A 57,671-nucleotide genomic window follows, 5' to 3' on the forward strand; every position below is an offset into this window, starting at 1 on the left:
AGGTAACAGTAATAACACCTTGTGCACCAACGCCAACGCTATTTACTGCATTACCTTTAATCGAACCTGAAGATGCCAATCCTGCCGAAACGTTCGAGCCAGGGAAACGACCATTTGAGCTGTAGAACTCAGTTACCGAAGCTTTTGCGCCAGAAGCCAGACCCAAACCTTCAGCTACATGCGAACGCTTGGTGTAATCTTGATAAGCAGGGATCGCAACAGCAGCCAGAATACCGATGATCGCAACGACGATCATCAATTCAATCAGGGTAAAACCTTGTTGTACGCGCTTCATAAACTTCTCCTTAGAACAGTGTGTTGACCACACGATAAACACATTGTGTGTTTCCGTGTCATTCAATAAGCATATTACATGCCAGCTTTACCACAAAATATTATTCCCATAAATATCAACATGTTATGAAATACATAAGAAAATTAGCATTCTCTACGTTGGTATAGTCTGTTTTTCGAATATAGATTGATACCACCACCACGTCAGGAAGTGACATTTTTTGTCACTTTTCATGCGGCCAATTCCTTGAACTGCATTTTTGCCTCACCAATCTCAATGACATCACCATCACGTAAGCCGATCGATTCACCAAGTTTGACAAGTTGGCCGTTCAGCATTGGAGGTTTGCTTCCCTCTACAAACAATAGTGCATATCCGGTCACATTTCGAACTACAGAAACGATACACAAGCCTGCTTTACCAAAAGTGGTGCTTTCTTTGCTGAGGTCGATGGTACGGCCTGCGTTGGCGCCAGTGTTGACCTGCAGGGTGGCTTTTAGCAGTGTGGGGGCTTGTAGAGTGGTGTGGCCAGTGCTGCTGATGATGCCGGCTTTGTATACTAGGTTATATCGGCCAATTTCGAGGCGGTCGTTAATTTCGAGATAACGCTTTTTGACGGCCTTGCCATTGGCAATGGTGCCGTTGGTGCTATCGAGGTCTTCCAGGAACGAATCGGCGCCGATGGTCTGGATTTTGGCGTGGTAGCCACTGACGGTTGGGTCATCCAGGCGCAGGTCGTTGTCCGGACGGCGGCCGATGGTGAGCTGGCCCGGGCGGAGTTCGATTTCTTGTAAGGTTTCGCCATTACGCATGACGATAAGGCGGCCCATAGTGTGTCCTTCCTGTTACGACAATGGGAGCCAGTGTCGTGTTTCACGTAGATTGCGACTGATAAAAGTGATGGATTTCGCGACGAATCGAGGCGCAAACCACAACCATAGCGAGCTATGGCGATGATTTGTAACGAAGAATCGGCGTGATGGACGCACCTTTATGTCTCAAGAAAAGTGAAACATTACACTAGTGGCCGCGATGATTGCCCAACCAGGAGAACAACTTGGGCATCCAGCGCGGGTGGGTAGGGAACGCTGCTTTGATATGGATGAGGATAACGGAGACATTGTCTCTACCACCGACATCGTTTGCAGCATCAATCAAATGATCGGCGGCATCGTGTAGTTGCAATTGATTGGATTGCAAAACATGCAAGATGTCACTATCCGCCAACATATCATTCAGACCATCAGAGCAAAGCATGTAAAGATCACCAACTTCAACCTGAAATTCGTTGAATTCTGGCTCTGCGTACGCCTCAATTCCCAAGGCTTTGGTGACAAGGTTTTTGTATTCGACGAATCGGGCATCTTCCTGCCGCACCAAACCTGCGTCAATTTGTTCTTGCAACAATGAATGATCGCGTGTGAGCTGTTCCAGATGTGTTGCTCGCAGGCGATAAAGCCGGGAGTCGCCTATGTGTGCCACCATCATCTTGTTATCGTAAAACAGTGCTGTAACCAGGGTGGTACCCATACCTGAGCATTGTGACTGGGTTTGGGCAGCCTCGAACACCGCAGCATTGGCTAGTTGTATCTGGCTCTCCAACATGGTCAACGCATTGGGCCGGCCATTAACAGGGTCAATCCGATGCGGTTCATAATGCAATAGCGCTTGCCTCAATCCTTGCGAAATCAGATTGACAGTCATGCCAGAGGCAACGTCACCTGCATTGTAGCCACCCATGCCATCAGCCAGAATGGCGAAGCCGCAGTCTGGATCCATTGCTACTGCGTCTTCATTGCGCTCTCGGACCAAGCCGGGATCGGAACGACAGACCATCTCCAGCGCGTGAGACAGCTTGGGCGTCATGCCTTCCTCATCATCTTGTTCCTGCAGTTTCTTAACGCTTCGGCCATGTCAGCAGCAGTTTCATAACGTAGATCGGGAGTTTTAGCCAAACAACGCTCCACCAACCGGACCAGGGGCACTGGCATGTCCTGGCGATATTCGGTAATCAATGGAGGAATCTCGTTGGCAATCGCCCCCATCAATTGGGCCAACGACTTACCCTTGAATGGTAGCTCTCCAGTCAGTAATTGAAATAGGGTCACCCCCAGCGAATAGATATCAGCCCGTCCATCAAGCTTTTTGCCTGCCAGTTGTTCCGGTGACATGAAAGATGGCGAACCCAATACTAAGCCTGTCCTGGTTCGACTGGAATCGGTTATTCGAGCAATACCGAAATCAGTTACCTTGAGTTTGCCATCTTCGTTCAACATCAGATTCGCAGGTTTGATATCGCGGTGAATGATGTTCTGCTTATGCGCATAGTGAAGTGCATCTGCGGCATCGGCAATGTATTCCAGCACGCGTTCGACAGGCAGCAACGTATTTGCCGAAGCGTAGCGATTCAGATCATGCCCGTTTAGAAATTCCATCGCAATGTAGGCCAAGCCATGATCTTCACCTGTATCGTAAACAGCGACAATGTGAGGGTGCTTGAGGCGCCCTGCAGTTTCCGCCTCACGGAAGAAACGGGCACGTGCATCAGTCAAATCTGACGCTTCAAATTCGTCAGATAACGCCATGGTTTTCAATGCAACGACTTGGCCATTCTCTGCATCTCGACCTTGAAAAACGATCCCCATAGAGCCTTTGCCAAGCTCACGTTCAACCTGATAGCGCCCAAGCTGGCTCACTCTGGGAATCGCCGTTACAACTGGGCTGGCGTATGGTGTGGATATTGGCGCAGAAACCGGGGTCGCGCTTACAGTAGGCATTGATTTCGGGATTGTAATGGCTGGCTTCTGGCGAGCCAAACGACGCGGCAAGTCTCGATATTCCGGATCGTGGCTGGCAATGTGCTCAAATACTTTACGCGCCATAATCAGTTGTTGACGGACTTCAAATGCCTGTGCCAACCGGTAAAGCCGATCCATTAATGGGGGATCAAGCGGGCATTGCCGCAACAATTCAAATGCTGGTTCAAGTTGCCCTTCCTCCTGAAGCGCAATCCCTTGTTTCAACAATTGGCGGTTCTGACGATCTTCAGGTGAAGCGAATTGTGAGATGACTTGTGACACTAAGCCCAGAAACAACATCATTATGGCAGCCATCAACGGCAACCAAAGTTGACCAGTCATCCACCCAACTACCTGCAGTACCAACAAGCTCACAATAGAGATGGTCGCAATCAATACCGTGCGACCAAGCTCCAACACTGGCCACCACAACACGACCGGTAGCGCCCCCAGCAGGAGCACCCAAATGCTGGGTTTAACCACGTCACCCGGTATCCCTGCGTCAAGTGGCTTCCAAGACTGGACAGTGGTGTAAAGCAACTGTTCAAGCAGTGCAAACACATCTGTAACAAAGAAAAGTAGTAGCGCTACCAACAAGCTGGCAGCCGCTGCAAGCGTATTGACACGTAATCCTGGTTGATTGAAACGATCCATAACAGTCATCAGGTCGAGGAATTATCTATTATGTTATAGCGGTAACCGCTGCCGAATAGCTCAAAAACCATATGCGGAAGAATTTTGCGGATTTTTGTTGTATGTACAGTCTTACCTTGCGACAGCTTGCAAACAAAAGAAAGCCCGGGGCAAGCCCGGGCTTTCTTTATCATCAAACGGGCGATCAATTCTTGACCAACAACTTGTTGACCGATTCCAGGTCGCTCTCGGACAGTTTGCCCGCCTGGAAGGCCAGATTCAGCTTTGCCAGCAGATAGTTATAGCGGGCCTGCAACAGGTTCGACAAGGTCTGGTAGTACTGTTGTTGCGCATTCAGCACATCTACGTTGGTCCGCACCCCTACCTGCTGCCCGGTCTTGGTGGCATCCAGCTGGCTTTGGGCCGATACCAGCGCCTGTTCCAATGCCTGCACCTGGGCTGCGCCACTGGTCACACCCAAGAAGGCAGACTTGGTGTCCTGTTCCACACTGCGCCGGGTTGTCAGCACATCCTGCTTGGATTTCTCATAGTTGGCTGCCGCTTCTCGCGTTTTGGAGTCCAACCCACCACCGGCATAAATTGGCACGTTCAACTGTAACCCTACAGAGTAGGTACGGGTTTGATCTGTCCCCCCATTGCGCGCACCCACCTCATCCCAGTTCTTGCCGACCCGGCCCACCAAGTCCAACGTAGGGAGATTGGCCTGACGATTACGTTGCACTTCGTACTTGGCGACCTGTTCACCCATTTGCTGAGCTTGTAATACCAAATTACCATTAGTAGCCATATCCTGCCAGCTGTTAAGATCTCTTGGCTCCGGCAGTGTGGGTTTCATTTTGGTATTAAGCGACGCGATCCAATCCTGACTGGTACCAGTAATTTGGCGCAGCGCATTGGTCTTGACTTCCAGATCATTGCGGGCAGCAATTTCCTGAGCATTGGTCGCATCATAACGGCTTTGTGCTTCATAGGTATCGGTAATAGTGGCCACCCCTACCTGAAACCGCTTCTTGGCCTGAGCCAATTGTTCAGAGAATGCTTCTTTTTGAGACGCTGCCACCGTTACCGCATCGCGTGCCTGCAACACATCAAAATAGGCCTTGGCTACACGCAACATCAATTGTTGTTCAGTCAACCGATATTGTAGCTCTGCTGATTGGGCAGCCAACTTGCCCTGCTCATAGGTCGTCAGGTTCTGGGCGCGGTAAATTGGCTGTTGCGCACTGATGGCTGCATCGTACTTGTTGCCTTTACGGTCGACTGTATCTGGCATACCGGGCACGGAATTCGCAAATTCGGTACGGACCCAGGCTCGGCCAGCCTCGGCTGAAGCCCCCACTTGTGGCAGCAACTGGGAGCGACCCTGAACAGCTTTTTCCTTGCCAGCCTCCATGCTGTAACGGGCTGCGGCCAATTGTGAATCGTATTTCAGTGCATAGCGGTAAGCTGACAGCAGGTCGCCGGACCAAGCGGACGATGCTGTGAACAGGTAGGCCAACCCGCACAGCAGCGCGGTCTTGTTGAATGGCAATTGGGTCATGCAGTATATCCTCAAATAATCCCCGGTATGCTTACACCGGCTTTTGAATCTTGAACCATGCCGCATACAAAGCCGGCAGGAACAGCAAGGTCAGCAAGGTGGCTACCAACAGGCCACCGGTAATGGCAATGGCCATCGGCCCCCAGAAGGTATTGCCCCACAACGGAATCATGCCAAGAATGGCTGCCAGAGCCGTCAACATGATCGGTCGGAAACGCCGCACGGCTGATTCGACGATAGCAGTCCACGGGTGTTGGCCAGCAGCGATGTCCTGCTGGATCTGGTCCACCAAGATCACTGAATTACGCATGATCATTCCCGCCAAGGCGATCACACCCAGCATGGCCACAAAACCGAATGGCTTGTCTGCCACCAGTAGGGAAATGGTCACCCCAATGATGCCCAACGGTGCTGTCAACAGGACAAGCATTGTGCGTGAGAAGCTTTGCAGCTGCAACATCAGCAAGGTCAGAATAGACAAGACTGTCAATGGCATCACTGCATTGATTGACGCCTGGGATTTCGAACTGGATTCCTGTGCTCCTCCCACCGCAATGGCGTAGCCTGGCGGCAATTTTGCGCGCAACGCCTCAAGTTTGGGATCAATCATCGCCGTCACAGTCGGTGCTTGCACATGATCCGGGATATCAGCCCGCACATTGATCACAGGTACGCGATCACGTCGCCAGATTCCGCCCTCCTCGGCTTCATATTTCAATATCGCAATCTGCGACAACGGCACATACTGGTTGTTCCCGGTAAAGACATTGATGTCTTTCAGCGCACTGACACTTTCCGGTGTTTCAAACTTGGCACGCAACACAATATCCACCTGCTTGTCGCCTTCACGCAGCTGTGTCACCGGAATACCATTGAGCATGGCGTACAGAGTCTGGGCCAACTGTTGCGAGTTCACCCCAAGTGCCCTTGCCTTGTCCTGATCGATTTCCAGACGCAAAGCCTTGGTCATGTCATTCCAGTTGAGATTGACATTGCGGGTATGGGGATTCTCCCGCACCACCTTGGCCACATCGTCAGCAATCTTGCGAATCTGGATCAGATCCGGCCCGGAGACACGGAACTGCACCGGATAACCCACGGGCGGACCATTCGGCAAACGCGTTGCATGGCCCAGTATCAGCGGGAAGTGCGTATTAAACAGGTTCTCGATCTTGCCCATCAAACGCTCGCGTGCCGCACCGTCCTTGGCTGTCACAATGATCTGCGCATAGTTCGTACCAGGTGGAGGCTCATCCAGCACCAGTACAAAACGCGGCGTCGGGGCACCTATGTAGGTAGCGAAATTGTCGATATCGGCATCGCCAGACAGCATCTTCTCCAACCGCGCTACTTCGCTTTCTGTCGCCTTGTGTGATGCCCCTTGCTTCAACCACATGTCCACTACGATCTCAGGTCGGGTCGAATCCGGGAAGAACTGCTGTTGAACGAAGCCAAACCCCGCTACTGCAGCCACGAACGAACCCGCTGTTGCCAGCATCACAGTCTTGCGATGATCGACACACCACGTGACCAATGCACGGAACCGCACATAAAACGGCTTTTGATAGACAGCATGTTCGTCATGCTCGCTTTGAGGCTTGATCTTGAGCAGATGAAAGCCGATGTAAGGTGTAAACAACACCGCCACAATCCATGATGCCACCAGCGCAATCGCAACCACAGCAAACATCGAGAACGTATACTCACCAGCAGCCGACTTGGCCAACCCCACCGGCAAAAAGCCCGCTACCGTGATCAACGTCCCCGTCAGCATCGGCATGGCCGTGGAAGTGTAGGCATAGGTTGCTGCCTTGAAGCGGTCCCAGCCCTGCTCCATCTTCAATGCCATCATCTCGACGGCAATGATCGCATCGTCCACCAGCAAGCCCAGTGAGATGATCAACGCACCCAGCGAAATCTTCTGTAAATCGATGCCCAGTATTGCCATGGTCAGGAACACCATGGCCAGTACCAGTGGAATTGCAATTGCCACCACCGTACCGGACCGCAACCCCAGGCTCCAGAAACTGACCGCCAGTACAATCACGATGGCTTCGATCAGTGTAGTGACAAATTCGTTGACTGACTCCTTGACTACCTTAGGTTGGTCTGCAACGCGATGTACCTCCACACCAATTGGCAGATTACGTTTGATCCCGGCCAGCCCATCGTCAATATGCTTGCCCAATGCAATGATGTTGCCACCACGCTGCATGGAAATCGCCAGCCCCAAGGCAGCTTGCCCGTTATATCGCATCCGTTGCTCTGGCGGATCGGCATAACCTCGCTTGACCTCGGCAATATCACCAAGGCGGAAGGTTCGCCCCAATGCCGATACACCAATATCACGAATACTCTCCTCATCCAGAAAATCGCCTGTCACCCGCAGGAAGACTTGATCCGAATGGGTTTGCACATCCCCTGCTGGCGCCATGGCATTTTGCGTTTGCAGGGTCTGGATAATCAACCGAGGGTCGATTCCCAATTGAGAGAGCTTGCTGGGTGAAATCTGCACATAGATCTTTTCGGATTGCTCGCCAATGATCTTCACTTTGGCGACATCGGGTACTTTCAGTAGGACATCCCGTGCATCTTCCACATATCTTTTCAGTTCTGCATAACTGAAACCCTTGCCAGTAAAGGCATATACGTTGCCATAGGTATCACCGAATTCATCATTGAAAAATGGTCCCAGCACCCCTTCCGGCAGGGTATGCCGAATATCGTTGGTTTTCTTGCGAACCTGATACCACGCATCTGCCACCCGGGTCGGGTCCACATCATCACGCAGGTTGATGAAGATTTGCGATTGACCAGCTTGGGAAAAGCTCTGAATGAAGTCCAGCCCTGGCGTTTCCTGCAGCTTACGCTCAATCTTGTCGGTCACCTGCTCTTCAATCTGACGGGCAGAAGCCCCAGGCCAGACAACCGATATCACCATCCCGCGAAAAGTAAAAGCCGGGTCTTCCGCTTGCCCCAGCTTGAAATAGGACAACAAGCCGGAGATGGCGACAGCGATGATGAAAAATTTGACCAGGTCCTGATGCTTAAGCGCCCATTCTGAGAGGTTGAGCTGTTTCACGAGCGCTCCTCTTGCAGCAACTTGACGGGTTGATTCTCAAACAACAGCGTGACACCTGCGGTAACCACCCGCACACCATTTTGCAATCCGGCAGTCACAGTAATGTCGTTATCGATGTACTTACCGATGGTAATCGGCTGGGCTTTGACCTTCATCGTTTTTTCGTCGATGACCCACACCATTGGCTGTTTGCTTCGTTGGAACACTGCTGACAACGGCAGGCGAACCGCCTGCACGGAACCGGCCCGTGCCACCATCACATTGGCAGTCATGCCCAGCCTGACAGATTCATCCGGGTTGAGCAGTGAAACCCGGGCCGCATAGGTTCGTGTGGTCGGGTCGGCGTCTGGCGCCAGCTCACGCAATTTGCCTTCATATTGCTTGGTTGGGTCCGCCCAAAGGGTAATCGTCAGTTTGTCAGCCTGCTTCAACTCATCAACACGAGATTCCGGTACGCTGACCCGGACTTCCTTTTCATCCAACCTCGCCACACGGATCACACTTTGCCCTGGTGCCACCACCTGGCCAGCCTGAGCATCAACCCCTGTGACAACACCATCCTTATCAGCGGTCAGTTCGCTATATCCAGCTTGATTGGTATTGATGTTGAATTGAGCATGGGCCTGATCGTATCGGGACCGGGCTGCTTCAAACAGCAAACGACGCTGATCGAATTCAGCCGGGCTGATGAATTTACGTTCCAATAAATGCGCATATCGATCCAGATCCGATCTGGCCTTGTCGAAATCCGCCTTGGCCGCAGCCAGTTGCGCCCGCATTGCCTGTACGCCCAACTGCAGGTCTTGTGGGTCCAGCCGGGCCAACACCTGCCCTGCGGTCACCATGTCACCCACTTGTACCAAGCGCGAACTGATTTTGCCACCCACACGAAAGCCTAGCGGTGTTTCATAGCGTGCACGAACCTCTCCAGAATAGCTGGCGCCCTCGTTCACCGCACCAACTCGCACAACCATGCTTTTGACCGGCCGCACCTGTTCCTGTTTTTCCTGTGCCTGCTCACAACCTGATAGGGCAACCGCCGCCACGATCAGTACACCTGGCCACAAACTGCCTGTATGCATGCCCATCTCCCTTGCCTATTCAATTCTGTGGCAAAGCCCGCGTCTGAGCAGGCCAAGGTAGCTATCGAGAAAGCGCTGCTCATCAAAGGGCTCGTTCACACACGCCCCCAATGAATGCTGCCAGATCATGGCCATCATGACCGGCGCGATAACTACCCGCATGGTGTAGTCTATGTCCATTGCGCGAAATTCGCCGCGCTCCACACCGTATTGCAACGCGTTCATGACCAAGTTCTGCCCACGGCAGACAACTTCGTCATAGTAATAGGTTGCGACTTCCGGAAAATTGCCTGCTTCTGCCACCACCAGTTTGACAATCCCTGCCAGCTTGGTCTTGGCAATGGCCCCCCACATGAAGTGGATCACGGCCTCCAACAGTTGCTCGCCGGTGCCATCAAAATCACGGACCAACGCTTCGCCGGTTGCAATACTCGGTAGCAGGCCTTCCCGAATAACAGCCTTGAACAGCTCTTCCTTGTTCGCAAAATAAAGATAGGGTGTACCTCGTGTCACGCCGGCACGTTTGGCAATGTCTTCGATCTTAGTCGCAGCAAAACCGCGCTCAACAAACAGGTCGAGCGCAGCATCAATGATTTCACTTGGTCTAGCTTGCTTACGGCGAGACCAGCGACTGCCAGCTGGCTCTTTGACCATATCCGCCTACGCGCATAAAAATAAATGAACAACCATTTAGCAATTCAATTTGCAATGTATTCATAAAGTAAAGTGATGTCAATGTCGCATCATGCTGCAAGCAGCCAGCATGGCTGAAATCTCCATTTCAAACAATTGGATGATCCTCTGCGTTATCATTTAAAACATGGGATTTTCACTCACACCTCAACGCTCGTTTTGTCTCTGCCACTTCGTACAGCAAAACAATCAGATATCCCCACTCCATCAAACTGATCGTGATCTACGACGCATCGCCCTGCGCTTGCCGCCGCAAAAAAGATAGAATTGCGCCTTTGCCACCGCACCTTGCATCGATGCTGTTCAATTCCTATGTGTTTATCTTCGCCTACCTGCCCATCGTCTTGATGGGGTTCTATTTGGCTGGGCGATATAGCCATCAGTGGGCATCATGGTGGCTGGCCACAGCCTCACTTTTTTTCTATGGCTGGTGGGATGCACGCTTTGTTGGCCTGCTGTTGGCATCAATTGCTTTCAACTATGGTGCCGGCTATCTGATTGCGTTATGGGCGGCCCGAGATAAACGGCAACAGAAATGGCTGCTGGGGCTGGCCATCACGGTGGATCTCGCTTTATTGGCCTATTTCAAATACGCCAACTTCTTTGTGGAAAATCTTGCGACCGTGATGGGTGAACGGTTGTCCATCGGTGAAGTGCTGTTGCCGCTAGGAATCTCTTTTTACACCTTCACGCAGATTGCCTTTCTGGTCGATACCTACCAAGGTAAGGTCAAGGAATTCCGCTTGGTGCATTACACGCTGTTCATCACCTATTTCCCCCATCTGATTGCCGGACCGGTGTTGCATCACAAAGAAATGATGCCCCAGTTCGCCCAACCCGCCACCTGCAAGTTGAACTGGGACAATATGGCGGCAGGTTTGGTTATTTTTCTGCTTGGACTGGGTAAGAAGGTGCTGATCGCCGATGCCTTGGCACAATATGCAATCCCAGTATTCCAGGCCGTGTCGCAAGGCCATCAGCCGATGTTTTTTGAGGCCTGGATCGGGGCGCTGGCTTACACCTTGCAGTTGTATTTCGACTTCTCGGCCTATTCCGACATGGCCATCGGAATTTCGCTACTTTTCAACGTGCAGTTACCACTCAATTTCAACTCCCCTTACAAGTCCACCAGCATCATCGATTTCTGGCGATGTTGGCACATGACCCTGTCACGCTTCCTGCGTGATTATCTGTATATCCCACTTGGTGGTAACCAGAGTGGCAACGCACGTCGTTACCTGAACCTGATGATTACCATGCTGCTTGGTGGACTATGGCACGGCGCAGGCTGGACCTTTGTCATCTGGGGTGGGCTACATGGTGCCTACCTGTTGATCAACCACGCCTGGCGTACCCTGCAAGCCAAGCTGCAACGCCCGCCCAGTGGGCGTTTCTGGACATTGGCTGCCGGGTTGCTGACCTTTACATCGGTAGTGGTGGGCTGGGTATTCTTCCGTGCGGATTCGGTTCAAAGTGCAATCATCATGCTGGAAGGAATGAGCGGTCTGCACGGCGTAGCCTTCGCACCTCAGTGGGGCGAGGGGTGGCTCAGCTCTACACTGATGGCACTAGGGGGAAAGTTCACGGGGGTCACGCCCCTGACGGGCCTCAACGCCAGTCAGGCTTTCAATACAATTTTACTTGGATTGTTGATTGTGTTCTGCCTGCCGAACACCCGACAAATCGTGCAAAGCCCCCCCACAGAACGGCAAGGGCTACTACGCTTGTTGCACCTGCGGCTTAGCGGGCTGCATGCTGCTCTGCTGATTGGTCTGGCTTATGCGGTGCTCACCCACCTGCATCGTCCGTCTGAATTCTTGTATTTCCAGTTCTGATGAGAGCTCAGACAATGCGATTGTTGATTTCTCCTCTCAAGCCAAAGCAGTTCAGCTTGGTCATTGTGGCAGCCATGCTGACCATGGCATTGGTAGGGATGACAGCAAGTTACTGGTTCAAACCGTTGCAGGGAGACCTGACGCGCATCGGATATCTACCGGAATCCGATTTCATGCCTATCCAGGCGCAAGTTCACAATGTGCCTGACACGAGTCCCCCCACCCCTATCGACCGAGCTGATATGTTGATCATCGGTGATTCATTTTCAATCACCAACGATTGGCAGCGCCATTTACATGCCAAAGGCATCACGACGACCATGCTGCATTGGGACGATCTACAATATTGCGGCCCAAATGACACCAGCTATGCAGACTATTTGGTGCGGCGAATTCGGACAACGGGCTTCAGAGGCCGGTATCTTGTTCTGCAAAGCGTGGAACGGGCATTTGAAAATCGCATGCAGAATCACTGCCACAAGCAAGCTACCATCAACCCGGCTGCTTCTGTTGCTCTCCATATCCCACTACAACCACCTACACTGGGCTGGGGCTGGGTCTACCAAACGCTGTGGCACACGTTGCAACTACGATTCGCTCCCACTCGTGACCGGCAGTTTGGCGATACGCGGGTGATCGCCATGAATGGCTGCAAATTGTTCAGCCATCAACAGTGTGGTTACAGCCTGTTTTACAAAGAAGATTTCGAGAAACCCAGTTTCAGCAGTACCTTGCAGGTAACCGCCATCGATCAACAGCTTCGACAATTGAACCTGCAACCGTTATGGCTGGTCGTGCCTGACAAATCTACGGTCTATCTAGGGTATGGGACGCAAAATGAACGGCCTTACGTCAATATCTGGCAGGCCTTAGCGACTCACAGTCATGTCATCGCACCGGATCTGGGCGCGTTGTTCCAGCACCAAAGCCGACAACAACGGGATTTCTACTTACCGAATGACACCCACTTGGGTCAGGCTGGGTATCAGTCTCTTGCGGAACAGGTCCTCAAGGCTTTACCTGCCGTCCCTTCGCCAGGATTACCAACCACGGCAGAACCATCGCCTTAATCGCGGATAAAACGATAGCCAATGCCTACTTCCGTAAGAATGTAATGTGGTTGCGCCGGGTCATCCTCCAGTTTCTGGCGCAAATGACCCATGTAGATACGCAGGTAATGGCCATGCTCGGTATGGTTTGGCCCCCATACCTCGCCCAATAGCTGGCGGTGGGTAACTACCTTGCCAGCATGACGCACCAAGGCGGTGAGCAGACGGAACTCGATCGGAGTCAGCCGGACTTCCTGCCCAGCCTTGAGAATGCGGCGCGCTTCCAGATTGACTTCCACATCACCGAACCGGATCATCCCATCAGGCCGATCTGGTGCAATCAGGTAACGTCGCAGGTGGGCACGCACCCGGGCCAGCAGTTCCGCAACACTGAATGGTTTGGTCAGGTAATCGTCTGCACCGGCATCCAGCGCCGCCACCTTACTGGCTTCCATCGACCTGGCCGACAATACGATAATGGGGATCGCACTCCAGCCACGCAACTTGCCGATCACTTCCACCCCATCGATATCTGGTAATCCTAAGTCCAAAATCACCAGATCCGGCTTGCGGGTGCCACATTCGATCAGCCCCACTTTGCCGGACTGTGCGGTATAAACGTCAAAGCCTTCCACTGCCAGTGAATCTGCAATGAACTGGGCGATCTGCTTTTCATCTTCGATCACCACAATATGATTACGCATTGACTGAGTCTTCTTCTGGCATGTCAGGCGGGGTCCCCAATGGTAGCGCAATATGGAACACTGCCCCGCCTTCTGCACGATTTTCAGCCCAGATCCGCCCTTGATGGATCTCCACAATAGCCTTGCAAATGGCCAATCCCAATCCGACCCCAAGGGTTGAGGTTTCATGCTCACCTCGTCGGAATTTCTCAAACAACTTCATTTCCGCCCCATTTGGCAAACCTGGCCCGTTATCCAGAACCGATAGCACCAACTCATGGTCGTCCTGCCGGCCCTCCAACCGTATAGTGGAGCCAGCTGGGGTATATTTCGCGGCATTTTCCAGTAGATTGCATAGCACCCGCTCCAGCAGGACCGCATCTACTTCCACCAGGGGTAGATCCCGCGGCAAACTGGTTTGCACCACGTGATTCAGTAATTGCCGATGGCAAACGCGCAACGCACTGCCAATCACTTCCTCAATCATCTGCCACTGCTTGTGCAATTGCACATTCCCTGACTGAAACCTTGCCATTTCCAACAGGTTGGATACCAAGCCAGTCATCTTCAACGCTTCATCTTCAATATCCCGTGCTACCCGTTGGGCTACCTCAAGGTTGGCGTTTTGCCCCTGCAAAGAACTGGCTAGGCCAACAATTACAGTCAACGGCGTACGCAAATCGTGCGAAATTGCAGACAGCAGGGAATTTCGTAGCCGTTCTGACTCCATGGATACCAAGGCATCCTGCGCCACTTCAACATAGTGGACCCGTTCAATGGCTAACGCGATCTGTGCAGCAAAGGTTTCCAGCAGGCGTTGTTGTTCAGGCTGCAACATCTGCTTCAATGCAGGCGACTGAATCACCAACACGCCACGGGTACGCATGGGAGCTCGTAACGGTAAATATTTTGATGCGCAGGCAGGCAAGGTGTCCGTCCCAAGTCCGGCAGCTTGTTGATGGTCATAAGTCCATTGTGCAACCCCCAGGTCAATTTCTGGCCAGTTACGTCGTGTATCCAATACCGGCTGACGCACGGCTTCGTGGCTATCCGGCAACAAAATTGCCGCCCGTACCTTGAACACAGCCTCGACCGCTTCCAAACTGATCTCCAGGATCCGATCATAGGTCAACGCACTCGCCAGCTCTTTGGACAGGTCATACAACGAAGCTACCCGTTGCTCACGGTAGCGTGCGATATGGGCCTGGAAACGAATACCCGCCATCAAATTGCTGATAGTCAGCGCGACAATCAGCATGACACCGAAAGTCAGCAGGTATTGGGTATCGCTGACAGCAAACGATAAACGCGGTGGGATGAGAAAGAAATCAAAAGCCAAAACCGATAGCAAGGAGGCCAGCACCCCAGGCCAACGACCGAAGCGGGCGGCGATGGCCACCACGCCCAGTAGGTAGATCATCACTACATTGACCAAATCCACATACTTGACCAGAGCAATACAAGCCAACGTGATCAGCATGATCAGCGCCAAGGCCCAGCCCATGCCACGACGTTGGGCTCCGATGGTTTCGCCATCGGCCAACAACTGTATTACCGGTTCGTGACCGGAACGTGGTGTCGTCTCATCCTGCTCCGACACCACATAGACATCCATGTCACGAACTCGGGCCAGTAGGGTATCCAGTACACGGCGGCGAAGCCACTTGTGCAAACCCGATTGGCGAGCCTGTCCCACCACCAGTTTGGAGACGTTCCGACTACGTGCGTAGTTCAGCAAGGTATCAGTCAAAGCCGAGCCTGCCAGGGTCTGCGTTTCAGCGCCCAGCTGCTGCGCCAGCCGAAGATTGTCAAAGATCGCCTGTCGTCGAATATCCGCCAAACGTTGCCAGCCCGGAGTTTCAACATATACAGCAATCCAGTCTGCACGCAGGTTGGCCGCCAATCTAGCTGCGGCACGCACCACTGCAGCCCCATCATCCGGCCCCAGGCAAACCAATAAACGTTCCTTCGCCTGCCAGACACGATGAATGGACTGATCAGCGCGATATTCCCGCATCTGAGTATCGACACGGTCGGCCGTACGTCGCAATGCCAGTTCCCGCAATGCGATCAGATTGCCTTTACGAAAGAAATGCTTCACCGCCCTATCCGCCTGATCAGGCAAATAGACTTTGCCCTCTTTCAGGCGCTGTAACAGCTCTTCGGCGGGTAAATCGACCAACAGGATTTCATCGGCCTGATCGAACACCTTATCAGGCAACGTTTCATAAACCCGAATCTGGGTGATCTGCCCGACCACATCATTCAAACTTTCCAGGTGCTGTACATTCAGCGAGGTATACACATCGATCCCCGCCGCCAGCAATTCTTCCACATCCTGCCAACGCTTCGGGTGTCTTGAACCGGCCAGATTGGAATGCGCCAACTCATCCACCAGGATGACTTGCGGGTTGCGAACCAGGGCTGCGTCGATATCGAATTCCGACAAGGTATGCCCACGGTAGTCGATCTGCTTGCGTGGCAATACCTCCATGCCTGTAAGCATATTGGCAGTTTCAGTGCGGCCGTGAGTCTCCACCACACCCACCACCACATCCACACCCGATTGCCGCAATGTTTGTGCTGCTGCCAGCATGGTGTAGGTTTTCCCGACACCAGCAGAAGCCCCAAAGAAGATCTTGAGCTTGCCGCGTTGCTGTTTGGCTTCTTCCTGGCGGATTTTGTCCAGTAACTGATCTGGGTCTGGGCGGATATCGATCATGCAGAGTAGATTCTTAATTGATTGAAATGAATTTGAAACTACATAAAACGTCACCATGCAGAAGACCTTAGACACTGCGGATGCCATACTCAGCATACCTACAGGTCCAAGGCCCCAAGTTGAGCTGACAGCTTACTTCAACGCCTCCAGCGCCAGATTCAACTTCAACACGTTGACACGCGCTTCACCCAGGACACCCAACTGACGCTGCTCAGTATTGGCTTCTATCTGCTCACGCACTTTGTCAACGGGCAGGCCGCGAACACGCGCCACACGATTGAGTTGATACAGTGCTGCCGCCACACTGATATGCGGGTCCAACCCGCTGGCAGAGGCAGTGACGAGATCGACTGGTACCGGGGACTTGTTGTCCGGATCCGCTGCCTGTAAAGCCGTCAATCTGGCCTGTACCGCATCAGATAACGCAGGGTTGATGGGCCCTAGGTTGGAACCGCCAGAAGCCCCGCCATTGTAGGGCATGGGTGCGGTGGCCGATAATCGGCCCCAGAAGTATCTGGGCTCGGTAAACTGCTGCCCGATCAAACTGGAGCCGACCGGCTTACCATCACGATAGATCAAGCTGCCCTCCACTTGGCTAGGAAACAACAACTTGCCCAGCCCCGTGGTCAGCAGCGGATACGCCACCCCAGTCAACAAGGTCAGGCCCGCAAAGGTCATCAATAGAGGACGAATCATTTTGTTCATGGGTTACCTCGTTCAAACCAGGTTCAGCGCAGCCAGCGCCATATCGATCAACTTGATGCCAATGAACGGCAATATGATCCCACCCAAGCCGTACACCAACATGTTCCGACGCAGTAGCGCTGCAGCACCGACCGCCCGATAACGAACACCTTTCAGTGCCAGTGGGATCAGCGCAATGATGATCAACGCATTGAAGATCACTGCGGACAGAATGGCTGAGGACGGGCTGGTCAAGCGCATCACGTCCAACACCTTCAATGCCGGGTAAGTGGTCGCAAACAGCGCCGGAATGATTGCAAAATACTTGGCAATATCGTTGGCCACACTGAAGGTCGTCAACGCACCGCGTGTCATCAACATTTGTTTGCCGATTTCGACGATTTCGATCAGTTTGGTCGGATTGGAATCCAGATCGACCATATTACCGGCCTCTTTGGCAGCCTGCGTGCCAGTATTCATGGCAACCGCCACATCGGCCTGAGCCAGCGCCGGTGCATCGTTGGTACCATCACCGGTCATTGCAACCAATTGCCCACCAGCCTGATGCTCGCGAATCAGCTTGAGCTTGGCTTCCGGTGTGGCTTCCGCCAGAAAGTCATCCACCCCAGCTTCGGCAGCAATGGCAGCAGCAGTCAGGTGGTTGTCACCAGTGATCATCACCGTCTTGATACCCATCCGGCGCAACTCTGCAAAACGTTCCTTGATGCCACCCTTGACCACGTCTTTCAGTTCTACCACCCCCAGCACCCGGTTGGAATCCGCCACTACAAGTGGCGTACTGCCGCGGCGGGCCACTTCTTCAACAGATCGCTCGACCGCAGCCGGGAAGGTGACTGATTTTTCCTTGGCATATTTACGGATTGCATCCACCGCACCTTTGCGGATTTCCATGCCGGCCATATCCACGCCGCTCATGCGGGTCTGGGCTGAAAACGGTACAAAGTGTGCCTGGAGCTGCCCCATATCGTGTTCACGAATCTGGAAACGCTGCTTGGCCAATATCACGATACTGCGCCCTTCCGGTGTTTCATCTGCCAGCGATGCCATCTGGGCTGCGTTGGCCAGGTCTTTTTCGTTCACCCCGGGCGCCGGCAAAAAAGCCGATGCCTGCCGGTTACCGAGCGTGATGGTGCCAGTCTTGTCCAGCAACAACACGTCCACGTCCCCCGCGGCTTCCACGGCCCGGCCAGAGGTCGCGATGACATTGGCCCGCATCATCCGGCTCATTCCCGCCACACCAATGGCTGAAAGCAAACCACCGATGGTGGTCGGGATCAGGCAAACCAACAACGCAACCAAGACCGTAACTGATACCGGCTGACCGGCCTTAGCCATTTCAACGCTGAACAGCGAATACGGTAGTAAGGTCACGGTTGCCAACAGAAACACCAACGTCAGCGCAACCAACAGAATGGTCAGAGCTATCTCATTGGGTGTTTTCTGACGTTTTGCACCTTCCACCATGGCAATCATGCGGTCCAAGAATGTCTCACCGGGATTGACCGTGACTTTGACGACAATCCAGTCTGACAATACGCGCGTGCCGCCGGTGACCGCGCTGAAATCGCCACCTGCTTCGCGAATGACCGGCGCCGATTCGCCGGTAATCGCACTTTCGTCCACCGACGCCACGCCTTCCAGCACTTCACCATCGGCTGGAATCACCTCACCTGCCTGCACCAGCACAAAATCACCCTTGCGCAAGCTGGCCGAATCAATCACCGTGATATGCCCTTCACGACGTGGCTCGGACAACTTGTGCGCCACCACATTTTTCTTGGCTGATCGCAAGCTGGCCGCCTGAGCCTTGCTACGGCCCTCTGCCAGTGCTTCGGCAAAATTGGCAAACAACACTGTAAACCAAAGCCACAACGCGATGGCCAGAATAAAGCCAGCTGGTGCTTCTGCTTGCCCGACCAGGGCTTGGATAAACAGGATGGTGGTCAGCATGCTCCCCAAATACACCACGAACATCACTGGGTTTTTCATCTGCGTACGCGGCGCCATCTTCTTGAAGGCATCGACGATGGCCGGTTTGACCAGTGATGGGTCAAACATCGACAGCGATTGCTGCTTACTCATTGATTTGCTCCGAATTCTCTGCTTACTTCAACGACAGCATCTGCAGGTGTTCCACCACCGGGCCCAGAGCTAAGGCAGGGACATAGGTCAAAGCCCCGACCAACAGCACCGTGCCAATCAGCATGGCAATGAACAATGGCCCGTGGGTTGGCATGGTACCAACGCCCGCCTCGATCCGTTTTTTCGCCGCCAGGTTACCCGCAATGGCCAGGACTGGCACGATGATCCAGAAGCGGCCAAAGAACATGGCCGCAGCCAGCATGATGTTGTAGAACGGTGAATTGACCCCCAGGCCGGCAAACGCGCTACCGTTGTTGTTGGCTGCGGAACTGAAGGCATACAGCACTTCGCTGAAGCCATGCGCACCCGGATTGAAGATACCCGCCTTGCCTGGCTCCACCATCACGGCGATGGCGGTGCCACCCAGTACCAGAATCGGGGTGACCAGAATGATGATTGACGACATCTTGATATCGAATGCTTCAATCTTCTTGCCTAGGTATTCCGGCGTGCGTCCAATCATCAAGCCCGCGATGAACACCGCCAACAAGGCATAGATCAGCATCGTATACAGGCCCGAGCCCACGCCACCGAACACAACTTCACCCAGTTGCATCAGCCACATCGGTACCAAACCACCCATCGGGGTCAGCGAATCGTGCATGCTGTTCACCGCACCACACGATGCTGCCGTTGTGACTGTGACAAACAGACTGGACGCCGCAATCCCGAAACGGGCTTCCTTGCCCTCCATATTGCCGCCGGCTTGCAAGGACGATGCATGCTGATCTACGCCAGCCTTATCAAACAATGGATTACCCGCTTGCTCAAAATAGGTCGTGACACCGGCGAAAAACAGGAACATCACACCCATTGCAGCATAGATCGCCCAACCTTGGCGCCGATCACCCACCATCACACCAAAGGTGTAGCAAAGCCCAGCCGGGATAATGAAGATCGCCAGCATTTCCAGCAGGTTGGTCAGCGGGGTGGGGTTTTCGAATGGATGAGCCGAGTTGGCATTAAAGAAGCCGCCACCGTTGGTGCCTAGCATCTTGATCGCTTCCTGCGATGCAACAGGCCCCATGGCCAACGGTTGTTTCTGCTGGGTGATTTTTTCCATGACTGGCTTCCCTTGCTCATCCAGCACGGGCTGACCAGTATGGTCTAGCTTGGCTTGTTGCCAGGTCACAGGCTCAACCGTTGCCACGTCCTGATACGCCGAGAAATTCTGCACGACGCCCTGCCCCATCAGTGCTACAGCCAGCAGCATCGACAAGGGCAACAGCACATGTACCGTGATACGGGTCACGTCCACCCAAAAATTGCCAATAGTCTGGGCTGATTTACGGGCAAAACCCCGAATCAACGCAATCACCACTGCAATACCTGTTGCCGCGGACAGGAAATTCTGCACCGCCAGGCCCAGCATCTGGGTGAAATAGCTCATGGTGGTTTCGCCACCATATGCTTGCCAGTTCGTGTTGGTAACGAAGCTGATGGCAGTATTGAAGGCCAAATCAGGTGGCACACCACTAAATTGCTGAGGATTGATGGGCAGTAGGCCTTGCAAACGCTGCAGCCCGTACAAAAACACAACACCCAGTACATTGAACAACAGCACCGCCACGGCATACGCCTTCCAGCCTGTTTCGACTTGTGAGTCAACACCCGCCAAGCGCAACAGAATATGCTCCAACGGGCGCAGTGGTTTCACGTACCAGGCATCCTGACCTTCCATGACCGTGGCCAGCCAAATCCCGACAGGCTTCGCCAACAGGCACAACAACAAGGCGAACACGCCAATTTGAATAATTGCAGTCTGCGTCATTTAGAACTTCTCCGGCCTCAGCAATGCCACAAAAAGATAAATGGCCAATACCGCCACCATGCCACCAGCCAACCAATACATCCAGGTCATGATCCGCCCCCCAGCCGTACCACTCCACCGACCAGGCCAAATGTTGCCAGTGTAAACAAGACAACAAGACCCACATACAGCACATCCATTTTCATCCTCCGATCAACACGTATCGTCTGCAAGGCCCATTACGTCAACATTCGCGTATCACCAATTACAGACACGCGTTGCGTCATCAACCCGAATATAAAAAAGTCGGTATAAAGATCTTGTATATTTTTCCGCCGAAAATGCAGGTGCAGTCCGTCAGCGGTGGCGGACCGATGTAAAATGTTGTTGAGATGCCATGCTGACAACGGTCAGCATTGTGCAACTCGGTATTCTGTTTCAACCCATCCTCATTCTGGAAGGTTTGTGTCCATGACCATCAGCCCCATTTCCGCCCGTGATAAAGCGTCGATCCTGATCGAAGCGATGCCATACATTCGACGTTTTTACGATAAGACCATCGTGATCAAGTATGGCGGCAACGCCATGACTGACGAGCATCTGAAGAACTGTTTTGCTCAGGATGTGGTCATGCTCAAACTGGTAGGCATGAACCCAGTGGTCGTGCATGGCGGTGGCCCTCAAATCAACGATTTGTTGACCCGTGTTGGCAAACAGGGTGAATTCATCCAAGGTATGCGCGTCACTGACCGCGAAACCATGGATATCGTCGAAATGGTACTGGGCGGCTTGGTCAACAAAGAAATCGTCAACTTGATCAATCAGCACGGTGGCCGTGCAGTGGGTCTGACCGGCAAGGATGGTGGCTTCATCCACGCCAAAAAGATGTTTCTGAAGCAAGACGACAGCGACGAGCAGATCGATATCGGGCAGGTAGGCGAAGTTACCCGTATCGACCCTGAATTGGTTGCGCTGCTGGATACCCGCGATTTCATACCGGTCATTGCACCGATTGGCGTCGGCGAAAATGGCGAGGCTTACAACATCAACGCGGATTTGGTTGCGGGCAAGCTGGCCGAAACCCTGAAGGCCGAGAAGCTGGTGTTGCTGACCAACACGCCAGGTGTACTGGACAAGCAAGGTAACTTGCTGACCGGCCTGACCGAGAGCAAGATTCATGCATTGGTGAAAGACGGTACCATCTCCGGTGGCATGCTACCCAAACTGGCTTCATGCCTGGATGCGGTACGTAACGGGGTGAATACAGTGCAGATCATTGATGGTCGCGTGGAACATGCGCTGCTGTTGGAGATTCTGACCGATGCCGGCGTGGGAACGTTGATTCGTGCCGAGCCGACACTGCCAATCGTCTGATTCAGACGGATGCCGGGTAGGGATGCGCTATAAACTGTGTAGGAATGTGTGCGATCCAGAGGAGATTGAAACGATGAAAACAGCACGCCAGTTGCTGCAAGAAAAGCCGCGCCAGGGTATTTTCTCGGTTACACCGGATGCAACCGTCTACAACGCGTTGCAGTTGATGGCGGAAAAAGACATCGGCGCCCTGCTGGTGATGGAAGGTGACAAGCTGGTCGGGATTTTTTCAGAACGCGACTATGCTCGCAAAGTCGTACTGCAAGGCAAGGCATCCGCCTCAACTCCGATTCGCGACATCATGACCACCAAGGTGTTGTGTGCCAAACCGGATAGTACAATCGAGGATTGCATGGCCATCATGTCGGAAAAACGCTTTCGGCACTTACCAGTAGCCGATGGCGAAACGGTACTGGGTGTATTGTCGATCACTGACTTGGTGCGCGCACAAATCGCCGAGCAGGAATTCGTCATCCAGCAATTGGCCCATTACATCTATCAATAACCTCGACCTAGCCCGCAAACGGCCCGCCCAGCGGGCCGTTTTTGTTCAGGAGTACTGTATTGCTTCGCAGACCGATCTGGATCTTTGATCTCGATAACACGTTACATAATGCTGACGTACATGTCTTCCCTGCCATCAATCGTGCGATGACGCTGTACATGATGCAGGAGCTGCAACTTGACGAGCACGAAGCCAACCACCTGCGACAACATTACTGGCGTCGCTATGGTGCCACTTTGCATGGCCTGATTCGCCATCATGGTACGCATCCCGACCACTTCCTGTACCACACCCATCAATTCGACAATCTGCCAGCCATGCTGGTTGCCGACGCCAAGTTGCATCACACCTTAGCCCACCTGCCAGGCCGAAAACTGTTGTTTACCAACGGCCCTGCCAGTTACGCCGTCACAGTCATCAGCAGCCTGGGCATTGCCCATTTATTCGACGATCTGATTGCCACCGAACACGTCGGTTATCTAGCCAAACCAGACCCGCTGGCATTCAGGCGGGCACTACAGCGGCACCAACTTCGTCCCGTAGACTGCATCATGGTCGAAGACTCGTTGGTCAATTTGCGTACGGCAAAACGGCTAGGTATGCAAACCATCTGGCTGACGCGATCCTGTCGTCGCCCAGCAGGCATCGACTGGCGTATCAGCCGCATCACCGATTTGAGTCGGTTATCGGTGGTACGTCCCATCAAATAGTGGTAAAAATTCAGCACGCTCCAGAAAGAAATGCATATGTTGATTCGCAAATTATTCAAGTTCGAGAATGCCCACATCGTCCGCAACTGCACCTCAGACCGTTGCCGTCGCTCCATCCACGGCCACAGTTACAAGGTTGAGTTGTTGCTGGAAGCCCACGCGCTGGACAATGGGCAAATGGTGTATGACTTTGGCCTGATGAAAGGTACGATTCGCGATGTGATTGATGCATTCGATCATGCCATCGCCTTTTGGGATAAGGATGATCCGGTCTACATCAATTACTGCAAACAATTCTCGGCCCGTTGGATCGGCATTCCGGTGTCTCCTTCTGCCGAACAGTTTTCACGCCTGTTCTTTGTGCTGGTTGATGCCATCATGCAAAACACTGTTATGCGGAATGGTGAACCGGACGATGTCAAACTGCATTCCGTCATTGTGCACGAAACCGAAACCGGCTATGCACAAGCCTTTCGAGATGATGCCTATAACTTGCGAATGGGTGAAATCAAACTGTCCGACATCTTATTCTCAGAACAAGTCAAACAAGAATGGGGCAACCCGGCAATGTTCGACCAACTGTTGGCCGGTGAACGCTTCATCAATCCGGATGTCGCCCTGCAGGTGAACGTTGCAGAAGACTAGCCTCCACAAGACGGGGCACAGATCAGTTCAAGCAAGGGATTACAACCAACTGTTGCGACTTTGACGCGATTGCTGTAAGGCAAAACCGAGCAGGAACACCAACATCAACCATGGCCACAGATCCGCCATGGCGTGTGACATACCATTAAAATTGGCCAATTGCACGTTAGGTCGACGGAACAGGGCCAGTGCAGCACCCGCACTGGCTTTCAGCGGCCACAACCAATCCACCAGCAAGCTGGTCAGAATGGCAATAAAGCAGGTCAGCGCACGTGGAGCCATCGCCAATTTCAACAACAAGGGCAATAACACCATGGCAGCCAGCAGGCCGCTGACGGTTCGCCAGTTCAACCATTGAAATAGCGCAAACGGCTTCAACAACATACCGGCCATGGCCAGTTTGATCACCAATGCAATCGATACGATCAACAGCATGGCCACCAGCCAGAAACGTCGATGCTGCACCAGTAGCGACACCATCAGCCCTACTATCAGCAAATTGAACATGGCGTCACTGGCTTCCAGCAATTGCAGGAACAAGCTGGGGTCCTGCAGGGGCGATTGGAAGGGCTGTGGCAAGCCACCCGGTCGGAACACGACTCCAAACAACGGGATCGCCGGATCAAGTTGGGTAATGAACCAGCTGATCAATAGAACCAAGCCAAAATCAGCCCAACCGCCTCCGACAAACCAGTGATGGCGGAGCAGATTCAAACGTCGGACGATTGTCCTTGAACCAATCCCCCAAGCAAACCAAGCACCGATTACACCACCCAATGTGTTATGAAAAATGTCCAGATTGGAAGGCACCCGATTGGGTAGAAACATTTGTACCGATTCCACACTGAAGCTCAATGTGGCACTCAGCAGCACTGCCAATAAAAAAGCGCCCATTCCGGCCAGACGTGGCCGGAACAGGCTGAACAATGCTCCCCCCAGTGGCACATAGGCCAGCACATTCAGAATGTCATCAATACGCGACTGATAATAGGGGGTGGGGTAGCCCAGAAACGCCCACAACGGCGTACTAGGCCAACGCCAAGCAGAAAAAGGGTACAAGCTGACCAATAAAATGATCAGAGCGTAAATCCACGAGAAGTGGCGAGAGAGGTATGAACGCGGCGCCTCGCGGGCCAGTAGCGCTATTGGCGTTTGCCAGGGCATGAAAACGGGCTTCATTGCAGATCGCAGTACCGCAACCAGAACCAGCTGGTACCGCGATCATTCCATACAGATTGCCATTGCTGAGTGGCATCTCAACGCGAGACCACTTCAGCCCACAAAGTCGCCATCAAACGGCGCGTACGCGCATCCAGCGGCATCATGGCTTCGAGCTTACCGGAAGCCGACTTATCTGGAAAGATCACAACGTTGCGCTGAAGTTCTGGTGCGATATATGGCAAAGCCGCACGATTGGGATTACCAGCCCCCACCAGGTTGGTCAGCTCGGCACTATTGCGGCCATCCAGCATGAAGTTGATGAACTTATAGGCCAGATCCGGTCGCGGTGCATCCTTAAGAATCACCATGCTGTCCATGGCCCAACTGGCCCCCTCTTTTGGTAGAATGGCACGGATACGTGCACCCTCCTGGCCGGTCTGCTGGTCTGCAAGAAAGAAATCATTGGAATACCCCAAGGCCAGCCAGACTTTCCCATTCGCCAACCGATTGGCGTAGTTGTAGGAGTCAAACCCTGCCCAATAGGGTTTGGCACGTTGAATCAATCGTTGCGCCTCGCGCCAGTGACGTTCATCGTCCGAATTGGCCGGGTAGCCCAGGTAATGCAAGGCAGCACTGAATACTTCGCGGGAATCATCCAGCACCGATACCTTGCCCTTCAGCGGTTCAAGCTTCTGCGGTTCAAATACCACCGCCCACGAATCCACCTGAATCCCCAATTCGGCCAGTTTCGTCTCGTTATAACCAATCACAGTTGTCGTGTAGGAATACGGCACCGAATAGCGATTGCTTGGATCAAACGGACGCCCCAGATAGGTAGGGGAAAAATTGGCAAAGTGACGAACCTGTTTGCGATCCAATGCTTGCAAATAGCCTTTGCGGATCAACTCTGGCAGCACAAAATCACTAGGTACCAACACATCATAAACCGGCCCACGAGCGGTCAGTTTTGCCTGCATCTCGTCCATACCTGCGTAGAAATCCTGTATCACCTTGCACTTGCAATACTCTTCAAAACGCTTGATGGTCTGTGGTGCAATGTAATTGTTCCAGTTGTAGAGATGAAGCGCATCCGCAGCATGCCCCCAAGCGGAGAGACAGGACAAAGTCACGGCAATCCAGAAACGTGTCATCAGGAGACCCTGCGTTATGAAGAAAAGATGGCGCACCAACGTGATCTGGCACGGAATATTCGGACAAAACCCGCAGCCGCGATTGTAAAGGCAATCGGGGGTGACCACGATACTTTGTCGCAACCAGCCGGCTTGCGCTGCCCCTCGTCCCGTCTGGTGAAAAAAGAAAACACCGCAACGTGCGGTGCTTCGGCTGATCCCTACAATGTCGATCAGTAGTTGCTGCGAACCGCTTGCGCCTTGTCGTACCATTGCTGTGCCTGCGCGGTATCAATCTGCTCACCCAGCTCACCATGTTCATAGATGGCACCAAGGCGTTCCATAGCCAGATCATTACCGCCATCTGCCGCCTTGCGATACCACTTCAGTGCATTCAGCGCACTACGCGGCACCCCCCAACCTTTTTCATAGAACTCACCCAAGTTATACATGGCCAGCGGCAGACCTTTATCAGCTGCAATAGCATACCAACGCAAGGCTTCACCATAGTTTTGCGATACACCCTGTCCTTCCTGATACATCCCCCCTACATTATTGATGGCCATCAGGTCGCCTTGCGCTGCCGCCTGTTTGAATGCCTCCAGCGCCTTTCCAAAATCCTGCTTCGCCCCCTGGCCGGTGTAATACATGTATCCAACATTGGTTTGTGCTGCGGCATTTCCTTGGTCGGCCGATTTACGGAACCACTCAAAAGCCTTTCCCAAATCCTGTGCCACCCCATTACCCACCCGGTACAACCATCCCAGGTTTTGTTGTGCCTCTGCATCGCCCTGCTCTGCTGATTGCCGGAACCATGCCACAGCCTGTGTCGAATCAGCCTTCACTCCATAGCCTTGAAGATACATGAAACCAATATACTTTTGGGCTTGTGCATTGCCATGCTTAGCCAGTGTCTTGAACTCTTTCATTGCAGCTTCATACTTTTGCGCCCGATAGGCACGTAAACCCGAATCGAGATCCGCCCAGGCCGGGGTACTCAGAACCATTACCAGCAACGTTGGCAACAACGCCTTTCCAAAACGAAATACCATATCGACTCTCCCTAGCATCCGCTCAAGATCATGTCCTTACCATTAAACACCAACTTGCCCATGCAATCCCGACATCATATTAAAGCTTTTACACTAATCCAATCAATGTAAAACAACAAGCGTCTGAATTACATGGAAAAGTACTAATAATTAGGGCAAACTAGGGAATTCCACGGTGACACACAGGAATGTGCAAAGTGGCAAACTCAAGACAGCAACAAGAAACATGCCAACAAGCGACAGAACGCTGGCATCCACTCCCAATGAAAACTTCGGGCATGAAGCATGCTGGCCATCTTGCAAGCATCAGCCTAACTAAACACGTATCAGTAAGGGTTTGTATGAGACAGACCAAATCGGATTCAGCGTAACAGCACCAACACCGCCAACAAACCCACGATGACTGCCAACAACCAGTTCTGCCGCTTCTGTTCTCGCATCAGCTGAATATAGGCTTGTTTCATCACGTCACCCTGATTGTTCGATAGTGCTTCGTGCAAACGGCGGGGCAATTCCGGTAACAAAGCAGCAAACTGTGGACCCTCGCGCTTGAGATTGCGTACCAAAGCCTCAAATCCAAACTGCTCATGCATCCAACGCTCCAGAAACGGCTTGGCCGTCTGCCACAGATCCAGATCTGGATTCAGCTGCCGACCCAAACCTTCAACGTTCAACAACGTTTTTTGCAACAACACCAATTGCGGTTGTATCTCTACATTGAAGCGGCGTGAAGTTTCAAATAACCTTAGCAACACCTGTCCGAAGGAAATTTCAGACAATGGTCTGTCAAAAATCGGTTCACAGACTGTCCGTACCGCAGCTTCCAGCTCTTCAACGCGGGTTTCAGGCGGCACCCAGCCAGACTCAATATGGGCAGTAGCGACACGTTTGTAGTCGCGATTGAAGAAAGCCAGAAAATTCACCGCCAGATAGTGCTTGTCAAAATCAGTCAGTGTGCCGACTATGCCAAAATCCAGTGCAATATAGCGCCCATCCGCCGCTGCAAAGATATTACCTGGATGCATGTCTGCGTGAAAAAAACCGTCGCGGAACACCTGGGTAAAGAAGATTTCGACACCGTAGCGACTCAGCTTCTTCAAATCAATTCCATCTGCACGAAGCCTGTCGATTTGTCCTATTGGCGTACCACGCATCCATTGCAGCACCATGACTTCACGTGAACAGTAGTCCCAATGTACTTCCGGCACGATCAACATATGCGAATGCAGAAAGTTACGACGCAACTGACTGGCATTCGCAGCTTCCCGCATCAAATCCAGTTCATCATGCAGATGCTTGTCAAATTCAGCGACAACTTCACGTGGCCGTAAGCGCTTACCGTCCGAAAACAGCCATTCGACCAAACCAGCCATGATGCGCATCAATGCCAAGTCTTGATCAATGATGGGCAAAATACCAGGTCGCAGAATCTTGACCGCCACCTCCTGATCGTCCGGCAGCACGGCATAATGCACCTGCGCCACGGAAGCACTGGCCACAGGTTTTTCATCGAAGCGTTTGAACACAACTTCCGGCGGCAACCCCAAGTTACGCAACAGCACTTCACGTGCCAAAGCACTATCAAATGACGGGACCCGATCTTGCAAGCGCGCCAACTCATCTGCAATATCTGGAGGCATGAGATCGCGTCGCGTTGACAGTACCTGCCCAAACTTGACGAAGATGGGGCCCAAACGCTCCAATGCACGCCGTAAACGAACGGCCCGCGGTGTGGATAGATCGCGCCAGAACAATACTCCCCGTACCAATGCACGCAAGCCACGAACCCGCTCATGCCCCAACAAAAATTCATCCAGCCCGTAAGCAAACACCACATGGATAATCTTGAACAGTCTTAACAGGAACATGACTTGAAACAGGCTGGTTAATAAAGAAATTGAATGTAAAAGTAACTAATATCTTGCCAGTGATTCAAATGGGGTAATGTTAACTGGATTGCTTTAAATCCATAGCCAACCGTGATAAGCGCTTCTCGGCACGCTCAACGTCATCGCGTAATTGATCGACCTTAGACAAGAAATCTGCTATGTCATCCGGCTTGGCAAGCAGTGGTGCATCCTCAGTCCAGTGCTCGGTGTATTGCTTGGCAAGACGTGAAGCAAACTCGCCCCGTGTACCGAACAGGTCCGCACCCAATTGGGTAATCCGATGTGCCAGAACATCCCCTACCAAGCGCGACAGATCTTCCTCTGCATCCCAACGCAATGCCTTGAGCACCTTTCCGACTTCCGCCCCCAAGGTCGCATCCCCCTCAATTGCAATATCACGGTATGCCGCTTCATCCTTCAGCGCCAATCTGGGTAGCAGGCTGAAATGAAATTGCAAGGTGGTATCCGGCTCAGCATCCGTTGCCTGTAATACGCCATCCTCACTCACCAAAAAGCAGATTTGCAAAGGCAGCGCCATAATAGCCACAACCTTACCAGCGTGCATTGCCATCTGTGCCCGCAAAGAGGATTGCTGAGCCAGTAGATGATTCAAGGGTGCAAGCAACATAGCGGGAGACCCCAAAAAGTTGAATGATCAGATCGTGCATTCAAAAAAACAGACAGCCTTGACTATCCAGCTGACCTTGCTGACGCTAACTTCCGCATTTTATGACTGATGGGAATCGGCTCGGCTAGTGACCACTACCAGACAGACTGAGCAATGCAGTACCACCAATAATCAACAACAGGCCACAGATTTTCATCCACCCCATTGATTCACCAAACAGTACAACACCAACCACAGCGACAATCGCCATGCCCACCCCACTCCAGATGGCGTAAACCACACCCACTTCTAGCTTTTTCAGCACCAGACCCAATAACCAGAACGAAACACAATATCCGGTCACCACCATTAGTGCGGGCAACCAGCGGGTCATACCTGCCGAAGCCTTGAGTGAGCTGGTCGCGATGGTTTCAGCCACAATCGCCAAAGCCAGCAGCCCCCATACACCTATCTGGGAAATCAGAATTTATATCCTTTATGCAACGCCACCACGCCAGCAGTCAGATTGTGATAATCCACACGATCAAAACCAGCATCACTCATCATCTGTTTCAACTCTTCCTGCCCCGGATGCATGCGAATCGACTCTGCCAAATAACGGTAGCTATCCGGATCATTGGCAATCAGCTTGCCCATGATCGGCAAAGCCTTAAAAGAGTAAAGATCGTAAACCGGGGACAATGGCTTCCAGACTTTGGAAAACTCCAGTACCAGCAAGCGTCCGCCTGGCTTCACGACACGGTACATTTCCTTCAACGCCAGATGCTTGTGGGTCATGTTCCGCAGACCAAACGCCACCGTAACACAATCGAAATAATTGTCAGGGAAAGGTAGTTTTTCTGCATCGCACTGCGCAACGGGCAGCAAAACCCCTTTATCCAGTAAACGATCCCGTCCCACCGTCAACATCGAACTGTTGATATCCGTCAGCCAAACTTGCCCTGTCGGTCCAACCTTTTTACTGAATGCATGCGAAAGATCTCCCGTGCCGCCAGCAATATCCAATACACGAGCACCTTGTCGCACCCCAGCCTGCTCAATGGCGAACACTTTCCATAGCCGATGCAATCCACCGGACATCAAGTCGTTCATCACATCATATTTTTGGGCAACCGAATGAAACACGCCCGCTACCTTGCGGGCTTTTTCCGATTCATCAACCGTCTCGAAGCCAAAGTGTGTCTGTTTATCAGTCATGATGGGTCTCGTGATGCACCCGCCGAATCAAGGCGGGCAAGGTAATCCTGCCAATTGGCAGCTTGGTTGACACCAAGCTGATATAAGTAATCCCATGAATACAGGCCGGAATCATGTCCATCATCAAACACCAACTTGATTGCATAATGCCCAACCGGTTCAATCGCCCGAATATTGATCTGTCGTTTGCCAACCTGCAATACAGCTTGGTCTGGCGAGTGGCCACGTACCGCCGCCGAGGGCGAAAACACTCGAAGGTACTCGCAAGGCAGTTCGAAACGCACTTGATCGGGAAACACCAGCTCCAAGATATGGGATTGCTGATGTAAACGGATTTCGGTTGGGATGGGAGTGGTATGACTGAGTCCGGCCATGAAGCACATTCCGTGCAGAGAAGCCGTAATCTTAACAAATTAGGGACCGGCTTGCAGTAACACTACTGGTGTCGTGAACTATACGATCACTGCCTATTCAATCCCGAAATTAGCCGAATACATCGCGAGTTGTCACGTTCATGTAATAATCGCTACCTATCCTTGCAACAATAACGAATTGTCGAGGAACGCATCATGCCTGCAAATATTCTTTTGGTTGAAGACGAACCCGCCATCCAGGAATTGATCGCCTTTAATCTGGAGCAAGCCGGCCATCATGTCTTACGTGCAGAGACTGCTGAACAAGGCTTGAATTTCATTCGTACGGCACTACCCGATCTGGTGTTGCTGGATTGGATGTTACCTGGACAATCCGGCGTCGATTTCACTCGACGGATCCGTAATGACGAACGGACACGTCATGTCCCAGTCATCATGTTGACTGCCCGCTCCGAAGAACACGACAAGATTTCAGGTTTGGAAAGTGGTGCTGATGACTACATCACCAAACCATTCAGTCCTCGTGAATTACAAGCCCGTATTAAAGCAGTGCTACGCCGCCGCGCCCCACAAATGACAGATGATGCAGTTGAGGTCAAAGGGCTACGCCTAGACCCTTCCACCCATCGTGTCACCGCGAACAATCACTCCTTGGATCTCGGCCCGACAGAATTCCGGCTGCTACATTTTTTCATGACCCATTCGGAACGAGTGCATTCTCGTTCGCAACTACTAGATCATGTCTGGGGCGATCATGTGTTTGTTGAGGAGCGAACAGTCGATGTTCATATCCGCCGACTTCGTGGTGCACTTGAACCCACGGGTCACGCGGATCTGATCCAGACTGTCCGCGGTGCAGGTTACCGCTTTTCAGCACAAATGTAAGCCTGACCAACCCGACTCCATAGTATTGGTTGATACCGCACGGCAATATCCCTGCCGTGCGATAATTCTTGAATCACTATCCTTCAACAAAAGCGCTTACTTTGTCAGGCATTTACAGTCGCACATTAATTCTTCTGGGCTTCATGGCACTCATCTCCGCCATGACTTGGTTCGGCATGGGCCCGGTTCCCGGTTTGGCTATAGCTGCTCTTCAACTATTGCTAATGTTGCTTTTCCACGTTCACCACCTCGCCAAACTATATGCCTGGCTCAAGAGACCCACTCTTGACCTCGTTCCAGAAAGCTTTGGCAGCTGGGATGAGGTCTACACCCAGCTCTATCAAATGGTGCGCACTCAGTCCCGTAGCCAGCATAAATTGTCTACCGCCCTTGATCGCTTCATCAGTGCTGGAGAAGCCATGCCAGATGGTGTCGTAGTGTTGAATGAAAAAGATCGCATCGAATGGTGCAATCCGGTTGCCATGCGTCATTTCGGTCTGGATCGGCGACAAGATATCGGTCAACAAATCAGCTATCTGGTGCGTACCCCCGATTTCGTCAATTATCTACATACACATGATGCTGCCCACCCGTTGACCTATCGATCAGCACGGGATAAGGACCTGATTCTGACCATCCAGTTGGTTCCTTTCGACTCGACTCGCAAGCTACTGATCAGCAGGGATATCACCCAGCTGGAAAAAATCCAGACGGTTCATCGTGACTTTGTTGCCAACGTCTCACATGAGTTACGAACGCCGCTGACCGTCATCGGCGGCTTTCTGGAGACACTGATTGACTTGACACACCCTGATCCTGTCATTACTCATAAGTATATGGATCTGATGTTGTCACAAACCAAACGTATGCAGCGCATTGTGGAGGATTTGTTAACCCTTTCACGGCTGGAAAACCAGCAAAACTGCCTGCGAGCTGAGCCAGTCAACATTCCACAACTCCTTCAATCGATTTTGAGCGAAGCACAGGGGCTCTCTGCTGGACGCCATCAAATTTCATTGGATATAGCTACAGACTTATGGATTCAGGGTAGTCGGGATGAATTGCACAGTGCATTTGCCAACCTTGTCAGCAATGCCGTACGTTACACGCCTGAAGGCGGGCAAATTCGATTATCTTGGCGAATGGAACAACGACAACCCACATTCACTGTATGTGATACTGGCATCGGCATCGATGCTCAACACATTCCTCGTTTGACAGAACGCTTCTATCGTGTCGATAAGGGCCGAGCACGCGATACAGGTGGCACCGGTCTCGGACTAGCCATCGTCAAGCACATTCTGCTACGCCACGATGCCAGGTTGGATATCAGCTCAGAGCTTGGTTGTGGTAGCAGATTCTCTGTTACCTTCCCGATTGGGCACGTGATTACGACCTCTCAGAAAACCCCTGAAGCGCATACAACAAATCTGTAATGTATTTCATCCCATAATGTGGAGGTCTGACTCTTGTCGCTTCAGCGAATGAACAAAGTTGGCTTCCAGCTGGACTCGCGGCACAGCAGACCGCCGGCAAGGCAATAAAATGCTCGACACCACATCAACCCAACGTCATAATGCGCATGGCAGCAGTTGCATAACGCATGCGACAACCCAGATGTCGGGATATTTTACACGGCCAAATTGATTACGTTGATCGAAATTGCCGTATTTTAATAGGAACAATGAGTTAACCGATCATGGCATAGTAATTGCTGATTAATTCGCAAGATGTAATATGCCCATGACAAGCATTGATCACTCCTGCCCCAACAGGCAACCCAGATGCTACGCCGCTCGAATTGGTAGTAAATTCAGATTATTGCAATGAGGTTATTCATGAAAACACGGAAAATACTCACGGTGCTAGCTGCACTTAGCACGGTTGCCGTTGCGCCTGCTTTTGCAGCCAATATGCCAGTAAGTTGGAGCTTTTCGTCCGCGAGCGATTCTAGCTATTCCAGCTCACTGACCCTGACTGCTGCCAGCGGTGCCAAAATTAAGGCACGCGCCTACTCGTCTTCGCAAACCGACGGCACCGGCGCACTAGGCGGTGCATATATGAAGTCATGGGGCTCCAGCGGAATTGGAATCGCCAATTGCACAAGCGGTTCAAATTGTAATGAAACCCAGGCTCCGAATCACAGCATCGATACTCAAGGTAAAAATGACTTCCTTCTGCTTGAGTTCGATGATTTTTACACCGTTAATGATTTTACTGTAGGCTGGACTGGCCGAGACTATGGTGCAGGCTATGATTCTGATATCCAACTCTGGTCTGGTCCAACTAGTGGTGCGGCGGGCCTAGATTTAACTGGTGCTTGCATTAGCGGCTGCGCCACAACTCTAGCTTCTCTCGGATTCGCCAATACCAAGGTATTTAATGATGTCAACAGCAACCAAAGCAATCCGGTTACTGGTTTGAACAAATCCCGCTACCTCTTGGTTTCTGGTGCTCTGAATTCCGGCGACAACGACTACTTCAAGTTCAAGTCTGTTGCAGCAACACGTAATCTAGTTCCGGAACCTGAAAGCTTGGCAATGCTGGGCTTGGGCTTGGCAAGTTTGGCGTTTGTACGCCGTCGCCGCTGACTTCAGCACCTGCCACCATAGTTGTTCAAATAAAAGGCCACCTGATTTCTGGTGGCCTTTTGCATTGATGACCTTGCTGCCCTCAGCATCTTTCCTGCGGCTGGTATACACTGCTACAACATCAAGCTTTATCGATTACCGATATGCCACAAATGAAATGTAACATCATCCCCTGCAACACACACAATTCACCTAGCTTTCGCAGGACTTCTATTGCACTGCTCCTGACTGGCTTCATAGTAGCAGGCTGCGGTGATCATATGAAAGGACATGATCAACTGGTCCAGGAGGCCCAGCAAGCTAGCACCAAAGGCGATCATGCTCTGGCAACAATCAATTTGAAAACCGCTGTCGAACAAGAGCCAGATCGTGCAGAAACGCGCATCCTTCTAGCCAAGAGCCTATTGGACAACGGCCTGCCGAATGACGCAGAAAAACAACTTCGACGAGCTTTTCAAATCAATAGTGATCGCAAGCAAATAACTCCACTACTTGTCAAAAGTCTGTTGGCTCAGAAAAACTACAAAGGTGTCATTGACGAAACCGACACCGCAGCAGGGGCTGGTATACTGGATTTGATCTCTTTGGCGGGGCGAGCCAAAGCATTCTTGATGCTGAACCAAGTTGATGAAGCAGATCACATCTATGAACAATTGCTCAAGCAATCACCAACTAATATAGAGGCACGGATAGGCAAAGCACAAATCGCCATGACACGTGGCGAGCTAGATAAAGCCGCTGATATTATTGGGTTGATTCTGAAAGCCACGCCCAATCAGACTGATGCATTAGGCATATTAGCTAGCATACAGTCCGCAAAAAATGACACAGCAGCAGCCATTGGCACCTACAGCAGAATTATCGCTCAAACACCCAAAGAAACGAGCGCCTACGTCCGCTTGGTTGATCTACTAGCATCTAACAAACGTTTCAACGAAGCAGAGCAACAGATTGTTCGCATGCGGGCAGCTATCGAGGCGCCCGGCATGGCAGAGTACTTGTCAGCCATTGTCGCTTTCCGACAAGCAAAATTAGATGATGCTCGCAAACGAGTGCAAAATGCAGACCGCGAAATGCCACAGTTTGTACCCGCCATGCTGTTAGCCGGACAAATTGAACTAGCGGCAAACGAGCCCCTGAAAGCCGCTAACGTATTTCAACAGGTTCTCAACCTATCCCCAAACGACATTCAAGCTCGAATGCTGTTAGCACAGGCCCAAATGCTGCTCAAACAGCCGCAAAAAGCTTATGAGACGCTGAAACCAGCGCTGTTGGCAGCACCTTATTCGGCCCCACTTTATACGCTAGCAGGTGAAGCACTCCTGTACAGCAATGATGATCGACAAGCCATTACATTTTTGGAATATGCAGCAAAGCTTGCTCCAGACAGTGCTCGTGTTAAACAATCACTGACCCTTTCCAAGATGGCTAAGGGCGAAACCAGTGAAAGCAGTGTTGACAGCAGCAAGCTCAATCCGAGAACCGCTGAAGTAGTGAAGATTTTAAATGCTCTTAATGCAGGCAAATTTGCAGAAGCTGAGCAAATGGCTTCGAAACACGCAGCTACTCACGAAGATGATGCACTCATGCATAATCTGCTTGGAGTGGCACGTGCTCGTGCTGGCAAAGCAGAACCCGCCCGACAGGCATTCGAGAAAGCTCTTGCCGTCCGTGGTGCGTACTATCCCGCACTAGTCAATCTATCACTGCTGGATATCAAACAGGGTAGTCCCGACCTTGCCATCGCTCGGTTTGATCAGATTTTGAAAGCTCGTCCAAATGATGTTACTGCCTTACTGGGAAGGGCAGAAATCGGTATGCGGGCAGGACAGAGTCCAGCACAAGTTGAACGATTCCTGCAGGCAGCTCATAAAAGCAATCCCGCCATGCTCCAGCCATCACTCATGTTGGCACAACTCTATTTTCAGCTTGCTGATCATGGCCGAGCTTTAGAATATGCATTAAATGCTCGAAATATTGCGCCTAATAACAAAGAAGTACTTCGTGTACTTGGCATGAGCCAGCTGGCCACTGGTGATCGTGCTGGTGCAGTGACTACACTGACACAGTGGGTCGTTGCTGCCCCTGGAGAAGTCACACCGTTGATCCAATTGGCACGCGCTCAGGCCAATGATAATCGCTCCGCCAGTGCCGAACATAGCTTGAAAAAAGCGTTGGAAATCGAACACCAAAATGTTCAGGCTCATGTTGAATTAGCTCTGCTTTACGCTAAGACCGGCCGCGCCGCCGACGCCAATCGGAAGTTAGCAGAACTTGGGGCACTCAAGTTATCCGAAACTGACTTGCGTGAGTTACAAGCCGATGTTGCCATGGCTGCTGGTAAATCATCTGATGCTACTCGTGCCTACCAAGCACTTTATCAAATTTCACCCTCACCTAGGCTATTATCCAAATTACATGATTCTTTGGTACAGGCAGGGAAAACAGATGATGCCATTCGTTTAGGCCAAGCCTGGATCGAGAGAAATCCGGAAGACATTGGCAGTCACTATTTTCTTGCAGACGCAGCCTCCCGGGCCAATCGTCCGAAAATTGCAGCTGGCTATTACGAAACCATACTCAAGCGTAATCCAAATGACATGACTGCATTGAATAACGGTGCACAAGCCTATGCAACCTTTGATAGTAAACGAGCAATTGCGTTAGCGTCCCAAGCCTATAAGTTGGCACCAGAAAATCCGTTCATTCTGGATACTTATGGCTGGACATTAGTACAAAGTGGCAAATTCAAAGAAGGGCTCAAATATATTGAGCAAGCTTTCCGGAAAAATGGTCGGCAGCCAGATATTAATTATCACTATGCTGTCGCCCTAGCCAAGGCCGGTGATCGCTTAACTGCAAAAGAGCGCCTGGAAGAATTACTGAAGACCAACCCCAACTTCATCGATGCTGCAGAGGCTAAGTACTTGCTGGAACAGCTTTCAAGAGAAGTAGGGGGCTAAAATTCAGACAGATCCACCGCTGTGATATTCATCTTGATAGTCCTGGAAAAATAAGGCTACTCCAATTGACACACTTGGTCCAATTAAGTCAGCGCTGGTGCTTTCATAACCTCAAACAGGCCGGCCAAATCAACACAGACATCGACAATGATATTACTCCATGACTGTATGTGAAATCCCTGTATCAGAAAGTCTAGGCCAATCAAAGTATGGCCCAGGATCCGTTTTACGCCCAGGTGCAATATCTGAATGTCCTTGCATCGCCCTGAATGGAAAATATGCCTTTAACAGATTGGCCAATCCTCTGAGCACGTAATACTGCTCATCAGTAAATGGTAGATTGTCAGTTCCTTCCAGCTCTATACCAATAGAAAAATCATTACAGCGGTCTCGTCCAAACCAACTTGACTGCCCTGCATGCCATGCTCGATCAAAACATGAAACAAACTGAACCAATTCCCCATCACGGCGAATAAAGAAATGTGCGGAAACGCGCAAATGCTGAATAGATTGGTAGAAAGGATGGGATCTCGGATCAAGGCTATTGGTGAAAAGTCGCTTAACCCCGTCGCCACCAAATTCATTTGGTGGCAGACTGATATTATGTATCACCAACAAATCAACAATTGTTCCCGTAGGCCGTTGATCAAAATTTGGTGATTTCACATGGGTTGCAGGTACAACCCAACCATTTCCATCTAGTGTCAACACAGCCAATCACCCCAGCTGCTCAATCAAACATTAGCCTTCCTTAAAAGAAGGCCAACTTTATTCAAACTTGTTTCGAGGTCTCGCGCCGATGACGCAACCATTCAAAGACTACGGGTAAGAAGGAAATAAAGATGATTGCCACCATGATCAACTTCAGATTTTGCTGTACAACTGGAATCGCACCAAATAGATAACCGCCATAAACAAAAGCAAGCACCCATGCAACTGCACCTATCACATTATAGGTGATGAACTTGTAGTAACTCATCTCACCAACACCAGCAACGAAGGGAGCAAAGGTACGAACAATTGGGACAAACCGTGCAACAATGATAGTCTTGCCTCCATGCTTCTCAAAAAAAGCATGTGTGCGTTGAATGTGCTCCTGTTTTACCCAGCGCGAATTTGGACCTGCAATCACGTGCCCAAAGCGTTTACCAATAGCATAGTTGACTGTATCACCCAGAATGGCAGCCAAAATCAACAAAATCACCAGAAAGTGCACATTCATTGCGCCTTGCGAAGCCAATGCGCCTGCAACGAACAACAGGGAATCACCTGGTAGAAAAGGTGTAATCACCAAGCCAGTCTCGCAAAATACTATCAAGAACAGGATACCGTATACCCACGTCCCATACTGCTGAGTCATCTCCAGTAAATGCTGATCAACATGCAAGATAAAATCGATTAAGTATTTGATGACTTCCATAAAAGCTCGTTTCTCAAAATCAGCAATATAGCCCGTTATGGTGCAATCTGCCTGTTCATTACCGCAGATAATTCATGATCACAAAACAAAGGCGGGATATCCCGCCTCTGTTTCAAACAACTGCTTCTTCTTTTTTCTTAACCTGAACAACAAAATGCTCTCGCTTCACACCTAGCCACATCGCCAATGGGCAAGACACCAGTACTGAAGAATAGATACCAAACAAGATACCAATCGTCAGTGCCAAGGCAAAGTTATGCAAAGTGGGACCACCAAAAAACAGCATCGACGTTACCATCATCTGTGTCGATAAGTGAGTGATAATGGTGCGACTCATCGTACTTGTGATGGCATTATCGATTACAGCAGACACCTCACCCTTCCGCATTTTGCGGAAGTTTTCACGGACTCGGTCAAATACCACCACTGATTCGTTGACCGAATATCCCAATACCGCAAGCACGCCTGCCAGTACAGGCAAATCGAACTCCCACTGAAACAACGCAAAGAAGCCCAGAATAATGATTACATCATGCAAGTTGGCAATAATTGCCGCCACAGCAAAACGCCACTCGAATCGCAAGCTCAGATAAAGCATGATCCCTGCAATCACGATACCTAAAGCGGTAAGACCATGTGTAAACAGCTCTTCACCTACCGCAGGGCCAACAAACTCAACTCGACGCAGCTCAACAGCATTGTCAGAGCTCTTTAACTTGCCGATGATATTTTCAGACAATTGTGCACTAGTCAGCCCCTTCTTGATTGGTAAGCGGATCATTACATCACTTGCCGTACCAAAGTTCTGAACAACTGCATCCGGAAAACCAATCTGCTTCAAATCATCCCGAATATGATCCAGATTAGCCGCCTGTTTGTAGCTGACCTCCAACACTGTCCCACCAGTAAAATCCACACCGAAATGCAAACCCTTGGTGGTCAGGAAAAAGACAGCCGCAATAAAAGTAATCAGCGAAATGATATTAAACTTCAGCGCATGGCGCATGAAGGGAACATCTTTTTTGACGTGAAACAGCTCTAACATGTTGTTGTTCCCTTCGCTTACACCGATACGCTCTGCAAGCGACGACGGTAGCCGTAAATCAGATTAGTGAGGCCGCGCGCTACAAATACAGCACTAAACATGGATGTCAGGATACCGAGGCAATGCACCACCGCAAAACCACGCACTGCACCAGAACCGAAAATCAGCAATGCTACACCAGCAATCAATGTAGTGACATTTGAATCAAGAATCGTCGCCCAGGCATGTTCGTAGCCAGCTTTAATGGCTGCTTGTGGTGACACCCCATTGCGAACCTCTTCACGAATTCGCTCGTTGATCAACACGTTTGCATCAATCGCCATACCCAATGTCAAAGCAATCGCAGCAATACCTGGCAAGGTCAAAGTCGCTTGTAACATAGACAGCACTGCAATCAACAGGAACAGATTCACCCCCAACGCGAACGTAGCGATAAACCCCATCATGCGGTAATAGATCAGCATGAATATCATGATCGCAATGAAACCATAGAGCGTGGAGTTAAAACCTTTCGCGATGTTTTCTTTCCCCAAGCTTGGACCAACAGTACGTTCTTCAATAATGGTCATAGGCGCAGCCAATGCCCCAGAACGTAGTAACAGCGCGGTATCATTAGCTTCTGCGGTGTTCATCGAACCAGAAATCTGCACTCGCCCACCGCCAATTTCCGTACGAATAACAGGTGCAGTTACAACTTCCGCCTTGCCCTTTTCGACGAGAATCATGGCCATGCGTCTACCGATGTTGTCACGGGTCAACTGCTTGAAGATGGCTGCACCAGTGCTATCCAGGTTAATGTGAACAGCGGCCTCACCATTCTCGCCAAAACCTGGCTGCGCATCATTGATATTGTCGCCTGTCAGCTCCACATCCTTTTTGACCAGAATCTTGACTGGTGTACCGCCAGGGCCGATTTCATCCAATAGCTCGAAACCAACTGGTACGTTACCAGCCAAGGCATCCTGCAATTTTCCTTGGTCGTCCTCAACCAATCGGACTTCCAATGAGGCGGTACGACCTAATATGTCTTTCGCTTTGGCAGTATCCTGAATACCCGGCAATTGAACAACAATTCGGTCCTCACCTTGCTGCTGAATAATCGGTTCAGCCACGCCCAGCTCGTTGACTCGATTATGTAAGGTGGTGATGTTCTGCTTCACCGAATCAGTTTGTACTCGTTTCAATTCCTCAGGCTTGACAGTAGCAGTCAGCTTGATATCACCCTCTTCCTGAACCTTCACCTGCAATGTTGGCAAATCTTTTTCAATGGCAGCGCGGGCAGCACGTAACCCTTCTACGTCACGGAATTTGACTTCAATATTGTTACCAACTTTACGAATCTGGCCAAAGCGGATATTTTTATCACGCAGATCACGGCGAATATCCCCCGTATAGCGCTCCATTGCCTTTTCCATAGCAGCCTGCATATCTATTTGCAACAGAAAATGCACACCACCACGTAGGTCCAGACCTAGAAACATTGGGCGAGCGTGAATACGAGTCATCCAATCTGGCGTCTTTGACACGCTATTCAGCGCGACAATGTACGTTCCGCCTAACGATTGCTGAATGACATCACGTGCCTGCAGTTGGGTAGTATTGTCCTTGACCTTCACTTTGATGCTGGTACCGTCCAGCAAAGTGCCCTCTACGGGTACCTTGGCATCAGTCAACGCCTTTTCAACCTGCACCATGGTGGTCGAATCCAGCTTAGTAGACTGACGCTCAGGTGATATCTGAACGGCAGGTGATTCACCATAGAAATTGGGAATGGTGTAGAGCGTACCGATGATCAGTGCAATGGCAATGATCACGTACTTCCAGAGAGGATATCGGTTCATGTTATATGTGATACGAACGTGGCGTCCATTGATTCAGACGCCAACGCAACAAGTTAAATGTTCTTCAACGTGCCCTTTGGCAACACAGCAGTAATTGCTGGACGTTGCAGGGTCAGTTCGACTTTATCAGCAACTTCCACCACGACATACTGATCAGACAATTTAACAACCTTGCCTACCAAGCCACCATTAGTCGCAACTTCATCGCCTTTTTGTAGATTGGCCAGCATGTTCTGATGTTCTTTCATTTTTTTCTGCTGAGGACGGATCAGCATGAAATAAAAGAGTACAAAAATCACGACCATCGGTAATAGAGAAACGAGGTCGAAACCAGCAGGTGCAGTAGCTGGCCCATTAGCGTATGCGGTACCAATCATGTGGAAAAAACTCCGGAGGTTCCAAACAAAACCGGCATTGTAGCCGGAAGCGGTGACAAATTCGAGCAACTATTCGGCCAAGTTACTCAGTGCGAGCCCGGAGCTAAGACTATGGCTGACCATAAGGGTTCCCAAATCAATCAACGCATAACAATCAGTCGCCCGCCTCCAAGTCAGGACAACAGCATACACCAAAACGAATCACGGATTACAGGAAGTAGTAGTCAAGCCCAATTTCACGACGAACTTCAGATAACGTCTTCGCCGCTTCTTCACGCGCAATCAGAGAGTGTTTGCGTAACATTTCCAGAACTGCAGCCCGATCACTTTCTAATGCAGCACGACGATTACGAATAGGTTTCAGCATGGCTTGTAAACAATCCTCCAGTCGACGTTTGACAATACTGTCAGCCAAGCCACCATGACGATAGCGCTGCTTCAAGTCTTCAACAAATGCCACATCTTGATCAAATGCATCCAGATAAGTAAATACAACATTACCTTCCACTTGACCTGGATCTTCTACTCGCAAATGACCCGGATCTGTGAACATCTGCTTTACCGCTTTACTGATATCATCTTCCGACGCTGAGAGAACAATACCATTCCCGAGGGACTTGCTCATTTTCGCCTGTCCATCAATACCTGGTAGACGTCCCACTTTGGGCACAATCGCCTCAGATTCAACCAGCACATCACGACCTAAACTACGATTCATTCGACGAACAATCTCATTAGTCTGCTCAATCATAGGTAGTTGGTCTTCACCAACTGGCACATAACGTGCTTTGAAGGCAGCAATGTCTGCAGCTTGACTAACCGGATAGCTCAGAAAACCAGCCGGGATATCTCGTTCAAAACCACGAAGACGGATTTCTTCCTTGACCGTTGGATTCCGTTCTAAGCGTGCAACCGAAACAAGGTTCAAGAATAATACGGTTAACTCTGCAAGCTCTGGCACCTTGGATTGGATGAAGATAGTGGACTTCTCTGGATCGATACCAACAGCCAGATAGTCCATGGCCACCTCCACAACGTTTTCACGCACTTTGGCGTAATTACCCATGTTGTCGGTTAATGCCTGCATATCAGCAATCAACACGAACTGTTTATATTCCTCTTGAAAAGTAACTCGATTTTGCAACGAGCCGGCATAGTGCCCAAGATGTAAAGGACCAGTGGGGCGATCCCCAGTCAGAATGACCGGTTTTTGAGGTAGAACGAAACTATTGTCGAGGATCATGGAGCGCTCCTTTAATACTAGCCATCCGGATCAAGGGCGCCCAAAAGTGAACATGCCGCCCAATCCGGCGGCATGTTGATGATGTTCAGTAGATGCAACGAACCAACGGTGCCGCCTAAGGGAAGCGCCACCAATAGAGAGAACCCAAAAAGAAAATGACGTTGATTGATCGCATGTTATTGATAATGCCTGGGCAAACTGCTGTTCGTCAAGGCCTTAGGAGCCTACCGCTTTTAGCACTTGACGCTCCTCTTTAAACTGAACCCGGAATGCATCGAATCGACTTAAGTCAATAGCGGCACGGACATCGCGCATCAATTGCTGGTAGTAGTACAAGTTGTGAATTGTATTAAGTCTAGCACCTAGAATTTCGTTCACCCGCTGCAAATGGTGTAAATAGGCTCTGGTGAAATGCTGGCAAGTATAGCAACCACAAGTTTCATCAAGTGGCATGGTGTCCAGCTTATAACGTGCGTTACGAATCTTGATATCGCCAAACCTGGTGAACAACCAACCATTTCGAGCATTTCGAGTTGGCATCACACAATCGAACATATCGATTCCCTTAGATACCGCGTACACCAAGTCCTCTGGCGTCCCCACACCCATCAGATAACGGGGCTTATGCATGGGCAACTGGGGCACGGTGTGACTCAGGATACGCTCCATATCTTCCTTAGGCTCGCCAACCGACAAACCGCCAACTGCAAAACCATGAAAATCGATGCTACTCAGTCCAGCCAATGATTCGTCTCGTAGTTCTTCATACATCCCGCCTTGAACGATACCAAATAGTGCATTTGGATTTTCTAGCCGATCAAACTCATCACGGGAACGACGCGCCCAGCGCAAGCTTAAACGCATGGAATCCGCAGCTTCTTGCCGCGTTGCCGGATAGGGGGTGCATTCATCAAAAATCATCACCACATCGGAGTTCAGCACTCGCTGAATCCGCATCGATTCTTCTGGTGTCAGGAATAGTTTGTCGCCATTGACAGGGCTTTGGAACTTCACCCCTTGCTCAGTAATTTTGCGCAATCCCCCCAAACTGAACACCTGGAATCCACCAGAATCGGTAAGAATCGGCTTGTCCCATGCCATAAGACCATGCAAGCCCCCGTGGGCTGCAACTACATCCAATCCTGGACGCAGCCAGAGATGGAATGTATTCCCAAGCACAATTTGCGCACCTATATCGTGCAATTCATGTGGGCTCATTGCCTTAACCGAACCATAGGTCCCTACAGGCATAAATACTGGTGTCTCGATCTTACCGTGGATCAATTCCAAGGTACCGCGGCGAGCAGCACCATCCGTTTTGTGCAATGTAAATTTCATGTTGTCTTTCTTGCCGAATATACAGTTCGGCAGTGTGAACGCTGCAGATGGGGCAATCCATCGCATACACAGGCTATGGAACCCGTAGCCACCGTCAGTAATACATCAATCCGTAGTCATGGAAACCAGTTATTTTCGCATATCTTATACCGTTCGCTGCAGCGCCCCCGGTCCGTCCGAAAAGTGAACCACTCAGGCAGCATCGACCGCTTAGCCACAGGACGCTCCATGGTGCACCGCAATAATTCTTTATAGCGTGGTGATGTAATGACTCACCTACAGGAATATCCGGTTTAAATCTGAATCATGATCTAATTCAAACCATCGAAATTGACATGAGTCAGGTGACATCACACAACAGTATGATAAGAATCAAAACATTGTCACAAAGCATCCAGTACCACTTAAAACCCATTTTTTACCACAGCATAAACGAAACCTGGCATGTAACCTTCACTCGAATGACATTTGGGTTATCCCGTAGGGGATTTACGCAATATCCACACATACCGCATTGCGGCAGAATGCACAGCGTGAAATCCAGCTAGGCGCAAGCCTGCTCCTCTCTCCTAAGATTTATCGGGGTACATTTAGTACCCCGTTTTTTTTGCACTGCAAAAGTCTCACACATTAATAAAGCAGCGGGCTCAGCCGCTGCTTTCATCCATCAGCTCAAGCAAAAACCAATCAGTAGCTATAGAACATCCGCTGGATATCTTTTGTCGAGGTGGTTTTAGTCAATGCCAGCATCAACAAGACCCTGGCCTTTTGCGGGTTTAACGAGTCACTGACGACAAAGTCCAACTCATCGTCCCTAGCCTCTCCATTACGTGCCACAACACCATTACCGACTCGGGAGCTGCGCACAACTACGACCCCCTCCTTACGAGCATCAATCAGACCTGCCTTCATGGGTTCCGAAAAGCTACCGTTCCCCATGCCAGCATGAATTACACCTTTCACACCAGCTTTAACAAAGGCATCCAGCGCCACTCGATTGCTGTTTGCGTAGGCATACACAACATCCACAGCGGGCAGGCTTTCCAGGTCAGAAATATCAAACTCGGATTCGGTAGTATGCTTGCGGGAGGGCTGGCGATAAAAATATGGTCGCCCATCCTGGATGTAACCTAATGCGCCCAACTCGGGAGAACGAAACGTGTTGACCAACATAGTGCTGGCTTTGGTAACGTCACGCGCAGCACTTACTTCATCATTCAATGATACCAACACACCTTTACCAACAGCCTCCTTACTCCCAGCCAAAATCACTGCGTTGTACAAATTAAGTGGACCATCTGCACTCATAGCCGTAGCTGGCCGCATGGAGCCAACCAGCACGATCGGCTTCTTGCTTTTGACAACCAAGTTGAGGAAATATGCGGTCTCTTCCAACGTATCGGTTCCATGTGTAATGACAATACCGTCTACGTCATTCTGCTTTGCAAGCACATTGATACGCTTAGCCAGCTTCAGCCAGTGATCGTTATTCATGTTTTCGCTGCCGATTCGGAACAGTTGCTCGGCACGAACTTGCGAGATCTTCTTGATTTCAGGCACCGCATCAATCAATTGATCCACACCGATTTTACCCGCCTCATAGCCCACTGTGGCCGTGCTACTTGCAGCAGCACCGGCAATGGTACCTCCGGTCGCAACAATAATGATGTTGGGCATTGGTCTAACTGGTTCGGCCTGAACATGGATGGCGGCTGCGCAAAACAGTGCGCCCATTAATCGAGTCAGCATAGTGTTCAACATGGGATTCCTCTTAGTAACGCCGCGAAAATGGCAAAACATGCGACAAGACAGATGGTCTTACCTGAGGCTACTGGCGGGGTAGTGTGGATATCTCGTAAGGGATACGCACAATAGTCAAATCAACTACATTGCTGACAGGCGTAATTTATTTACTGATAAACGGAAGAAAAACGAAGTTCTTAATCTGAGTTTACTCAATACCCTTTGTCATACAACGCAGCATCAAGTAATTGGTACCGACGATTTTTATTCGTGACATGCCAAAGGGCGAGCCAAGCGGACAATATGTCCACCATCAGGTAGACGCTCCAGCATTGTCAGACGCATGGGCAAGCCACTATCCTGATCTCCCACCCAAACGTTGCCCTGATAGCCCGCGCCAGTATCAACAAAACAATGGGAATAAATTGTTACAGGATGCGGCACTGGGTTATGCCCACAGTAGGTCAATGACAGCCCTGGATAGAAATCAGGTTCAGCATCGGACAGGGCAGCCAATCCTGCCTCGTAAGCCAACACCCTTGCCCAAGTCAACGTTTCGATCACTGGACTATCGTCTGGCCAAGCTTGATTATCAATATCGGTATCAGTCCACAACATGACAGGATCAGGACAAGCCAGCAAATGTGCGTGGACCATGTTGAATCGCCTGGACGAATTTTGACCTACCACAATAATATGTGGTAGGTCCATGACTGCACCTGATAATGACCATAACTCGTCGTCCATGGCATCAATCAGCTCATCGGCCCAAGTCCCACCATTGACCCGATGAAACATACGTCGCGTACCATCCGGATCTGCCATTGCATCCAACAGCAACCGCTCATGGTTACCCTGTACAGTATGTAACCAAGGCTGGCGCAGCAGCCGCAAGCAATCCAGCGAACGCGCGCCACGATCTACTAGATCCCCCGTAGCAAACAATCGATCGACAGCTGGATCGAAATTGACACGTTCCAACATGGTAATCAAGTCATCCAGGCAGCCATGAACATCTCCGACGATAAAATCGCGCCCTTTGATGTTTTCCGGCAAGTAGGAGACCTTGGGAATCATGGCTGAGGCTGCCTGTCGATCAGCATTGCATCACCATAACTGAAAAAGCGATAACGTGCCCCAACTGCATGTTGATAGGCATGTTTTACATACTCATAGCCGGCAAAAGCGCTGACCAGCATCAGCAAGGTGGATTTTGGCAAATGAAAATTGGTCAGCAGGCGATCAACCGTTTTGAAATAATATCCTGGCGTGATGAAAATGTCTGTCTCACCCTGGCCACCTTGTAGACTACCTTGCTGTGACGCAGCTTCCAATGCACGCAAACTTGTTGTACCCACTGCAGTGATTCGCCGCCCCTCCTGCTTTGCCTGCTCTACTATGGCCGCGGTAGCGGTTGGCACGTCATACCATTCCCGATGCATTTTATGCTCAGCAATATTGTCTACACGTACCGGTTGAAAAGTACCAGCACCAACATGCAAAGTCACCTCCGCCAGTATCACGTCCATTTTCCGCAGCAAACTCAACATCGCTTCGTCAAAATGCAAACCTGCTGTAGGCGCTGCAACCGCTCCTGGTGCCTGGGCAAAGATTGTCTGATAGCGGGTTTCATCCTCGCTATCAGGATGATGCCCAATATACGGAGGAAGTGGTAAACGCCCAGATTGCTCCAGAATCGAAAACACATTATCCTCATCCAGAAAACGCAGATGGAACAATTCGTTACAGCGACCAACCATCTCGACACGCCATCGGTCAGCCAACACCAAATAGGCACCAGGCCTGGGAGAGCGACTGGCGCGAATATGTGCCAGCACTTCATGCTCACTCAAGATCCGCTCGACCAACACTTCGACTTGTCCACCGCTTTCCTTTTGACCAAACAAACGTGCCTTGATGACCTTCGTATTGTTGAACACCAACACATCACCCGCACGCAACAACATCGGCAAATCAGCAAATCGCTTATCTTCCAAGCTACCGTTTGTTCCATTTAGCGTTAGCAGCCGACTACCAGCACGTTCGTCAGCTGGATGTTGGGCTATCAATTCATCAGGCAAGTAGTAATCGAAATCTTCAGTTCGCATTGCAAGACCAACACATCAATTTTTCGAATCAAATCGGATAACAGCCACTTAGGCCGATATTCTGGAATTTCATATGCATTTTCCACCACTTAAACACGCCATACAGCCACTCGGCACGAAAAATGCAGTGGCGAAGTATAACTTATGACTCGATTAATGTGGAAAAGTGCTTGCCATCGTCGACTCATTGATACATAATCCGCCGCCTAACTTGATTGCAAGTCAGTTAACCACCTGCCCAGGTGGCGAAATAGGTAGACGCAGCAGACTCAAAATCTGCCGGTGGCAACACCATGCCGGTTCGATTCCGGCCCTGGGCACCAAATCTAAAACATCAAGCCCGCTCTAGCGGGCTTTTTGTTTGCCTGCGCATCCCCCACAAAATGTTTATATTGAAGTCATCTTCTTGATTGCGGATGACGCGTGTCCATGGTTTTCTCCCCAGTCCTAGTAGCCACCAATACCTGGCTTGGAACCATGTACAATCAACCAACAGCCATGGAACAGGCTAGATGCTGTTTCATGACCGGATAAGACGGATAACCCGTCATGCACGACCTTTCACCTTCCGCTACCACTAGTTCCCCTCCTGGCTTACCCGAAGGGTTAGTCTCCACGCAGTTACTAGATAAACTGTTTACAGGAATAGTGATCATCAGCCCTCACGGCATACTTTGTTATTGCAATGGCACTGCAGCCACCCTGTTACAGGACAATGAAGCTGAACTTATCGGCCAGAACACCCAGAAAGACTGGCAATGGCAGACATTCTCTGGTATGTCACTAGCAACAGCAGACACCCCCCTTGCTTCAACACTTGCAGGACAACAAAACTACCCAGCCAAGCATATCCAACTGTCTCTTGGCCAAAAGTCTCCCATAAGTCTGCAAGTTGCAAGCCACAGATTATCAACAGAAAATGGAGAAATCTGGGCCTTGTTGGAGCTCAGCGCCCCCACCTCCCAACAGATATCTGCGGATGGAAATGAAACATTTCGCGCTATTCTTGACGAAGCCACAACTATCGCTGTTCAGGGCTACGATGCGCAACGCCGTGTTACCTATTGGAACAAAGCAAGCGAGACCTTTTTTGGGTTTACAACAGCAGAAGCACTTGGGCACACCATTGAGTCGCTGGTGTTGGACCCCACAGACCATACCGCCTTTGTTGATGAGTTCGAGCAGATTCTGAATGGCCGGATTCAGCCCAAGCCTCGCGAATATTTGGCCCAACGCAAGGATGGCAGCCGAATTGAAGTATATTCAACACAAGTACCGATCACACTTTCAGACGGCCGTCACGAGCTTTACTGTATCGACATCGATCTATCGGAGATCAAGGAGTTGGAGCGAGAGCTGGGCTATTACTACACCCGCTTACGTGCACTCTCAGATGCTTCGACATTCGGCATTCTCGGCATCGACCCTGAAGGTTACATCAATTACGCCAATGTCAACCTGCAGCGCATTACTAACCGAACAGCCGGGGAGCTCTTGAATCGGTTATGGTACGCAGACCTGCTGATTGATGATTCCCCGCTTGCCATTGAAGCGTGGGAAAATGCTATTAACAAACAACAACCCACATCCATTGAAGCTCGCTACCCCACTGCAGAAGGCCAGTTGCGCTGGCTGCGCTACAGCTTGGCCCCTTTGCCGCTAGGTGACGGCAGGACAAGCATTGTCGCCAATGTAGAGGATATCAGCGACCGTAAGCAGATGGAGCAGGCCCTGCTGGAAAGCGTAGAAAAGTTTGAAACCACCTTCCGCTTGTTACCCGACTTGGTTGTCCTCACCGATTTAGCAAGTGGCAACATACTGGATATCAATGATCAGGTTCTCTCGCTAACAGGCTATCAGCGGAACGAAGTGCTTCATGAGGCAGGTTCCTCCCTCACATTATGGATTGATACGGATATTCACCAAACCCTGGTGGCAGAATTGAACAGACTCCACGAGGTCCGTCTGCGAGTGATCCCTTTGAGACGGAAGGATGGCACCATCCGACAGGTTGAGTATTCAGCATCGACCAGCAAGATTGCCAGCCATGTCGTGATGATTTCGGTTCTGCGGGATATCACAGACAATTTGATGCTTGCGTCGCAGCTTCACGAAAGCCGTACGCGGTTTGAAGCCGTATTTGACCTGATCCCGGAATTGTTGGTTTTTACAGATCTGAATACCGGTGAAGTGCTCAACGTCAATCGGCATGGTGAAGCTTTGCTTGGTTATTCTGTAATAGAAATGGTGGGCAAATCAGCACTTGATCTAGGTATTTGGGTCAACCCAGAGCAGCGTCAGCTCATGCTAATGCAGCTACAACAAGGTCAATCCGTTCAGTCCATGGAGGCAGAGTTTCGCCACCGCAATGGACACACCGTATGGGTAGAGCTCTCCGCAGCTGCATTTGAACAATGTGGCCGCATGATGATGTTGGCTGCCGTGCGGGACGTGACTGAGCGGCACCATCTGCAGACTGCCATGCAACATCTGAATACGGAATTGGAGCAGCGTGTCGAATCACGCACCATTGAGTTGAAAAATGCGCTGACAACTCTACACAACGCGCAAGATGAGTTGATACACCGAGAAAAACTCGCCACTTTAGGCTCACTGGTCGCCGGCATTTCGCACGAGCTGAATACGCCAATTGGCAATGCCGTAACAGTTGCCAGCCTGCTGGAAGCGCGTGCCAAAGAAATGGCCAATACCCTGCAGACCGGCTCCCTTCGCCGGTCTGAATTTGAATCCTATATTTCAGCAACCTATGATGCCGTCACCCTGCTCTTACGCAATCTGGGCAATGCGCGTGATCTGATTACAAGTTTCAAGCAAGTTGCAGTAGATCAGACCAGTGAAAAACGGCGCCCCTTTGATCTTAAATCGGTACTTGAAGAAGTCCTGGCAACGTTGGCGCCACGCTTCAAGCATCTACCCTACCGTCTTTCACTGGATCTGACCCCCAACATAGCCATGGACAGTTTTCCCGGTCCATTGGGGCAGGTACTGACCAATCTTGTGAACAACGCCTTGTTACACGCGTTCGAGGAACGTACAACGGGCACGGTATACGTAATTGCGCGACAACGCGATTCCATGCATGCTACGCTGATAGTGCGTGACAACGGCATTGGCATTCCGCCTGAAAATATGAACAAAATCTGGGATCCATTTTTCACAACCAAGCTCGGTAGCGGGGGCAGTGGCCTCGGCCTGAATATCGTATACAACATCGTGACCCATGTTCTTGGTGGCCAGATTAAAGTGGAAAGCCAGCCAAGAACGGGCACATGCTTCACATTGACCCTGCCCTTATCAGCTCCTCTGAAAAGCGAATCAGGAGGTGCGGCATGAGTCATGATGATGAACTGTTGCACTTTGCCGATGAACACGAAACACCCGAGCAGGTACCACCGGACGGGCAGCACTGGCTGGTATTGATTGTCGATGATGACAAAGAAGTTCATCACGTGACGACGTTCGCTCTGCGTGAAGCCATCATCCATCATCGCCGCCTCTCCTTCCTGCACGCCTATTCTGCGGCAGAAGCCGAACGCATTCTGACGGAGCGACACGACATTGCCGTTGTTCTGCTAGACGTCGTCATGGAACGGGAAAATGCAGGACTGGAACTAGTCAAAACCATTCGCGAGCAGCTTGGTCTGCATGAAGTCCGGATCGTATTGCGAACTGGTCAGCCTGGCTACGCACCAGAGCTTTCAGCCATTCGCGATTATGATATCAACGACTACAAGACCAAATCTGAGCTGACGCTGACCCGCCTGCTCACCACAATGACCACAGCCCTACGATCATATGAGCAACTGCGTACCATTGCATCCGGCCAACGGGGCTTGGACATGATTGTGCACGCCGCCCCAGACCTGTTCGCACGACGCACCATGGATAGCTTTGCAGAAGGTGTCGTCAATCAACTATCAGCTCTACTGGAAGAACCTCCTCAAGGATTGGTTTGCGTACAACAGCACGCTGAAGGCGAGACCATTATCAGCGCCACTGGTCCGCAGGCCGCCTGGATTGGCCAACCGCTTGAATCGTTGCCGCAGGCGGATGTTCGCCACCTTGTCGGCAAGTGCCTGGAAGAGCAAGCTCATGTGCATGATCACCATGCCATTGCGCTTTATTTTTGCTCCCGCGCCAATGATCGCATGGTGGTCTACCTGCCTATTCACAAGCAACTGGCGCAAATCGATCTGAAATTACTGGAAGTGTTCTGCACCAATATTGCCGTCGGCTTTGAAAGTGTAGAGCTGTTTCAACGCTTACATGACTTTGCCTTCTCTGATCTGCTGTGCGAAATTCCCAACCGCGCCGGTCTGGTGCAAATGATTGACGAACAACGTCAACGTGGTTTACTGGATGGTCAATTGATCGCATTAGTCGACATCGATCACTTCTCAGAAATCAATGATGCGCTAGGCCACGAAAATGGGGACCGCCTGCTACGCGCCATTGCTGAGCGTCTTCGTACCGCCCTACCTGCCAATAGCAAACTGGCTCGAATCAATGCAGATACCTTCGGTATTTTTGGGCCAGAGAACGAACTGAAACCAGAAGCCCTGATGGCATTGTTTGATCCCCCTTTTGAAGTTGGCGAATACAACCTTCGAGTAGGCGGTACCATCGGCTTGGTCAGACTGGATGTTACCGATGGCAGCGGCCTTACCGCGTTGAAGTGCGCCAATATTGCACTAAATCGCGCCAAAAATGATCAACGCGGTCGCTTTTGTTATTACACCCAGGAGATGGAACAACACACACGACAGCGGCTCACTTTGCTACATGATCTGCGTGCCGCCATTGATGCAAGATTGTTACAGCTTTTCTATCAACCACAAATCAATCTGGCCGATGGACGGCCTGTTGGAGCAGAAGCACTCATTCGCTGGCCCGTCCAAGGCGGATTCATTCCGCCTGATCAGTTCATTGGGTTGGCAGAATACTCTGGCCTGATCATTGAACTGGGTGAATGGGTGATGCGTGTGGCCTGCCAGCAGGCGCAGCAATGGTCAGAACTCGGCTTTACGTGGATGCGGATCGCAGTCAATGTCTCTGTGGTTCAGTTTCGCAGCCCGGATTTTGTCAGTACCGTTGCCAAAGTACTTCAGGAAACCGGCATTGAACCAGCTCGATTGGAACTGGAAATTACCGAATCCGTCGCCATGCAAAGTGCTACTGACATGGAATCCATTCTGAAACAGCTGAAATCACTGGGTGTCACCATGGCAATCGACGATTTCGGCACGGGTTTTTCGTCACTCTCATACCTGCAGCGCTTGCCAGTAGATCGACTAAAAATCGACCGGGCATTTGTTAAGGAGATGGGCAATCATTCCGGACGCAGCAGTATTGCCGACATGATTGTGCGTCTGGGACATGAATTGGGTATGACGGTAATTGCCGAGGGCGTGGAGACTCACCAGCATGTGAACGCCCTGAGGCAGATGGGCTGCCAGGAAGCCCAAGGCTTTTTCTACAGTAAACCACTGCCTGCAGCAGAGTTTCTGTCCTGGCTAACGCCATTCAAATCGTGAAAAGACGAACTACTGGATAACTCGTTTATTTCCGCTGCATCCAGAACAGGAACTTACCTTGCTCCTCGCTACTTTGCAGGAGCTGATTCCCGGTTTGACGAGCAAAGGCTTCGAAATCCTTTGGAGTGGCTGGATCAGTCGCAACCACTTTCAAAACCTGACCAGATGTCATATCAGCCAAGGCTTTCTTGGTTCGCAAGATAGGCAATGGACAGTTAAGTCCAGACAGGTCAATTTCCTTATCGACGAGCATCGGAAAAATCCTTCATTGGTATGAACCGTTTCAATCCATCGGGTAAAGACAAACACAACCTTTAAGACCGACCTACGCAAGTTGGATTACTTGCAATCACCCATGCGCTTGCCGCTGTAGGTCTGCACCAAGTTCTTTTTATAAGTATTGGAATCAAGTACAGACTTAGTACTTCCAGTAATCGATGTTGCCGCCAATTGAACACTGCCTTCGGCCGTCACTTTGGGATAGCCGAAACAGTTCATGTTATAGGTGATCTTGCCTGCAACATCCTTTCGATTGACAATTTCGCAGCCATCAGGCATGGCGCCAGGCACCATGGGTACAATCTTCAACAAGTTATCGACATCAACAGTAGCAATACACCTGTTCAGCTTCAATGGATGCTGCGCGGGTGGCAGGCCCTCCATCTCATTCTTAATAGTGAATTCCCATTGTCCGGGTTGTACCCCCGCAGCCGTTACTGCCGAGGAAAATCCCAGAAGACACCACATCACACCTTTGAACATCACTTCGCCTTTCCGGTTACCGGGGAAACAACGATCAGATTGTCCCGGTGAATCAGCTCGGGTTCATCCACATAGCCGAGCACACTTTCAATTTGTTTGCTGGGTATCCGCATAATTCGGCGCGCTTCATCAGCAGAATAGTTGACAAGCCCTCGCGCCACTTCCTGCCCTTCAAACGTCATGCAACTAACCATTTCACCGCGAAGGAATTCGCCTTGCACATCAACTACCCCGACAGGCAACAGACTGAACCCATCTTTACGCAATGCTTGTACCGCACCATCATCCAGCACCAAACAGCCAGCCACTTGCAAGTGATCAGCAATCCATTGCTTGCGGGCTGCCAATGGAGTGGTTCGCGAAATCAGCTGCGTTCCAATCACCTCTCCCTGAGCAAGCCGTGACAATACGTGGCCCTCCCGCCCGGAAGCAATGACAGTATGCGCACCACTACGGGCCGCACGTTTCGCAGCCAGTATTTTTGTCAACATGCCGCCAGTACCAACATTACTGCCTGCACCACCTGCCATTTCTTCAAGATCAGGATGGCCCGCTTCGGCCTCGTTCACAAAGCGGGCATCTGGATACTTACGTGGATCAGCCGTATATAAACCTTGTTGATCGGTCAGAATGATCAATGCGTCAGCATCAATCAAGTTGGTGACCAATGCACCCAAAGTGTCATTGTCGCCAAATTTGATCTCAGCAGTAACAACCGTGTCGTTTTCGTTGATAATGGGGATAACACCCATACCCAGCAAGGTCAGCAGAGTAGAACGGGCATTCAGGTATCGGGTTCGATCCGACAGATCTTCATGTGTAAGTAGGATTTGTGCAGTACGCAGGCCATGCTCACGGAAACAGGTTTCATAGGCTTGCACCAAGCCCATTTGCCCAACAGCAGCAGCAGCCTGCAACTCATGCAGTGCTTTCGGACGACTTCGCCAACCCAGGCGTTGCATGCCTTCGGCAATGGCCCCGCTGGAAACCAGCACCACGGCCTTGCCAGCACGATTCAGCGCCGCGATCTCTGCAGCCCAGCGCTGTAACGCAACATGATCCAAACCCCGACCATCGTTGGTGACCAGACTGCTGCCTACTTTGACAACCAGCCGATGTGCGTCGGCGATGACGGAACGGAGCATGGTGAATTTTCACGAGCGTGTCGAACAGGCTCGCTATTATAGGCCCACCCTTGACGATGGGAAAGCCACTACCGTAGCGCGGTACGCAAGAGTCATTGTCCACTGAGGAAAAAACAGGGCCGATCGATACCGATCTCATCGGCCCTGCCAGGGCAATAAACCCCGGTTATCCAGCAGCATAGAACTGATATGAATCAACGTACCAAGCGTACACCTGCATCAAATACGGTTGCTGACCCACCGGCAACACGCGGCTGCATTGGAGTAACAGTCGTCGGAGCGGTCGGGCGGCTCTCTCGAATCGGGCGATCCGGCATCGACAGCAGACGATTACGATCACGCACCAGCAACTGAGTCGACTCACCAGCTTGCGCCATCAACTGTACGATCTTGAATGCCCAAGCAGGCAGTTGCGGATTGATACGGTAATACATCCATACACCATCCCGGCGAACGGCCAACAGCTTGGATTGACGCATCTTGGCCAAGTGGCGTGACACCTTGGGCTGTGCGCAATCAACTGCATGGCACAGTTCGCAAACGGAAAGTTCGTCTTCGGTCAACAACAGTGACAGCATGCGGCGGCGTGTCTCATCGGACAAAACGTTGAAGAAATCGATATCGGTAATCATGTTGGTACGGTCCTCGCTGGCTGGTTTAACACACTACTTTGTTTAATTATCAAATCGAGACAACCAATGCTCCGTCGTCATCGAAGTACGGCAACCTGGGCGGTTGTGATACATCAATCTTTCGCGTTAGCCGCCCGGTTGAATCAAACTGGATCAGCTCTCGCGTTTCCAGCTTGTAACTCAGGTTGCATGGGTCTTCCCATGCGGCCTCCAGCTGTTGTGTCGAGCTAGCCCAGAATGCTGGACACCAGATGGCATCACTGGCTTTCAATGTGGCACGATCACCACAAACATCCTGCATTTTCTGTGAAGGCAGCGCGTCGTAGAG

General features: G+C 51.0%; 49 protein-coding genes and 1 tRNA gene (1 of these 50 running past the window's edge). 13 read left to right on the plus strand and 37 right to left on the minus strand.

Annotated features, from left to right (window positions below; all coding sequences use genetic code 11):
• The 8 genes from FFS57_RS06705 to FFS57_RS06740 form a co-directional block, all read right to left on the minus strand.
• Nucleotides 1-295: pilin (locus tag FFS57_RS06705; protein WP_137937003.1), on the minus strand; the 295-nt coding region annotated here is incomplete at its 3' end.
• A gap of 230 nt (nt 296-525) precedes the next feature.
• Complete coding sequence (locus tag FFS57_RS06710) at nt 526-1,125, minus strand: FHA domain-containing protein (protein ID WP_137937004.1); 600 nt, start codon at nt 1,123-1,125, stop codon at nt 526-528.
• 190 nt (nt 1,126-1,315) lie between these two features.
• Nucleotides 1,316-2,161 carry a Stp1/IreP family PP2C-type Ser/Thr phosphatase gene (locus tag FFS57_RS06715; protein WP_249383923.1) on the minus strand — a complete coding sequence of 282 codons (846 nt, stop codon included), beginning with the start codon at nt 2,159-2,161 and terminating at the stop codon, nt 1,316-1,318.
• Nucleotides 2,158-3,747, minus strand: a complete 1,590-nt coding sequence (locus FFS57_RS06720; RefSeq protein WP_171013686.1) for a serine/threonine-protein kinase — start codon at nt 3,745-3,747, stop codon at nt 2,158-2,160. Before FFS57_RS06720 ends, FFS57_RS06715 begins: the two co-directional genes overlap by 4 nt.
• Before the next feature lie 184 nt (nt 3,748-3,931).
• Entirely contained in the window at nt 3,932-5,287 is a 1,356-nt protein-coding gene (locus tag FFS57_RS06725) for a TolC family outer membrane protein (protein ID WP_171013688.1), read from the minus strand.
• A gap of 31 nt (nt 5,288-5,318) precedes the next feature.
• Nucleotides 5,319-8,369 carry an efflux RND transporter permease subunit gene (locus FFS57_RS06730; protein WP_137937007.1) on the minus strand — a complete coding sequence of 1,017 codons (3,051 nt, stop codon included), beginning with the start codon at nt 8,367-8,369 and terminating at the stop codon, nt 5,319-5,321.
• Entirely contained in the window at nt 8,366-9,451 is a 1,086-nt protein-coding gene (locus FFS57_RS06735) for an efflux RND transporter periplasmic adaptor subunit (protein ID WP_171013690.1), read from the minus strand. The genes FFS57_RS06730 and FFS57_RS06735 overlap by 4 nt, the downstream gene beginning before the upstream one ends.
• A 15-nt stretch (nt 9,452-9,466) precedes the next feature.
• Nucleotides 9,467-10,105, minus strand: a complete 639-nt coding sequence (locus FFS57_RS06740; protein ID WP_137937009.1) for a TetR/AcrR family transcriptional regulator — start codon at nt 10,103-10,105, stop codon at nt 9,467-9,469.
• A gap of 314 nt (nt 10,106-10,419) precedes the next feature.
• On the opposite strand from FFS57_RS06740, the gene FFS57_RS06745 reads away from it, so the two are divergent.
• Nucleotides 10,420-11,979: an MBOAT family O-acyltransferase gene (locus tag FFS57_RS06745; RefSeq protein ID WP_349306717.1), complete on the plus strand. Its 1,560-nt coding sequence runs from the start codon at nt 10,420-10,422 to the stop codon at nt 11,977-11,979.
• A gap of 14 nt (nt 11,980-11,993) precedes the next feature.
• Nucleotides 11,994-13,049 carry an alginate O-acetyltransferase AlgX-related protein gene (locus FFS57_RS06750; RefSeq protein ID WP_171013692.1) on the plus strand — a complete coding sequence of 352 codons (1,056 nt, stop codon included), beginning with the start codon at nt 11,994-11,996 and terminating at the stop codon, nt 13,047-13,049.
• Here FFS57_RS06750 and kdpE read toward each other — a convergent pair.
• From kdpE to kdpF, 6 genes are all read right to left on the minus strand, one after another.
• Complete coding sequence (gene kdpE, locus FFS57_RS06755) at nt 13,046-13,732, minus strand: two-component system response regulator KdpE (RefSeq protein WP_137937012.1); 687 nt, start codon at nt 13,730-13,732, stop codon at nt 13,046-13,048. The genes FFS57_RS06750 and kdpE overlap by 4 nt on opposite strands.
• Nucleotides 13,725-16,433, minus strand: a complete 2,709-nt coding sequence (kdpD, locus tag FFS57_RS06760; RefSeq protein WP_137937013.1) for a two-component system sensor histidine kinase KdpD — start codon at nt 16,431-16,433, stop codon at nt 13,725-13,727. Before kdpD ends, kdpE begins: the two co-directional genes overlap by 8 nt.
• 132 nt (nt 16,434-16,565) lie before the next feature.
• Nucleotides 16,566-17,138: a potassium-transporting ATPase subunit KdpC gene (kdpC, locus tag FFS57_RS06765; RefSeq protein ID WP_137937014.1), complete on the minus strand. Its 573-nt coding sequence runs from the start codon at nt 17,136-17,138 to the stop codon at nt 16,566-16,568.
• Between the two features lie 12 nt (nt 17,139-17,150).
• Entirely contained in the window at nt 17,151-19,196 is a 2,046-nt protein-coding gene (gene kdpB / locus FFS57_RS06770) for a potassium-transporting ATPase subunit KdpB (RefSeq protein WP_502705900.1), read from the minus strand.
• 46 nt (nt 19,197-19,242) lie between these two features.
• Nucleotides 19,243-21,051, minus strand: coding sequence for a potassium-transporting ATPase subunit KdpA (gene kdpA, locus FFS57_RS06775; RefSeq protein ID WP_137937016.1), 1,809 nt, complete (start codon nt 21,049-21,051; stop codon nt 19,243-19,245).
• Nucleotides 21,052-21,141: a K(+)-transporting ATPase subunit F gene (gene kdpF / locus FFS57_RS06780; RefSeq protein ID WP_137937017.1), complete on the minus strand. Its 90-nt coding sequence runs from the start codon at nt 21,139-21,141 to the stop codon at nt 21,052-21,054.
• 360 nt (nt 21,142-21,501) lie between these two features.
• On the opposite strand from kdpF, the gene argB reads away from it, so the two are divergent.
• From argB to FFS57_RS06805, 4 genes are all read left to right on the plus strand, one after another.
• On the plus strand, nt 21,502-22,404 hold the full coding sequence (gene argB / locus FFS57_RS06790) for an acetylglutamate kinase (RefSeq protein WP_137937019.1): 903 nt from the start codon (nt 21,502-21,504) through the stop codon (nt 22,402-22,404).
• A gap of 73 nt (nt 22,405-22,477) precedes the next feature.
• Nucleotides 22,478-22,909, plus strand: a complete 432-nt coding sequence (locus tag FFS57_RS06795; RefSeq protein ID WP_137937020.1) for a CBS domain-containing protein — start codon at nt 22,478-22,480, stop codon at nt 22,907-22,909.
• A 59-nt stretch (nt 22,910-22,968) separates the two neighbouring features.
• On the plus strand, nt 22,969-23,619 hold the full coding sequence (locus tag FFS57_RS06800) for a pyrimidine 5'-nucleotidase (RefSeq protein WP_137937021.1): 651 nt from the start codon (nt 22,969-22,971) through the stop codon (nt 23,617-23,619).
• 36 nt (nt 23,620-23,655) lie between these two features.
• On the plus strand, nt 23,656-24,264 hold the full coding sequence (locus FFS57_RS06805) for a 6-pyruvoyl trahydropterin synthase family protein (protein ID WP_137937022.1): 609 nt from the start codon (nt 23,656-23,658) through the stop codon (nt 24,262-24,264).
• A gap of 39 nt (nt 24,265-24,303) precedes the next feature.
• Here FFS57_RS06805 and FFS57_RS06810 read toward each other — a convergent pair whose 3' ends face one another.
• The 8 genes from FFS57_RS06810 to FFS57_RS06845 all read right to left on the minus strand — a co-directional run bounded on the left by FFS57_RS06810 (nt 24,304) and on the right by FFS57_RS06845 (nt 31,695).
• On the minus strand, nt 24,304-25,428 hold the full coding sequence (locus FFS57_RS06810; RefSeq protein WP_171013696.1) for a VanZ family protein: 1,125 nt from the start codon (nt 25,426-25,428) through the stop codon (nt 24,304-24,306).
• A 92-nt stretch (nt 25,429-25,520) separates the two neighbouring features.
• Entirely contained in the window at nt 25,521-26,576 is a 1,056-nt protein-coding gene (locus FFS57_RS06815) for a polyamine ABC transporter substrate-binding protein (RefSeq protein ID WP_137937024.1), read from the minus strand.
• A 212-nt stretch (nt 26,577-26,788) separates the two neighbouring features.
• The gene (locus tag FFS57_RS06820; protein ID WP_171013699.1) at nt 26,789-27,607 is read right to left on the minus strand and encodes a tetratricopeptide repeat protein; all 819 of its coding nucleotides are present in this window, start codon (nt 27,605-27,607) and stop codon (nt 26,789-26,791) included.
• Between the two features lie 362 nt (nt 27,608-27,969).
• Nucleotides 27,970-29,475, minus strand: coding sequence for a ubiquinone biosynthesis regulatory protein kinase UbiB (gene ubiB / locus FFS57_RS06825; protein ID WP_137937026.1), 1,506 nt, complete (start codon nt 29,473-29,475; stop codon nt 27,970-27,972).
• Nucleotides 29,476-29,554: 79 nt separating this feature from the next.
• Nucleotides 29,555-30,124 carry a ubiquinone biosynthesis accessory factor UbiJ gene (locus tag FFS57_RS06830; RefSeq protein WP_137937027.1) on the minus strand — a complete coding sequence of 190 codons (570 nt, stop codon included), beginning with the start codon at nt 30,122-30,124 and terminating at the stop codon, nt 29,555-29,557.
• 124 nt (nt 30,125-30,248) lie between these two features.
• Nucleotides 30,249-30,590: a DMT family transporter gene (locus FFS57_RS06835; RefSeq protein ID WP_349306718.1), complete on the minus strand. Its 342-nt coding sequence runs from the start codon at nt 30,588-30,590 to the stop codon at nt 30,249-30,251.
• Nucleotides 30,584-31,321: a bifunctional demethylmenaquinone methyltransferase/2-methoxy-6-polyprenyl-1,4-benzoquinol methylase UbiE gene (gene ubiE, locus FFS57_RS06840; RefSeq protein ID WP_137937029.1), complete on the minus strand. Its 738-nt coding sequence runs from the start codon at nt 31,319-31,321 to the stop codon at nt 30,584-30,586. Before ubiE ends, FFS57_RS06835 begins: the two co-directional genes overlap by 7 nt.
• On the minus strand, nt 31,318-31,695 hold the full coding sequence (locus tag FFS57_RS06845; RefSeq protein ID WP_137937030.1) for a gamma-butyrobetaine hydroxylase family protein: 378 nt from the start codon (nt 31,693-31,695) through the stop codon (nt 31,318-31,320). Before FFS57_RS06845 ends, ubiE begins: the two co-directional genes overlap by 4 nt.
• A gap of 195 nt (nt 31,696-31,890) precedes the next feature.
• Between FFS57_RS06845 and phoB the strand changes: the two genes are divergently transcribed.
• The 4 genes from phoB (at nt 31,891) to prsT (ending at nt 38,134) form a co-directional block, all read left to right on the plus strand.
• Nucleotides 31,891-32,580, plus strand: coding sequence for a phosphate regulon transcriptional regulator PhoB (gene phoB / locus FFS57_RS06850; protein ID WP_137937031.1), 690 nt, complete (start codon nt 31,891-31,893; stop codon nt 32,578-32,580).
• Between the two features lie 101 nt (nt 32,581-32,681).
• Nucleotides 32,682-34,016: a phosphate regulon sensor histidine kinase PhoR gene (phoR, locus tag FFS57_RS06855; protein WP_283204902.1), complete on the plus strand. Its 1,335-nt coding sequence runs from the start codon at nt 32,682-32,684 to the stop codon at nt 34,014-34,016.
• A 402-nt stretch (nt 34,017-34,418) separates the two neighbouring features.
• Complete coding sequence (locus tag FFS57_RS06860; protein WP_171013701.1) at nt 34,419-35,171, plus strand: PEP-CTERM sorting domain-containing protein; 753 nt, start codon at nt 34,419-34,421, stop codon at nt 35,169-35,171.
• Between the two features lie 152 nt (nt 35,172-35,323).
• Entirely contained in the window at nt 35,324-38,134 is a 2,811-nt protein-coding gene (gene prsT, locus FFS57_RS06865; RefSeq protein ID WP_283204903.1) for an XrtA/PEP-CTERM system TPR-repeat protein PrsT, read from the plus strand.
• A gap of 153 nt (nt 38,135-38,287) precedes the next feature.
• Here prsT and ampD read toward each other — a convergent pair whose 3' ends face one another.
• The 10 genes from ampD to queA form a co-directional block, all read right to left on the minus strand.
• Nucleotides 38,288-38,851, minus strand: coding sequence for a 1,6-anhydro-N-acetylmuramyl-L-alanine amidase AmpD (gene ampD, locus FFS57_RS06870; protein ID WP_137937035.1), 564 nt, complete (start codon nt 38,849-38,851; stop codon nt 38,288-38,290).
• A 55-nt stretch (nt 38,852-38,906) separates the two neighbouring features.
• Complete coding sequence (locus tag FFS57_RS06875; protein WP_137937036.1) at nt 38,907-39,554, minus strand: DedA family protein; 648 nt, start codon at nt 39,552-39,554, stop codon at nt 38,907-38,909.
• Between the two features lie 112 nt (nt 39,555-39,666).
• Nucleotides 39,667-40,599 carry a protein translocase subunit SecF gene (gene secF / locus FFS57_RS06880; RefSeq protein WP_137937037.1) on the minus strand — a complete coding sequence of 311 codons (933 nt, stop codon included), beginning with the start codon at nt 40,597-40,599 and terminating at the stop codon, nt 39,667-39,669.
• A 17-nt stretch (nt 40,600-40,616) separates the two neighbouring features.
• Nucleotides 40,617-42,440: a protein translocase subunit SecD gene (gene secD, locus FFS57_RS06885; RefSeq protein WP_137937038.1), complete on the minus strand. Its 1,824-nt coding sequence runs from the start codon at nt 42,438-42,440 to the stop codon at nt 40,617-40,619.
• Nucleotides 42,441-42,493: 53 nt separating this feature from the next.
• Nucleotides 42,494-42,817, minus strand: coding sequence for a preprotein translocase subunit YajC (gene yajC / locus FFS57_RS06890; RefSeq protein WP_137937146.1), 324 nt, complete (start codon nt 42,815-42,817; stop codon nt 42,494-42,496).
• Nucleotides 42,818-43,025: 208 nt separating this feature from the next.
• Nucleotides 43,026-44,060, minus strand: coding sequence for a tryptophan--tRNA ligase (trpS, locus tag FFS57_RS06895; protein WP_137937039.1), 1,035 nt, complete (start codon nt 44,058-44,060; stop codon nt 43,026-43,028).
• 216 nt (nt 44,061-44,276) lie between these two features.
• Nucleotides 44,277-45,398, minus strand: a complete 1,122-nt coding sequence (gene tgt / locus FFS57_RS06900) for a tRNA guanosine(34) transglycosylase Tgt (RefSeq protein ID WP_137937040.1) — start codon at nt 45,396-45,398, stop codon at nt 44,277-44,279.
• A 687-nt stretch (nt 45,399-46,085) separates the two neighbouring features.
• On the minus strand, nt 46,086-47,159 hold the full coding sequence (locus FFS57_RS06905) for a type II asparaginase (protein ID WP_502705898.1): 1,074 nt from the start codon (nt 47,157-47,159) through the stop codon (nt 46,086-46,088).
• Between the two features lie 246 nt (nt 47,160-47,405).
• Entirely contained in the window at nt 47,406-48,218 is an 813-nt protein-coding gene (locus FFS57_RS06910; protein WP_137937041.1) for a metallophosphoesterase, read from the minus strand.
• The gene (gene queA, locus FFS57_RS06915; RefSeq protein WP_137937042.1) at nt 48,215-49,249 is read right to left on the minus strand and encodes a tRNA preQ1(34) S-adenosylmethionine ribosyltransferase-isomerase QueA; all 1,035 of its coding nucleotides are present in this window, start codon (nt 49,247-49,249) and stop codon (nt 48,215-48,217) included. The genes FFS57_RS06910 and queA overlap by 4 nt, the downstream gene beginning before the upstream one ends.
• Nucleotides 49,250-49,485: 236 nt before the next feature.
• Here queA and FFS57_RS06920 point away from each other — a divergent pair.
• The 3 genes from FFS57_RS06920 (at nt 49,486) to FFS57_RS06930 (ending at nt 54,804) form a co-directional block, all read left to right on the plus strand.
• Nucleotides 49,486-49,572: transfer RNA gene (locus FFS57_RS06920), tRNA-Leu, on the plus strand.
• 613 nt (nt 49,573-50,185) lie between these two features.
• Nucleotides 50,186-52,603: a PAS domain-containing sensor histidine kinase gene (locus FFS57_RS06925; protein WP_171013703.1), complete on the plus strand. Its 2,418-nt coding sequence runs from the start codon at nt 50,186-50,188 to the stop codon at nt 52,601-52,603.
• Nucleotides 52,600-54,804, plus strand: a complete 2,205-nt coding sequence (locus FFS57_RS06930) for an EAL domain-containing response regulator (protein ID WP_171013705.1) — start codon at nt 52,600-52,602, stop codon at nt 54,802-54,804. Before FFS57_RS06925 ends, FFS57_RS06930 begins: the two co-directional genes overlap by 4 nt.
• 25 nt (nt 54,805-54,829) lie before the next feature.
• Here the strand turns inward: FFS57_RS06930 and FFS57_RS06935 are convergent, their stop codons facing one another.
• The 5 genes from FFS57_RS06935 to FFS57_RS06955 all read right to left on the minus strand — a co-directional run.
• A complete protein-coding gene (locus FFS57_RS06935; protein WP_137937045.1) occupies nt 54,830-55,057 on the minus strand; it encodes a sulfurtransferase TusA family protein in 228 nt (75 codons plus the stop codon).
• 86 nt (nt 55,058-55,143) lie between these two features.
• On the minus strand, nt 55,144-55,566 hold the full coding sequence (locus tag FFS57_RS06940) for a DUF3617 domain-containing protein (RefSeq protein WP_137937046.1): 423 nt from the start codon (nt 55,564-55,566) through the stop codon (nt 55,144-55,146).
• Entirely contained in the window at nt 55,566-56,711 is a 1,146-nt protein-coding gene (gene proB / locus FFS57_RS06945; protein WP_137937047.1) for a glutamate 5-kinase, read from the minus strand. Before proB ends, FFS57_RS06940 begins: the two co-directional genes overlap by 1 nt.
• Nucleotides 56,712-56,905: 194 nt before the next feature.
• Nucleotides 56,906-57,343, minus strand: coding sequence for a metalloregulator ArsR/SmtB family transcription factor (locus tag FFS57_RS06950; RefSeq protein WP_137937048.1), 438 nt, complete (start codon nt 57,341-57,343; stop codon nt 56,906-56,908).
• Between the two features lie 49 nt (nt 57,344-57,392).
• Nucleotides 57,393-57,671, minus strand: the 3' portion of a protein-coding gene (locus tag FFS57_RS06955; RefSeq protein ID WP_137937049.1) for a hypothetical protein. Its footprint extends 240 nt past the window's final position; the window shows 279 of its 519 coding nt (coding positions 241-519); the start codon falls outside the window, past its right edge — the gene reads right to left on this strand; the stop codon is at nt 57,393-57,395.

It is taken from the genome of Chitinivorax sp. B, assembly GCF_005503445.1.
In the GTDB taxonomy this organism is placed as follows: Bacteria; Pseudomonadota; Gammaproteobacteria; order Burkholderiales; family SCOH01; genus Chitinivorax.

Excerpts from the sequence above, each read along its gene's own strand:
- FFS57_RS06940 (WP_137937046.1), bottom strand. The coding sequence starts at position 55,566 with ATGTTCAAAGGTGTGATGTGGTGTCTTCTGGGATTTTCCTCGGCAGTA.
- secF (WP_137937037.1), bottom strand. The coding sequence starts at position 40,599 with ATGTTAGAGCTGTTTCACGTCAAAAAAGATGTTCCCTTCATGCGCCAT.
- kdpA (WP_137937016.1), bottom strand. The coding sequence starts at position 21,051 with ATGACGCAGACTGCAATTATTCAAATTGGCGTGTTCGCCTTGTTGTTG.
- FFS57_RS06820 (WP_171013699.1), bottom strand. The coding sequence starts at position 27,607 with ATGGTATTTCGTTTTGGAAAGGCGTTGTTGCCAACGTTGCTGGTAATG.
- FFS57_RS06930 (WP_171013705.1), top strand. The coding sequence starts at position 52,600 with ATGAGTCATGATGATGAACTGTTGCACTTTGCCGATGAACACGAAACA.
- FFS57_RS06725 (WP_171013688.1), bottom strand. The coding sequence starts at position 5,287 with ATGACCCAATTGCCATTCAACAAGACCGCGCTGCTGTGCGGGTTGGCC.
- prsT (WP_283204903.1), top strand. The coding sequence starts at position 35,324 with ATGAAATGTAACATCATCCCCTGCAACACACACAATTCACCTAGCTTT.
- kdpC (WP_137937014.1), bottom strand. The coding sequence starts at position 17,138 with ATGAACAAAATGATTCGTCCTCTATTGATGACCTTTGCGGGCCTGACC.
- queA (WP_137937042.1), bottom strand. The coding sequence starts at position 49,249 with ATGCGAACTGAAGATTTCGATTACTACTTGCCTGATGAATTGATAGCC.
- argB (WP_137937019.1), top strand. The coding sequence starts at position 21,502 with ATGACCATCAGCCCCATTTCCGCCCGTGATAAAGCGTCGATCCTGATC.
- FFS57_RS06845 (WP_137937030.1), bottom strand. The coding sequence starts at position 31,695 with ATGGCCGGACTCAGTCATACCACTCCCATCCCAACCGAAATCCGTTTA.
- FFS57_RS06720 (WP_171013686.1), bottom strand. The coding sequence starts at position 3,747 with ATGGATCGTTTCAATCAACCAGGATTACGTGTCAATACGCTTGCAGCG.
- FFS57_RS06740 (WP_137937009.1), bottom strand. The coding sequence starts at position 10,105 with ATGGTCAAAGAGCCAGCTGGCAGTCGCTGGTCTCGCCGTAAGCAAGCT.
- FFS57_RS06805 (WP_137937022.1), top strand. The coding sequence starts at position 23,656 with ATGTTGATTCGCAAATTATTCAAGTTCGAGAATGCCCACATCGTCCGC.
- kdpF (WP_137937017.1), bottom strand. The coding sequence starts at position 21,141 with ATGACCTGGATGTATTGGTTGGCTGGTGGCATGGTGGCGGTATTGGCC.
- yajC (WP_137937146.1), bottom strand. The coding sequence starts at position 42,817 with ATGATTGGTACCGCATACGCTAATGGGCCAGCTACTGCACCTGCTGGT.
- kdpD (WP_137937013.1), bottom strand. The coding sequence starts at position 16,433 with ATGATCGATATCCGCCCAGACCCAGATCAGTTACTGGACAAAATCCGC.
- ubiE (WP_137937029.1), bottom strand. The coding sequence starts at position 31,321 with ATGACTGATAAACAGACACACTTTGGCTTCGAGACGGTTGATGAATCG.
- FFS57_RS06815 (WP_137937024.1), bottom strand. The coding sequence starts at position 26,576 with ATGACACGTTTCTGGATTGCCGTGACTTTGTCCTGTCTCTCCGCTTGG.
- tgt (WP_137937040.1), bottom strand. The coding sequence starts at position 45,398 with ATGAAATTTACATTGCACAAAACGGATGGTGCTGCTCGCCGCGGTACC.
- trpS (WP_137937039.1), bottom strand. The coding sequence starts at position 44,060 with ATGATCCTCGACAATAGTTTCGTTCTACCTCAAAAACCGGTCATTCTG.
- FFS57_RS06860 (WP_171013701.1), top strand. The coding sequence starts at position 34,419 with ATGAAAACACGGAAAATACTCACGGTGCTAGCTGCACTTAGCACGGTT.
- FFS57_RS06750 (WP_171013692.1), top strand. The coding sequence starts at position 11,994 with ATGCGATTGTTGATTTCTCCTCTCAAGCCAAAGCAGTTCAGCTTGGTC.
- FFS57_RS06950 (WP_137937048.1), bottom strand. The coding sequence starts at position 57,343 with ATGATTACCGATATCGATTTCTTCAACGTTTTGTCCGATGAGACACGC.
- FFS57_RS06905 (WP_502705898.1), bottom strand. The coding sequence starts at position 47,159 with ATGTTGAACACTATGCTGACTCGATTAATGGGCGCACTGTTTTGCGCA.
- FFS57_RS06715 (WP_249383923.1), bottom strand. The coding sequence starts at position 2,161 with ATGACGCCCAAGCTGTCTCACGCGCTGGAGATGGTCTGTCGTTCCGAT.
- FFS57_RS06935 (WP_137937045.1), bottom strand. The coding sequence starts at position 55,057 with ATGCTCGTCGATAAGGAAATTGACCTGTCTGGACTTAACTGTCCATTG.
- FFS57_RS06875 (WP_137937036.1), bottom strand. The coding sequence starts at position 39,554 with ATGGAAGTCATCAAATACTTAATCGATTTTATCTTGCATGTTGATCAG.
- ubiB (WP_137937026.1), bottom strand. The coding sequence starts at position 29,475 with ATGTTCCTGTTAAGACTGTTCAAGATTATCCATGTGGTGTTTGCTTAC.
- FFS57_RS06910 (WP_137937041.1), bottom strand. The coding sequence starts at position 48,218 with ATGATTCCCAAGGTCTCCTACTTGCCGGAAAACATCAAAGGGCGCGAT.
- FFS57_RS06810 (WP_171013696.1), bottom strand. The coding sequence starts at position 25,428 with ATGCCCTGGCAAACGCCAATAGCGCTACTGGCCCGCGAGGCGCCGCGT.
- phoB (WP_137937031.1), top strand. The coding sequence starts at position 31,891 with ATGCCTGCAAATATTCTTTTGGTTGAAGACGAACCCGCCATCCAGGAA.
- FFS57_RS06795 (WP_137937020.1), top strand. The coding sequence starts at position 22,478 with ATGAAAACAGCACGCCAGTTGCTGCAAGAAAAGCCGCGCCAGGGTATT.
- proB (WP_137937047.1), bottom strand. The coding sequence starts at position 56,711 with ATGCTCCGTTCCGTCATCGCCGACGCACATCGGCTGGTTGTCAAAGTA.
- FFS57_RS06735 (WP_171013690.1), bottom strand. The coding sequence starts at position 9,451 with ATGCATACAGGCAGTTTGTGGCCAGGTGTACTGATCGTGGCGGCGGTT.
- kdpE (WP_137937012.1), bottom strand. The coding sequence starts at position 13,732 with ATGCGTAATCATATTGTGGTGATCGAAGATGAAAAGCAGATCGCCCAG.
- FFS57_RS06710 (WP_137937004.1), bottom strand. The coding sequence starts at position 1,125 with ATGGGCCGCCTTATCGTCATGCGTAATGGCGAAACCTTACAAGAAATC.
- FFS57_RS06830 (WP_137937027.1), bottom strand. The coding sequence starts at position 30,124 with ATGTTGCTTGCACCCTTGAATCATCTACTGGCTCAGCAATCCTCTTTG.
- kdpB (WP_502705900.1), bottom strand. The coding sequence starts at position 19,196 with ATGTTTGACCCATCACTGGTCAAACCGGCCATCGTCGATGCCTTCAAG.
- secD (WP_137937038.1), bottom strand. The coding sequence starts at position 42,440 with ATGAACCGATATCCTCTCTGGAAGTACGTGATCATTGCCATTGCACTG.